This is a genomic window from Pirellulales bacterium, assembly GCA_019636335.1.
Taxonomy (GTDB): Bacteria; Planctomycetota; Planctomycetia; order Pirellulales; family JAEUIK01; genus JAHBXR01.
Genome location: JAHBXR010000017.1, coordinates 1 through 57671, shown reverse-complemented (window position 1 = coordinate 57671; position 57671 = coordinate 1). Strand labels below are relative to the sequence as shown.

At 63.2% G+C, this 57671-nt stretch carries 43 protein-coding genes and 1 tRNA gene (1 of these 44 running past the window's edge); 29 read left to right on the top strand and 15 right to left on the bottom strand.

The genetic code is table 11. From position 1 onward, the window contains the following. Positions 1-240 carry the start of a DUF5060 domain-containing protein gene (locus tag KF708_16510; protein ID MBX3414291.1) on the bottom strand. It extends 2601 nt beyond the left edge of the window, so the window shows 240 of its 2841 coding nt (coding positions 1-240); the start codon lies at positions 238-240; the stop codon falls past the left edge of the window. A 241-nt stretch (positions 241-481) separates the two neighbouring features. On the opposite strand from KF708_16510, the gene KF708_16505 reads away from it, so the two are divergent. Then, positions 482-1519, top strand: coding sequence for a DUF3500 domain-containing protein (locus tag KF708_16505; protein ID MBX3414290.1), 1038 nt, complete (start codon positions 482-484; stop codon positions 1517-1519). 34 nt (positions 1520-1553) lie between these two features. Here the strand turns inward: KF708_16505 and KF708_16500 are convergent, their stop codons facing one another. The 3 genes from KF708_16500 to folD all read right to left on the bottom strand — a co-directional run bounded on the left by KF708_16500 (position 1554) and on the right by folD (position 5245). Beyond that, entirely contained in the window at positions 1554-2627 is a 1074-nt protein-coding gene (locus KF708_16500) for a lipid-binding SYLF domain-containing protein (protein ID MBX3414289.1), read from the bottom strand. A 241-nt stretch (positions 2628-2868) separates the two neighbouring features. Then, positions 2869-4329 carry a PD40 domain-containing protein gene (locus tag KF708_16495; GenBank protein ID MBX3414288.1) on the bottom strand — a complete coding sequence of 487 codons (1461 nt, stop codon included), beginning with the start codon at positions 4327-4329 and terminating at the stop codon, positions 2869-2871. A gap of 58 nt (positions 4330-4387) precedes the next feature. Further along, complete coding sequence (folD, locus tag KF708_16490) at positions 4388-5245, bottom strand: bifunctional methylenetetrahydrofolate dehydrogenase/methenyltetrahydrofolate cyclohydrolase FolD (GenBank protein MBX3414287.1); 858 nt, start codon at positions 5243-5245, stop codon at positions 4388-4390. 283 nt (positions 5246-5528) lie between these two features. On the opposite strand from folD, the gene KF708_16485 reads away from it, so the two are divergent. Continuing rightward, positions 5529-8222 carry a DEAD/DEAH box helicase gene (locus KF708_16485; protein MBX3414286.1) on the top strand — a complete coding sequence of 898 codons (2694 nt, stop codon included), beginning with the start codon at positions 5529-5531 and terminating at the stop codon, positions 8220-8222. Here KF708_16485 and KF708_16480 read toward each other — a convergent pair. Beyond that, entirely contained in the window at positions 8219-9136 is a 918-nt protein-coding gene (locus tag KF708_16480) for an NAD-dependent epimerase/dehydratase family protein (GenBank protein MBX3414285.1), read from the bottom strand. The genes KF708_16485 and KF708_16480 overlap by 4 nt on opposite strands. Positions 9137-9431: 295 nt before the next feature. Between KF708_16480 and acnA the strand changes: the two genes are divergently transcribed. The 3 genes from acnA to KF708_16465 all read left to right on the top strand — a co-directional run bounded on the left by acnA (position 9432) and on the right by KF708_16465 (position 14794). Next, positions 9432-12155 carry an aconitate hydratase AcnA gene (acnA, locus tag KF708_16475; GenBank protein MBX3414284.1) on the top strand — a complete coding sequence of 908 codons (2724 nt, stop codon included), beginning with the start codon at positions 9432-9434 and terminating at the stop codon, positions 12153-12155. Positions 12156-12362: 207 nt separating this feature from the next. Continuing rightward, entirely contained in the window at positions 12363-13544 is a 1182-nt protein-coding gene (locus tag KF708_16470; GenBank protein ID MBX3414283.1) for an SGNH/GDSL hydrolase family protein, read from the top strand. A 347-nt stretch (positions 13545-13891) separates the two neighbouring features. Beyond that, positions 13892-14794: a hypothetical protein gene (locus KF708_16465; GenBank protein ID MBX3414282.1), complete on the top strand. Its 903-nt coding sequence runs from the start codon at positions 13892-13894 to the stop codon at positions 14792-14794. A 160-nt stretch (positions 14795-14954) separates the two neighbouring features. Here KF708_16465 and KF708_16460 read toward each other — a convergent pair whose 3' ends face one another. Continuing rightward, positions 14955-15383: a hypothetical protein gene (locus KF708_16460; protein MBX3414281.1), complete on the bottom strand. Its 429-nt coding sequence runs from the start codon at positions 15381-15383 to the stop codon at positions 14955-14957. A 565-nt stretch (positions 15384-15948) separates the two neighbouring features. On the opposite strand from KF708_16460, the gene KF708_16455 reads away from it, so the two are divergent. The 14 genes from KF708_16455 to KF708_16390 all read left to right on the top strand — a co-directional run bounded on the left by KF708_16455 (position 15949) and on the right by KF708_16390 (position 34478). Next, positions 15949-17892 (top strand): DUF1553 domain-containing protein, encoded by a 1944-nt coding sequence (locus KF708_16455; GenBank protein MBX3414280.1) that lies wholly within the window; start codon positions 15949-15951, stop codon positions 17890-17892. A gap of 54 nt (positions 17893-17946) precedes the next feature. Continuing rightward, the gene (locus KF708_16450; protein ID MBX3414279.1) at positions 17947-19383 is read left to right on the top strand and encodes a DUF1501 domain-containing protein; all 1437 of its coding nucleotides are present in this window, start codon (positions 17947-17949) and stop codon (positions 19381-19383) included. Between the two features lie 339 nt (positions 19384-19722). Beyond that, positions 19723-21396: an HlyD family efflux transporter periplasmic adaptor subunit gene (locus KF708_16445; GenBank protein MBX3414278.1), complete on the top strand. Its 1674-nt coding sequence runs from the start codon at positions 19723-19725 to the stop codon at positions 21394-21396. Between the two features lie 2 nt (positions 21397-21398). Beyond that, positions 21399-22670, top strand: a complete 1272-nt coding sequence (locus KF708_16440; GenBank protein MBX3414277.1) for a terpene cyclase/mutase family protein — start codon at positions 21399-21401, stop codon at positions 22668-22670. A 185-nt stretch (positions 22671-22855) separates the two neighbouring features. After that, complete coding sequence (locus KF708_16435; GenBank protein MBX3414276.1) at positions 22856-24394, top strand: lipopolysaccharide biosynthesis protein; 1539 nt, start codon at positions 22856-22858, stop codon at positions 24392-24394. Positions 24395-24448: 54 nt separating this feature from the next. Further along, on the top strand, positions 24449-25588 hold the full coding sequence (locus KF708_16430) for a glycosyltransferase family 2 protein (protein ID MBX3414275.1): 1140 nt from the start codon (positions 24449-24451) through the stop codon (positions 25586-25588). 141 nt (positions 25589-25729) lie between these two features. Beyond that, positions 25730-26536: a hypothetical protein gene (locus KF708_16425; protein MBX3414274.1), complete on the top strand. Its 807-nt coding sequence runs from the start codon at positions 25730-25732 to the stop codon at positions 26534-26536. A 381-nt stretch (positions 26537-26917) separates the two neighbouring features. Continuing rightward, positions 26918-28189 carry a hypothetical protein gene (locus KF708_16420; protein MBX3414273.1) on the top strand — a complete coding sequence of 424 codons (1272 nt, stop codon included), beginning with the start codon at positions 26918-26920 and terminating at the stop codon, positions 28187-28189. 53 nt (positions 28190-28242) lie between these two features. Continuing rightward, positions 28243-28653, top strand: coding sequence for a hypothetical protein (locus KF708_16415; GenBank protein MBX3414272.1), 411 nt, complete (start codon positions 28243-28245; stop codon positions 28651-28653). A 91-nt stretch (positions 28654-28744) separates the two neighbouring features. Then, positions 28745-29890 (top strand): hypothetical protein, encoded by a 1146-nt coding sequence (locus KF708_16410; GenBank protein ID MBX3414271.1) that lies wholly within the window; start codon positions 28745-28747, stop codon positions 29888-29890. Positions 29891-29896: 6 nt separating this feature from the next. Beyond that, positions 29897-31471, top strand: a complete 1575-nt coding sequence (locus KF708_16405) for a hypothetical protein (GenBank protein MBX3414270.1) — start codon at positions 29897-29899, stop codon at positions 31469-31471. Between the two features lie 15 nt (positions 31472-31486). After that, positions 31487-31684, top strand: a complete 198-nt coding sequence (locus KF708_16400; protein MBX3414269.1) for an LPXTG cell wall anchor domain-containing protein — start codon at positions 31487-31489, stop codon at positions 31682-31684. 2 nt (positions 31685-31686) lie between these two features. After that, positions 31687-32751 carry a DUF1559 domain-containing protein gene (locus tag KF708_16395; GenBank protein ID MBX3414268.1) on the top strand — a complete coding sequence of 355 codons (1065 nt, stop codon included), beginning with the start codon at positions 31687-31689 and terminating at the stop codon, positions 32749-32751. Continuing rightward, complete coding sequence (locus KF708_16390; GenBank protein ID MBX3414267.1) at positions 32748-34478, top strand: hypothetical protein; 1731 nt, start codon at positions 32748-32750, stop codon at positions 34476-34478. The genes KF708_16395 and KF708_16390 overlap by 4 nt, the downstream gene beginning before the upstream one ends. Here KF708_16390 and KF708_16385 read toward each other — a convergent pair. Further along, on the bottom strand, positions 34475-35044 hold the full coding sequence (locus tag KF708_16385) for a hypothetical protein (GenBank protein ID MBX3414266.1): 570 nt from the start codon (positions 35042-35044) through the stop codon (positions 34475-34477). The two genes, KF708_16390 and KF708_16385, sit on opposite strands and share 4 nt — an antisense overlap. A gap of 272 nt (positions 35045-35316) precedes the next feature. Here KF708_16385 and KF708_16380 point away from each other — a divergent pair, with 272 nt between their 5' ends. Further along, complete coding sequence (locus KF708_16380) at positions 35317-38274, top strand: FAD-binding protein (GenBank protein ID MBX3414265.1); 2958 nt, start codon at positions 35317-35319, stop codon at positions 38272-38274. A 6-nt stretch (positions 38275-38280) separates the two neighbouring features. Here the strand turns inward: KF708_16380 and rpiB are convergent, their stop codons facing one another. Together rpiB and KF708_16370 are read right to left on the bottom strand one after the other, a co-directional pair. Beyond that, on the bottom strand, positions 38281-38730 hold the full coding sequence (rpiB, locus tag KF708_16375; protein MBX3414264.1) for a ribose 5-phosphate isomerase B: 450 nt from the start codon (positions 38728-38730) through the stop codon (positions 38281-38283). Between the two features lie 30 nt (positions 38731-38760). Further along, entirely contained in the window at positions 38761-39888 is a 1128-nt protein-coding gene (locus KF708_16370; GenBank protein MBX3414263.1) for a threonylcarbamoyl-AMP synthase, read from the bottom strand. A 250-nt stretch (positions 39889-40138) separates the two neighbouring features. Here KF708_16370 and KF708_16365 point away from each other — a divergent pair, with 250 nt between their 5' ends. From KF708_16365 to KF708_16350, 4 genes are all read left to right on the top strand, one after another. Continuing rightward, complete coding sequence (locus tag KF708_16365; GenBank protein ID MBX3414262.1) at positions 40139-41152, top strand: MoxR family ATPase; 1014 nt, start codon at positions 40139-40141, stop codon at positions 41150-41152. Between the two features lie 112 nt (positions 41153-41264). After that, the gene (locus KF708_16360; protein ID MBX3414261.1) at positions 41265-42176 is read left to right on the top strand and encodes a DUF58 domain-containing protein; all 912 of its coding nucleotides are present in this window, start codon (positions 41265-41267) and stop codon (positions 42174-42176) included. Next, positions 42176-44134 (top strand): BatA and WFA domain-containing protein, encoded by a 1959-nt coding sequence (locus KF708_16355; GenBank protein ID MBX3414260.1) that lies wholly within the window; start codon positions 42176-42178, stop codon positions 44132-44134. Before KF708_16360 ends, KF708_16355 begins: the two co-directional genes overlap by 1 nt. Positions 44135-44296: 162 nt before the next feature. Beyond that, a complete protein-coding gene (locus tag KF708_16350; protein ID MBX3414259.1) occupies positions 44297-45037 on the top strand; it encodes a methyltransferase domain-containing protein in 741 nt (246 codons plus the stop codon). Between the two features lie 25 nt (positions 45038-45062). On the opposite strand, the gene KF708_16345 is transcribed toward KF708_16350, so the two are convergent. Together KF708_16345 and KF708_16340 are read right to left on the bottom strand one after the other, a co-directional pair. Continuing rightward, positions 45063-46319: a metallophosphoesterase gene (locus KF708_16345; GenBank protein ID MBX3414258.1), complete on the bottom strand. Its 1257-nt coding sequence runs from the start codon at positions 46317-46319 to the stop codon at positions 45063-45065. Positions 46320-46397: 78 nt separating this feature from the next. Further along, a complete protein-coding gene (locus tag KF708_16340; protein MBX3414257.1) occupies positions 46398-48128 on the bottom strand; it encodes a response regulator in 1731 nt (576 codons plus the stop codon). A gap of 603 nt (positions 48129-48731) precedes the next feature. Between KF708_16340 and KF708_16335 the strand changes: the two genes are divergently transcribed. Further along, positions 48732-48968 (top strand): hypothetical protein, encoded by a 237-nt coding sequence (locus KF708_16335; protein MBX3414256.1) that lies wholly within the window; start codon positions 48732-48734, stop codon positions 48966-48968. A gap of 289 nt (positions 48969-49257) precedes the next feature. Then, positions 49258-49331, top strand: a tRNA-Arg gene (locus KF708_16330). Between the two features lie 43 nt (positions 49332-49374). Here KF708_16330 and KF708_16325 read toward each other — a convergent pair. Both KF708_16325 and KF708_16320 read right to left on the bottom strand, forming a co-directional pair. Further along, positions 49375-50760 (bottom strand): DUF1501 domain-containing protein, encoded by a 1386-nt coding sequence (locus KF708_16325; GenBank protein MBX3414255.1) that lies wholly within the window; start codon positions 50758-50760, stop codon positions 49375-49377. A 280-nt stretch (positions 50761-51040) separates the two neighbouring features. Continuing rightward, the gene (locus tag KF708_16320; protein MBX3414254.1) at positions 51041-52576 is read right to left on the bottom strand and encodes a hypothetical protein; all 1536 of its coding nucleotides are present in this window, start codon (positions 52574-52576) and stop codon (positions 51041-51043) included. A gap of 379 nt (positions 52577-52955) precedes the next feature. Between KF708_16320 and KF708_16315 the strand changes: the two genes are divergently transcribed. From KF708_16315 to KF708_16305, 3 genes are all read left to right on the top strand, one after another. Further along, positions 52956-53318 (top strand): response regulator, encoded by a 363-nt coding sequence (locus tag KF708_16315; GenBank protein MBX3414253.1) that lies wholly within the window; start codon positions 52956-52958, stop codon positions 53316-53318. Between the two features lie 108 nt (positions 53319-53426). Next, positions 53427-54473, top strand: coding sequence for a chemotaxis response regulator protein-glutamate methylesterase (locus KF708_16310; protein MBX3414252.1), 1047 nt, complete (start codon positions 53427-53429; stop codon positions 54471-54473). A gap of 20 nt (positions 54474-54493) precedes the next feature. Continuing rightward, on the top strand, positions 54494-54931 hold the full coding sequence (locus tag KF708_16305) for a CBS domain-containing protein (GenBank protein ID MBX3414251.1): 438 nt from the start codon (positions 54494-54496) through the stop codon (positions 54929-54931). A gap of 6 nt (positions 54932-54937) precedes the next feature. Here KF708_16305 and KF708_16300 read toward each other — a convergent pair whose 3' ends face one another. Together KF708_16300 and KF708_16295 are read right to left on the bottom strand one after the other, a co-directional pair. Next, complete coding sequence (locus KF708_16300; protein ID MBX3414250.1) at positions 54938-55513, bottom strand: response regulator transcription factor; 576 nt, start codon at positions 55511-55513, stop codon at positions 54938-54940. A 71-nt stretch (positions 55514-55584) separates the two neighbouring features. Next, on the bottom strand, positions 55585-57459 hold the full coding sequence (locus KF708_16295) for a PAS domain-containing protein (protein MBX3414249.1): 1875 nt from the start codon (positions 57457-57459) through the stop codon (positions 55585-55587). Positions 57460-57671: the final 212 nt, after the last annotated feature.

Sequence of the window (57671 nt, the reverse complement as noted above, 5' to 3'; positions counted from 1 at the left end):
GACAACGTAGCCATCCTTGATGATGCAGCCCCGACTGCCGAGCGCCGTGGCGACGGCGTCGATTGCATCGGGGTCGAGCCCCAGTTCTGCCGGAGTCTTCTCCTGCCAGTGCTCGCCCGGAAAGACACGCTCGCCGGCTGTCGTCGTCGCGCTCGAGCAGAGGACCGCCAACAGCGCGAGCGTAAGCCGCAGGGTTCTAGTCGAAAGAGAAGGGTTCATCGTCGTAAGAAGGGAAATCAACGTTGGGCATCCAGCAGGAGTTATCTACCGCGAGTGTCGGAAACGGTCGCAATTGTAAATCGCCTGGAAGCGACCGCGATAGTCCGCGGGCAGCCGATGTTCCTCCACGGCGACGGAGTCCGCGCGAGCTTTGTGCAGAATCCCTCCGCTGAAACTCCCACCTTGCCGGTGGCGGTAGTTATAATCGCCGGCCTGCCGACTTGTTCCCGCCGAACCTTTTTCCTCCCCTGAGGATCCCACCATGACGCGCTCTCTTTCGTTCGTAGCCCTTGCCCTCCTCACGGTGTCGCTCGCTGCGGCGAACGAGAATTCGACTGCCGACGTGGGCACCGCCATGACCGACGCGGCGCAGAAGTTTCTCGCCACGCTCGATGATGCCGCTCGTGCCAAGGCCACGATGAGCTTCGACGATCCACGGCGCGTCGATTGGCACAACATTCCCAAAAAGGAGCGCAAGGGATTGCAGGTGGGCGACATGACGCCGGCGCAACGTGAAGCGTGTCACCACCTGTTGCGCGCAGCGCTGAGCGACGTGGGCTACGACAAGGCCGTCAAGATCATGGCACTCGAGAACAACCTGCGCGAAGGGGAGAAGGGGCTGCCAGGCGCGCCGCTACGCGATCCGCAGCGCTACTTTCTCACCATCTTCGGCCAACCCGAGTCGAAAGGAACTTGGGGCTGGAGCTTCGAGGGGCATCACTTCTCGTTGAACTTCGTCGTCCGCGACGGCGAGGTGGTAAGCGACACGCCGAGCTTTTGGGGAGCGAATCCCGCCACGCTGCACATCGTCGTGCCAGGCGGACCGGAACAGGGGACGCGCACCCTGGCTCAGGAAGAACAACTCGCGCTCGACCTGGTGAGTGAACTCGACAAGGACCAACTTGCCGCGGCCCTCATCGACGACAAAGCCCCGGCCGATTATCGCGCCGCCGGAGTGCCTGAGGTACCGCAGGCTCCGCCAGTCGGTCTCGCCGCGGCCAAGATGACCGCTGCCCAGCGCGAGAAGCTGCGCGACTTGCTCAAAACTTATAGCGGCAACCTGGCCGCGCCACTCGCGGCGGCTCGGATGGCCGATATCGAGGCGAGTGATTTCGGCCGCGTTCACTTTGCCTGGGCGGGCGCCACCCAGGCGGGCGCGCCGCACTACTATCGCGTGCAAGGCCCGACCTTTGTGCTCGAACTGGTCAACTACCAATCCGATCCGGCGGGTAATCCGGCCAATCACATCCACTCCGTGTGGCGCAACATGCGGGGCGACTTCGCCCTGCCGGTGAAGTAGCGTGCGAGCTGCTCGGCCGAACGGGCGTCGATCGCTAGTTTGCCGACGGTGGCGGGGGGAGCGTGATCATCGATGGCTCGTCACGCAGCTTGGCATAGCTCTTGAGCAGCGTCAGCGTGTCTTGGAATTCGTGACGCGAAGTGAGCGCCTGGTACTGAGGATTGGCGGCGACCGCCTCGTAGCGAGACAGCGCGGTCTCGAGCGACGGAGCCGACGGATTCGGTGCGCCGTAGACCTCGGCCGGCAGCGCGAGGTACGCCTGCCATTGATTGTCTACCACCTTGAAGAGCGCGCGCGACGTGTCGAGCAGCGATTCGGTGATCTGCTGAGAGGCGATCGGCGGCGGGGTAACCGGCGTCAGGCCCGGCGAGGTCGAGGCCGTCGTCTGGCTCGCCGGCATCGTGTAGCGATTGATGGCTTCGAGCAGCAGTCCGGCCGAGGGGGGCAACACCTGTTCGGTTTCATTCGGCGGGGGCGGTCCACCGTTCCAGTAGAAGCGGCTCGTCGCGGCCGGATCGATCTGAATCACGGAACCATCCAGCGCCACGCCGGCAAACAGGCCGCGGCTGCGCGAATAGGAATAGATCTCGGCCTGCAAGCGGCCATCGGTGGCCACCGAGGCATCGCGTCCCACCGGACCCGCGGCGGCCGAGGCATCGGCGCCGATCGTGAACTTGCCGTTCAACAGACCCTGAATGCTCTTCTTCGTCTTGAAGACGAGAATCAAGTCGGTCGATTGCACGCCGGCCTGCCAGCCGATGCTGCCGCCGGTGATCGTGATGAACGTGGGGGCAGTCCACGCGCCGGCATCGGTCCGCGTGGTCAGAATGCCGCGTCCGAACCGTGCCCCGATCACGAATCCACCTTTCACCATGCCCGGCACGATCGCGATGCCCTGCGCATCATGCAGCAACGAGGTGGGGATCGACTTGGCCGGCACGGCCATCACTTCATTGAGCACTTGCGTCGACGCCTCGACCACGGAGGCCTCGGGATTGATCACCAGGGGCGCCGCGGCCTCCCCCGGAAGCTGGGCAAAGGAACGCCCCGAGGCGAGCATCAACAGTACGAACGCACCGAGTCGATACATGGTCTGACGCGATAGCATGACAGCACCCCCGAGAATGGGTCTTCAGTCGAAAATGGTGCGGCATGGTAGCTCTCTCCGCGCCGGGGTGCAATGTCAGCTTTGGCGGCGACGATGCTTTGATGCTTTCTTATGCTTTCGCCGTCCGCGGGATCATTGTTTGGAATTGAACCACGACGACACACGGCACGACGGAAGAACGAGAGGTGGAAAGCTCGTAAGCTCTCCGCAATGTCGATGTGGTAAATGAAGAGTCGCCCCACTACTTCGACGGCATCGGGATCCAGCGGGGGTGGTCGGCCCCCAACTCATCGATTCCGCGTGTCATCACGCGCGCGTGCCCGCCATCGCGATCGGCGACCCAGATCGCGGGAAGTTCGCCCGTCGCCGCGCGGCAGAAGACGAGTTGCTGGCCGTTGGGCGATTCGCTCACGCGAAAGTCCCACGCCAGCGGATCGCTCTTGGTGAGTACCTCGATCGAACCATCGCGCGGATCGAGCCGGCAGATCTCGGTGCCGCCACGGGCCTCCTGCGGTCGGTACTCGCGATTGAAGTGATCCACGTCGGGACGCTCGGTCTGATAGGGCCAGGGCAGGCGGGCGTCGGGCGTGCGGCGCGGAAACAGGATCTTTCCGTCGTGCGTCCATGCCACGAGATTCGATCCTCCGCCGCGGGCCTTCTCGTTGCCGTACGACGCGGCAAACCACATGGCCTGGCCCGTGGTCAGCACGTGACGTTCGCTGCCATCGGGTCGTGCCACGCAGACGTCGCACCAGTCGTGCCCGGGATCTTGCCCATACAGACAGTCGACATACGCGATCCACTCGCCGTCGGGCGACCAGACAGGTCCGAAGTACAAATGCGCGGGATCGCCCACGATGCGTGTCCGCTCGCTGCCGTCGATATTGCTGGTCCAGATCTGATAGCCTTCGGGACTGGCGAGATGAAACGCCACGCGACGACCATCGGGACGGAGGCTCAGGCCATACGGTAGACCTTCGCCCGCGCGGGTAAACTCGCGCGGATCGCTGCCGTCGAGATTCATGCTGAACACCTGCCCCACGCCGTCGCGCACGACCTGGACCAACAGGCGTCGATCGCCGACGAGCAATTGCGGCGTCTCGAACGGCGCGAGACGATCCTTGGTGGCGATCTCCTCGAGTTCTCCAGCAGCGAGATCGTACAGCCACAGGTGCGTGGGCGTTTGCGTGTAGAATTGTTCGAAGGGACGTCCCGGGCCATCGCGCCGCGGCTCCATGCTCAAGACGACCACGTGCCGGCCATCGGACAAGAAGGGGCCAGGCTGCCACGTCGCCTGACCGGGACGATCGAAGGGAAGGTAACGCACCTCCTCCCCCGCCGTCGTCGCCAGCCCCGTTTTGCCCTGCGACGTGAACAGGAACCGTGCCGGGGCAGGCTCGTCTCCGCAAGCCATGCCAGCGACGAGTGGCGTCAGGCTCATCAGGAGCACGACTGCCTGGTAAACGCGCGTGCGAAGGAGAAGACGCTCACGATTTTGGTAGGCTTCTTTCACAATGTCGTCCAAGAGTTCGGCACAATCCTCAAACGCACCGATAGGATCTACTCGCTGCTGGAAACCTTGTGGATCGTTCGCCAGGCGATCGATCGCTTGAGAAATCAATTCTTCGACCGAAACGTGCTTTGCCTCCGCGAGTTGCTTGGCGCGAGTGAGCGTCTGTTCATCGAGATGAAGTTCACTCATAGGGGGTTCTCACAGGGCCGAATCGCGTTAACTCGCCAGTTGCATCACAGCAATTGTATCACGCTTGCAGGTTCCGCGCGGCGGCCAGCGTGTTGGCCAGCAGCATGGTGACGGTCAGCAGGCCCACGCCGCCGGGGACCGGCGTGATCCAGCCGGCCACCTCGCTCACCGGGCCGAAATCGACGTCGCCGACGATGCCACTCTCGGTGCGGTTGATGCCCACGTCGACGACGACGGCCCCCGGCTTCACCATGTCGGCCGTGACGAAACGGGCCTTGCCGATGGCCACGATCAGGATGTCGGCCTGCCGGGTGATCGACGGCAGGTCGCGCGTGCGACTATGGCAGACCGTCACGGTGGCATCGGCGCCGCGCTGCAGGAGCATGTTGGCGATGGGCTTGCCCACGATATCGCTCCGCCCGACCACCACCACGTGCTTGCCGGAGGTTTCGATCTTGTAGCGCTTGAGCATCTCGACCACGCCGTGCGGCGTGCAGGGCAGGTAGCGCGGACGACCTTGCACGATGCGTCCCACGTTCTCGGGATGGAACGCATCGACGTCTTTCAGCGGATGGACGGCCGTCAGGATGCGCGTCTCATCGATCTGCTTCGGCAGCGGAAGCTGCACGAGAATGCCATGCACGTCGGCGTCCTTGTTGAGCCGGGCAACGAGCTTCAGCAAGTCGTCGGTCGTCGTGTCGGCGGGCAGCTTGTGGAGTTGGCTTTCGATGCCCGTGCGCTCGCAGGCCTTGCGCTTGTTGCGCACGTAGACCTCGCTGGCAGGGTCGTCTCCCACGAGCACGGCGGCCAGACAGGGGGTGGTGGCGTTGTTCTGGAGAAAATCGACGACTTCGTCCGAGATTTCGGCCTGAATCTCGCGCGACAACTCCTTGCCATTCAACAGAACTGCCGTCACGAGAGACCTTTCGCAGGAAGAGGGAAGCCTGACCGCCAACGGTCGATCATTCTAGGGGAAGTGCGGCTTTTGGCCCAGCGTCTGGCGGAGAGACATGGCTCATCAAGGTCGTTGGAGCCCGGCATTTTATCTCCGTCGGCACGACCTGAAGCAGGGCAAATGCTTGCAATCAATGAACGAGTCGGGACAATTGCAACTGCTGCACCGGAGAGAAACGGCGAGGCGCCGGCCTTCTTGCTCCGTAAATATTCACGCCTGCGCAGCGTCCAGGAGTCTCTACGTCATGAAGACCGTCAAGCCACGTCACGCGCTTTCGTTTTTTGATCGTGTATCGCGACTGACGTTCGAGCAGGCAGCCCGGCTTTTGGGTCCCGAAGGAGGTAAGCAGATTCGGTTTGCGGGGCGGCACGAGTGTGACCTCGCGACCGATGTCGAGCTTGCGAGCGACTGTTTGCGCCTGCGATTTCCGGAGCAAGGCGGACCTGTGGTCGTGGTGGCCACGCTCGCGCATGCTCCCGACGCGAAGGATTCGCTGCGCTGTGAATGCAGCCATTGTGCGGGAGCCTGCGATCACGTCGCGGCGCTGCTTTCGACGGTGCTCGAGAATAAGACCGCGCTCGGTTTGGCGGCCCCTCCACCGGAGCGTGTGGCCGTCGAAATGAGCGAAGAGATGCTCATTCGCACAGCGCTTGCCGAACGCGAGAAGCGTGCGCGGAGCGAGAAGATGCACATTCGCTCGAGCGATCCCAAGACGCCCTGGGCGGATTACACGGTAGAGAGCCTGTTAAGCGGAAAATCGTATCGCGTGGCGTTACGCGGTCTCGAACGGGGCGAGTCCTATTGCACGTGTCCCGATTTCCGCACGAATACGCTCGGCACCTGCAAGCACATCATGAAAACTGCTTCCACGACGCGGCGCAAATTTACGGCTCGACAACTTCAGCGGCGTTATCGCCATCGGCGGATCTCGATCTATCTTCACTATGGCGATGAGATTACGTTGCGCATGGCCGCGCCAGACAAGCGGTCGAAAGACGTCGACGCGATCGTGCGTCCCTGGACGAACAAACCCATCGACGATGTGACTAGGTTTTTGCGGGACTTGCGCAAGCTCGATGCCCTGGAGCAGGAATACCAGATCTTTCCGGACGCCGAGGAATTCATGGCGCAACGCTTGCACGCCGCGCGCATGCGAGAAGTGGTGGCCGAGATCCGCCGCGATCCGGCCAAACATCCACTTCGCACGACGTTGCTGAAGATTCCGTTGCTGCCTTATCAACTCGATGGAGTCGCATTTGCCGTCGGAGCGGGGCGCGCGGTGTTGGCCGATGACATGGGCTTGGGGAAGACCATCCAGGGAGTCGGCGTGGCAGAAATGCTGGCTCGCGAAGCCGATATCCGCAAGGTGCTCGTCGTGTGTCCCGCGTCGCTCAAGTCGCAATGGCGCAGCGAAATCGGCCGTTTTTGCGATCGCGACGCGCAACTGGTCTCAGGACGATCCGACGAGCGGTCCACCCAGTATCACCATTCTTGCTTCTTTACGATTTGTAACTACGAGCAGGTGCTCCGCGATATCCAGTCGATCGAGCAGGTGCCTTGGGATTTGATCGTGCTGGATGAAGGGCAGCGGATCAAAAACTGGGAATCGAAGACCAGTCGCGTCATCAAGGGATTGAAATCTCACTTCGCGCTCGTGCTTTCCGGCACGCCGCTCGAGAACCGCCTGGATGAGCTCTATTCGGTCGTGCAGTTCATCGACGACCGCCGTTTGGGGCCGGGATTTCGTTTCTTCCATCGTCATCGCGTCGTGGACGAACGCGGAAAGGTGCTTGGCTACCAACGGCTCGACCAGTTGCGAGAGCGCCTCCAACCGATCTTGCTGCGCCGCACGCGTGAATCGGTTCGACTCGAGCTGCCCGAACGTACTCTGGAAATCGTGCGCATCGCCCCCACCGAGGAACAAAAGACGCTGCACGATACGCACATGCAGACGGTGGCGCAAATCGTGCGCAAGAAATTTCTGACGGAAATGGACTTGCTCCGCCTGCGGGCAGCGTTGTTGATGTGTCGCATGGCGGCGAACGGCACCTACCTGGTCAATAAAGAGAAACCGAACTGGTCGAGCAAGTTGGAACGGCTGGCCGACCTGGTGGATGCCATCGCCGGAGAAGAACGACAAAAAGTTGTGCTGTTTTCCGAATGGACGACGATGCTCGATCTGGTCGAGCCCCTCTTGAAGCGATTCAAGCTCCCCTTTGTACGTCTCGATGGCTCCGTTCCGCAGAAAAAACGCGAGGTGCTGGTTCACGAATTCCAGAATCAGCCGCAATGTCGCTTCTTCTTGACGACGAACGCGGGGAGCACGGGCTTGAATTTGCAGGCAGCCAATACGGTGATCAACGTCGATTTGCCCTGGAACCCGGCGGTGCTCGAACAGCGCATCGCCCGGGCACACCGCATGGGACAGAAACAGCCCGTGCAGGTTCATGTCCTGGTAACCGAGCAAACGATCGAGGAGAACCTGCTTGCGACGTTGTCGGCGAAGAAAGATCTGGCCCTGGCGGCACTCGATCCTGATTCGGAGGTCGAGTCGATCGATCTGGTGTCGGGAACGGAGGAGCTCAAGTCGCGGCTCGAGATTCTATTGGGGGCGAAAGGGGCGGCTGCACCGGACATGTCGCATCGAGCGGAAGTCACCCGATCCCTGGCGGAAACGGAGCAACGCGAACGCGTGGCCGCGGCGGGAGGAGAGTTGTTGGGGGCGTTGTTTCATTTCATGGAGCAACTGGTCAACGACGGACATAGCGCTGCGCCGCCGGATCCGATGGTGCGCGATCTCCGCACGCGCCTCGATCAATGCGTCGACGCGACCCCCGATGGTCGTCAGCGCCTGACCGTTACGTTGCCCGATCGCCAGACTCTCGACACCTTGGCGCACACACTCGCGCGACTGTTAGCTGTTGGGCAACCCAACTAAACGTCCATCCCCGCGACCACCGCCGGGAGTGAGTCGGCGTAGTTGACATGGCTGGGTTGCCAGTGCAGCTCGCGCTTCGCCTTTTCGTTCGAAATATACAGCGGCGCCGTGATGGCCTCGACCAGGGGGCGGCCGAAGAGGAGTTGCGCGAGCAGGCGCGGTACGGCCTTCGGCGCCGGCGTGTCGAGGACCGCCGCCAGGCGATGCACCACCTCGCGACGTGACAGGGGATGGTCGTCTCCCAGGAAGTAGGCTTCGCCCGGCCGGCCGTGCTCCAAGACCAGGGCGTAGGCCTCGCCGAGGTCGTCGATGTGGACCAGGCTCCAGCGGTTGTCGGCGGGGCCGATCAGCCGATATTGTCCGCGCCGCATGAGCCTGGCCATCGTCTCGAGAATGCCCCCGGCGCCATAGACGAAGCCGGGGCTGATGATCGTCGCGCGCAGGCCTCTGGTGCGCGCCAGGGAGACGAGTTCGGCTTCCATCTCGGCATGACCACGGGCGAGCAGGCAGGGACGCGCAGGCATCGACTCATCCACCCGCGCGCCGCCATAGCGGGCATGCGTCAGCGCGCCGCTCGTGTAGACGAAAGGCTTTTGCTCGGCGAGGCATGCCGCGGCGAGCGAGCGGGTCATCCGCGTGTCGCTCTCGTGCATCGCGTGGATCTTGGCGCGGGTCCAGCGCCCGGTGGTCCTTTGTTGGGCGGCATGGATGACCGCGTCCACCTCGGAGACGCGCGGCACGTAGGTCTCGGGACGCCACATATCGCCGGCGAAGACCTCGGCGCCGATTGCGGTAAGCGGGGGTGCCTTGGCCGGATCGCGGACGAGCCCCCACACCGCATGCCCATGTCGCCGCAGGGCTCGCACGGCGGCACTTCCTACAAAGCCGGTGGCTCCGGTAACGAGAACTCTCACGAGTGTGGCTGCCTGTTGCATCCCAGGGGCGAATCGTCGCGTCGACTTGACCGGCCGCCGATCCTACCCTGCACGGCTCCCACGGGCGAGAATTCGGGTCGAAGCCCAGCCGGGCGGAGGCCTGTCGCAACGGTCCGGCTTTTTTTAGAATCTGGGCTTCGGACGTCGGCCGTACGGCGATTGCTCGCCAGTTGGCACTGCTGGGAGAGCCGGCAGTACCACACGCACGAGCGGCGGCGCCCGGCGCACTATCCCCGTTCTTCTTCGTTCCAGGTCTCACCCAGGACGCTTGCACATGGCCGACGCGATTCGCCAGTTCGATCCCTTTTCTGCCCGCGACACTTTTGATACCGGCTCGGGCAAGGCCGCGATCTATCGACTCTCGCGGCTCGAAGCGCTGGGCCTGGCGAAGATCTCGAACCTCCCGTTTTCGATCCGCGTGCTGCTCGAGTCGGTACTGCGTTCGTGCGACGGTTACGAGGTGAACGAAGCGGATGTGAAGAATCTCGCGTCGTGGAGCCCCACGAACGTGGCGGCGGTCGAGATCCCGTTCAAGCCGGCCCGCGTCGTGTTGCAAGACTTTACCGGCGTGCCGGCGGTAGTCGATCTGGCGGCCATGCGCACCGCCATACAACGGCTCGGTGGCATGCCGCGCAAGATCAATCCCCTCATCCCGGTCGATTTGGTCATCGACCACTCGGTGCAGGTCGATTTCTTTGCCAGCGATCAGGCCTTGGCCGAGAACGTCGAGCTCGAATTCCAGCGCAATCGCGAACGCTACGAGTTTCTGCGCTGGGGGCAGGGGGCCTTCAGCAACCTGCGCGTCGTGCCGCCGGCGGTGGGCATCGTCCACCAGGTGAATCTCGAGTACCTGGCCAAGGGGGTCTTCCTGGGCAAGGACGCGCAGGGCGAGGTCGCCTATCCCGATTCGCTCGTCGGAACCGACAGTCACACCACAATGATCAACGGCCTGGGCGTGGTCGGTTGGGGCGTGGGGGGCATCGAGGCCGAAGCGGTCATGCTGGGCCAGCCAATTTATATGCTTATGCCCGAAGTGATCGGCTTCGAGATCAAAGGCCATCTGCCTGCCGGCGCGACGGCGACCGATCTCGTGCTGACCGTGACCCAGATGCTGCGCAAGAAGGGGGTCGTCGGCAAGTTCGTCGAGTTCTATGGTCCCGGCGTGTCGAACATGCGGCTGGCCGATCGAGCGACGATTGCCAACATGGCGCCCGAGTATGGCGCCACGATGGGCTTCTTCCCCATCGATGCCGAGACGCTCGCCTACCTGCGTCGCACCGGCCGCACCGAGGCCGAAGTGCAACTGGTCGAACGCTACGCGAAGGAACAGGGCCTGTTCCGCACCGATAGCGATCCCGCGCCCAAGTTCACGGATACCCTCTCGCTCGACTTGAGCACGGTCGAGCCGAGCCTCGCCGGTCCCAAGCGTCCGCAGGATCGCGTACCGCTGGCCGCCATGAAGACGACGTTCGAGAAAGCCTTGTCGGCGCCGGTGGCGGAGCGTGGTTTCGCGCTCGACAGCACGGCGCTGGGGCGCACGGCACGCGTGGTCGACAACGGGCGTTCGAGCGAAATCACGCACGGCGCTGTGGTCATCGCGGCCATCACCAGTTGCACGAACACGAGCAACCCCTCGGTGATGCTCGGCGCCGGGCTGTTGGCACGCAAGGCGGTCGAGCGCGGCCTGTCGGTAAAGCCCTACGTCAAGACGAGCCTCGCGCCGGGATCGCGCGTCGTGAGCGATTATCTCGATCGCGCCGGTCTGACCGACGATCTCAAGGCGCTCGGTTTCCACACCGTCGGCTACGGTTGCACGACCTGCATCGGCAACAGCGGACCTCTGCCCGAGCCGGTGTCGAAGGCGATCGTCGAAGGCGATCTCGTGGCGGCGGCCGTGTTGAGCGGCAATCGCAACTTTGAAGGCCGCATCAACCCGCACGTGAAGGCGAACTATCTGGCCAGCCCGCCGTTGGTCGTGGCCTATGCCCTGGCCGGCACGACCGATATCGATCTGGTCAAGGAGCCGATCGGCGAGGGGCGCGACGGCAAGCCGGTCTTCTTGAAAGATATCTGGCCGTCGCAAAAGGAGATCGACGAGCTGATCGAATCGACCGTGCTCCCCGAGATGTTCCGCAACCAGTATGAGAACTGTCTTACCTCGAACCAGGAGTGGAATGCGATCGCCACGAGCACGGGCGATCTCTACCAGTGGGACGAGTCGAGCACGTATATTCAGGAGCCACCGTTCCTGACCGATATCAACACCGAGCCTGATCCGTTGCGGCCGATTCGCGGCGCTCGCGTCCTGTTGGCGCTGGGCGATTCGATTACGACCGATCACATCTCGCCCGCGGGTTCGATCGCCAAAGATTCGCCGGCGGGACGTTACCTGCGCGAGCATGGCGTGGAGCCGGTCGATTTCAACAGCTACGGCTCGCGACGCGGCAACGATCGCGTGATGACGCGCGGCACGTTCGCCAACATTCGCATTCGCAACCAGATCGCTCCCGGCACGGAAGGGGGCGTCACCCGCCACCTTCCCGACGGCGAGACGATGAGCGTCTACGACGCCTCGCTCAAGTACAAGGCCGAAGGCGTGCCGCTCGTCGTACTGGCGGGCGCCGAATACGGCACCGGCAGCAGCCGCGACTGGGCCGCCAAGGGGACGCAACTTCTCGGCGTGCGGGCCGTGATCGCCTCGAGCTTCGAGCGCATCCACCGCAGCAACCTGGTCGGCATGGGGGTGTTGCCGTTGGAACTGCCGGTCGGTACGACGTGGCAATCGCTGGGACTGACGGGCGAGGAGATCTACGACCTCGACGGCATCGACGACACGTTGAAGCCGCTGTCGACCATCACCGTGCATGCGAAGAACGCGGCCGGCGCGGTCAAGACGTTCGAGGCCAAGGTGCGGATCGATACGCCCGTCGAGTTGGATTACTATCGACATGGGGGCATCTTGCAGACCGTGTTGCGCAAGTTGCTCGCCGAGGCCTGACAGGCCGGGGAAGTGTTCCTCGGCCTGTGCGGACCGCAGGATGCGATCCCAAAATCGTGACGTCCGTCGTGATTTTGCGAGCCGTGAGCAGCTAAGCTGCGAACCTGGCGAGGGGGAAGAATGCCACGAGGGCATGCTTCCCCAGGCTGTTAAGATCGAACGTTCCAGACGGCGGACTTCTTCGAGCTCCCCGATTCGAGCTTTGCCATGCCGTCCGCCCGTCGAGCCCCATCGCACGATCTACCCGCTACTGTCAGGGCGCGGCGACGCGGAATCTGGTTTCGTATCGCCGCCATGCTGCTGGCGGTCGTGGTCGGTTGTCTCGTGGCGGAAGTGGGGCTGCGCCTCTTCGGCATTCGCCCAGAGCGCTATCCGATTCCAAAATGGCTCGCCTGGGATGGCCAGCAGTTTCGCGAAGCCCCCAAGGAAGAAGGGCTCATCAAGCGCCCCAGTCGCTTCGAGTCTGAAGGCGTGCGCATGGGTGAGTACACGCCCTACGCGCGCTTCAAGGTCGTCTACGGCAGCAATCCCACGGACTATTTCGACGCAGACAACAGCGTGCTGGCCGAGGTGAACAATCTCGGATTGCGCGGTCCCGATGTGGCGGAAGAGAAGCCCGACGCCACGCGCCGCGTCCTCATCCTGGGAGACTCGTTCACCTTTGGCGTGGGCGTGCGAGACGAAGACACCTTTGCGCGACGCCTGGAAGCCGATCTGAATCGCGAGGCGCCGAGCGGCGAACGTATCGAGGTGATCAACGCTGGCGTGCAAGGCTACAACACGCGCGACGAGGTACTCTATCTCGAGCGCGAGTGGCTGCGGCTCGCGCCCGATCTCGTCATCATCGTCTTCTATCTGAACGACGCCTACGAGGATCGTACGTTTCTCAACATGGGCGAAGCGCTCGGCGTCTACGTCGAGCCCTATGGCCTGGGGCGGTACAGCTACCTGGCGGATCTCGTGCAGCACGAGATCGGTGCCCGCCGGTCGCAGCGGGCACTCGAAGAGTATTACCTGCAGCATTACTTTCGCGACGCGCGGAACTTTCTCGCCCGGCCGGGCGAGGTGGCGAGCGACTGGTTGAAGTCTCGCGCGGCGCTCGATCGCGCGGCGCAACTCTTACGCGAGCGGAACATTCCGCTTGTGCTGGTCCTGTTTCCCGAGTTGCATCAACTCGACGCCAGCTATCCCTTTGCCAAGGTACACGACCTCGTACGCGCGACGGCCGACGAGCTTTCGGTTCCTGTTCTCGACCTGCTCGATGTCTACCGCGGACAGGTGGACCATGAGCTGTGGGTACATCCCACCGATCACCACCCGAATGCCGAGGCTCACCGTCTCGCGGCCCAGGCACTGCACGACTTTCTGTCGCAGCGCAAGCTTCCGTAGCGTCCCTGCGATGCGCAGGAATGCTGGTTTTCCTTTCTCGGCGGCTTCTTCCGCCGCACTCCGCGCACGCCTACATCTTGGGCGATACTCGCCTGATAAGGGGGCAGCGGGGCTCTCTGCACGCGCGGCACGGTTTGTCTCGACGGGGCCCTCGCGGGATCGCAACTGCTTGTGGAATAGGAGTCTACGCCGCGGGCGGCCAGCGCGCGACTAGGCCATCTTTGCAGGCGTGGCACGCTCCTTGCCTTAGGGATCACGCGCGAGCAATCGACGTCCCGGACCTTGTCCGAGCGGCGACGGATGGCTGGCCTGAGTTTGCCTCACGACTCACGCCCCTGTACTGCCCCATGACCGGATCCAGCTACTTCTTCCTCCTGCTCACCTGCTGCGTCGGCGGTTCCCCCTCGGTAGCCACGTCGGCCGAGCACCAGGTGACCTTTATACGCGCCTATCAGTCCGGCTCGTGGCAGGTGCAAGAGACCGAGCAGTTCCAGGTCTGCGTCCAGTCGGGCTTCCAAGAGGCGGAGAAGCTGGCCAGCGTCTGCGAGCGGTTGCTGGCCGAGACACGCCGCGATTGGCTCAGCGAATCGGAAACGGCTGTTGTGTGGCGACCGAAGTGCCAGATCATTCTTCACCCGAACAAGAACAGCTACCTGGCAGCGGTGGGTCCTGGTGGCGCTTCGACCGTCGGTTCCGCGTTGGTCGAGCGCCGCCATGGCCAGATCATCTCGCGCAGAATCGATCTTCTGGCGACGGCCCGCGACGGCGCCCTCTCGGCCTTGCCGCACGAGATGACGCACGTCGTGCTCAGCGATCGCTTTGTCGAGACCGATCCCCCGCGCTGGGCCGATGAAGGTCTGGCGGTGTTGGCCGATCCGCTCGAGAAGCAGGCGCGGCATGCCCAAGAGCTCGACCGCGCGGTTCGTGGCCGCACGTTGTTTCGACTCCCGCAACTGATGGCCGATGCCGGCGACGCCTGCCAGACCCGCCCCGATGTCTTTTATGCGCAGAGCACTTCTCTCGTCCGTTACCTGGTCTCGCACGGCACGCGGGCGCAGTTTGTCGAGTTTCTGACCATGGCGGGCCAAGATGGGTACGATGCGGCCTTGCGCCACGTGTACTCGATCGACGGCGTTGCCGCGCTGGAAAAAGGCTGGCACCGTGTGGTTACCACCGGCGGTACCAGACCGGCGGTCGATGCCCTGGTCGAAGACGAAGCAGAAACGCTGGCGGCCCAGAAGCGGTCGTAACGAGAAGACCACCTTTCGCGTCTTGCTGACTGGAGTTCTTCGCTCTCGAAGTTTTTGGCGTCCCTCGATGGCAACGGCCCTGGTCGAACACGTTCGACCAGGGCCGTATGCTTTTCGAGCGAACGTCTGGAGACGTTCGGCAGTTGACGGTGAGCCGCGCTTACGGCAGGTAGGTGCCAAGGCTCTTGCGGCCGGCGCTGAAGTCGTTGCGCGACGACGAACCATAGCTGCGCGAGCGGCCGCCGTAGTTGTAGTACGTCGTGCCGCTGTTGACGCTCGGCGCCGGCTCGGCCGAAAAGCGGCGCGTGCCGGTGCTTGGCGCTTGGGCCGTGTTGGGAGCCGGAGCCGCATTGTTGTTCGCGGCGGGAGCCGGCGTTTGCGCAACGACCGGCGCCGGCGTCGATTCGACCGTCACTGGAGCGCGGTACGTCGGGTAGTACCGAGCCTGATTGCCCTGCCAGAAGCTGAAGTCCTGGCCGCGCATCTTCGAGCCGGCGTCCCGCGGAGCGGCAATGGCCGCTGTCGCCAAGACAGCCGTCAGCACCAACGAGGCGCCGAGCGCGAGCGATCGTGTGTTGTTCCAACGCATGATTAGTTCCTCCGCCTAAAAGTTTGAGAAGCCTGCTACCAGGCACGAAGCATCACGCACGCCGTGACTATCCCCGCGCAGGTCAGTCTTTCCCAAGTAAGAATTGAACCAAACTCAACTCGACGCTAAGAGAGCTCATGGGAGCAAGCCTCGAGGAACCAGGAGCCGCCCAGGCAGTGGGCGTTGGCAGCAGCAGCGCCAAGACCAAGAAGGCCCGTCCCAAAACGAAAATGCGTCGTGACCGAAGCGTCTCGACAGCCATGGTTCGCCGCACGATCTTTAAAAATGCCCGTCGACATTACTCGACTGGCGACACACCGTGCCTCGAGCGGAAACAAGGTTTCAGCACCTGGACCTTACTTCCGCGCTCACAATTCTTCGGTGCTGGACGTCAATACGTCAACAGAAAAATATAGGTTCAAAAACCGGCGTGAGGGATAAAGCGGTTGTGGCGGCGAGAGACGTTCGGGCGCTGGACTCTCTCGGCGCGGGGTGTTGTAATGAAAAGGCTGTCCCCCGAGTGAGTTGCGCGTCGCCAGGCGACGACGGAACAAGAGGTTTTGGTATGCCGAATTCCGCGCACGGGCGCTTCCTTGCATTCTTGTTAGCTTCAGCGATGTTCGTGGCGCTGGGGGTGGTGGCGCCCCTGGGTGCCGAAGAAACCACCTTGCCGGCCGCCGCGTCGCGCGACGTCGATTTCGCCAAGGATATTCGTCCCTTGTTCGAAGGAAGCTGCGTCGCCTGTCATGCCGGTGACAATCGACAAGGAGGCTTTCATCTCGGGACGCGCGCTGAGTTTCTGCAGGGGGGAGACTCGGGCCCGGTGGTCATGCCGGGCAACAGTGCCGAGAGCCTGCTCGTGCAACTCGTGGCGGGAGTGGATGAGCATCGTGTCATGCCGGCCAAGGGTCCGCGCTGGACGGCCGAGCAGATCGGCCTGGTGCGTGCCTGGATCGATCAAGGACTGAGTTGGGACGATGGCTTTGTGTTCGTCGGGCGGCGGCGCTCGTCGCTGGCGCCGCGACGCGTCGAATTGCCCGCGCCCCAGCCGGGCGAATCATCGAACCCGGTCGACCTGCTCCTGCGTCCCTATCTCGCAGCGCACGGCGTCAGCACGCGCGAAGCGGTCGACGATCGTTTGTTTGTCCGCCGGGTTTATCTCGACGTGCTCGGTGTGCTCCCCTCGGTCGAGGAGGCCAACGAATATATCGCCGATGCCCGTCCGCACAAACGCGAGCTGCTGGTGGCGAAACTACTCTCCGACCATCGGCGCTATGCCGTCCACTGGCTGTCGTTCTGGAACGACGCCTTGCGCAACGACTATCAGGGCACGGGCTACATCGACGGCGGACGCAAGCAGATCACCGGGTGGCTGCTCGCCGCGCTCGAGAACAACCTGCCCTACGACGACTTCGTGCGTGGCTTGTTGCATCCCACGGAAGACTCGGCTGGCTTCATTCGGGGCATTGTCTGGCGCGGCGTGGTCAATGCCAGCCAGGTGCCCGAGGTGCAGGCCGCGCAGAACGTCTCGCAGGTGTTCCTGGGGATCAATCTGAAATGCGCCTCCTGCCACGATAGCTTCATCAACGACTGGAAGCTGGCCGATGCCTACGGGCTGGCGGCAATCTTCAGCGACGCGCCGCTCGAGGTTCATCGCTGCGATCGTCCGACGGGCGAGACGGCGTCCATGAAGTTTCTCTACCCCGAGTTGGGCGAGGTGGACACCGCGGCCGAACGAGACCAGCGGCTCGCGCAACTCGCCGAGATCATGACCAGCGAGAAGAATGGGCGGCTGGCGCGGACGATCGTCAACCGGCTCTGGGCCCGGCTCTTGGGACGTGGCCTCGTCGAACCGGTCGACGAGATGGACAACGAGCCCTGGAATGCCGAGTTGCTGGACTGGCTGGCCCTGGATCTGGCCGAGCACGACTACGATCTGAAGCACACGCTGTCGCGCATACTCACGTCCAGGGCTTATGCGATGCCGGCGGTCGATGCCTCGCCCGAGCAACGGGCCGAGGGAGAATTCGTCTTCCGCGGGCCCCTCGTGCGTCGGTTGTCGGCCGAGCAGTTCGTCGATGCGGTCTCATCACTCGTGGGCAGCCCCTATGCCGAACCGGCCGCGGGCATCTCGCGCGCCCCGAACGAAGAGGTCCGCGCCGCGCTGGTGGCCGCCGATCCGCTGATGGTGGCGCTCGGCCGGCCAAATCGTGAGCAGGTGGTCACCGAACGTCCCTCGGCCGCCACGACCCTGCAAGCGCTGGAGTTGACCAACGGGGCGACGCTGGCCGATCGCCTGCATCGCGGGGCCGAAAAGATCTGCGCCGGCCAAACGAAATCGGGGGCCGTATGGATCGAGGAGCTCTATCGCCAGGCCTTGGGTCGAGTTCCCTCGCCCGACGAGACCGAGGCGGCCCTGTCGCTCGTGGGAGAGGCCGCCACGGTCGAAGGGGTCGAGGATCTGCTCTGGCTGCTGGTGATGCTGCCCGAGTTTCAATTGATCTACTGAGGAAGCGGACGCATCGTTCGATGCCACGCCGCAGGCAATGAGGAAACGCACGACATGCCGCTCGAGCTGAACTGGAATCGTCGCGATTTTCTTCGCACAGCAAGCGCCGCGACGCTGTCGGCCCTGGCCGCGGGGGCCGCCCGTCCGATCCTGGCCGATGATACCGCCGGGGGCGCGAACGGTCCGCCCGCGACGGCCGATGCGCTCGTCGTGCTGTGGATGGGGGGGGGCATGGCCCACACCGAGACGTTCGACCCCAAGGCCTACACGCCCTTCGAGTCGGGGCTCGATCCGAACCGCGTGCTCAGCACGTTTCCGGCGATCGATACGGCGGTCGACCAGATCAAGTTCTCCGCGGGGCTCGAACGGCTCGCCTCGGTCATGAATCGCGGGACCTTGATTCGCACCTACACGGCGGGCGACCTCGGTTTCATCCTGCATTCGCGACATCAATACCACTGGCACACCGGCTATGCTCCCCCGCAAACCGTCGCGGCGCCACACCTCGGCGCCGTCGTGGCACGAACGCTCGGTGCGCGCGACCCCGCCATGCCGGCGTTCATCGACATCGGACAGCGTTTCGACGTGGGCGAAGGCGAAGAGCTGAAGGCCTTTCATCAGGCGGGCTTCTTGGGAAGCGAGTTCGGCCCGTTCTTGATTCCCTATCCCGAGCAGGCGGTCGATACGATCCGCCCGCCGAAGGGGATGAGCGCCGAACGGTTCGCGAATCGCTACAAGCATTATCGTCGACTCGTCGAGCGCTCGCCCGTGGGGCAAATCGGTAGCGACTACCAGCGCGAATCGCTGCTGCGTTCGCTCGAGAATGCCGATCGGCTGCTCGGCTCGCCGGCGGCCAAGGCGTTCGATCTCTCGCTCGAGCCGCGCGAGAATTTCGAGCGCTACAACACGGGTCGCTTCGGTCAGGGGTGTCTCCTCGCGCGGCGGCTGATCGAGTCGGGCGCTCGTTTCGTCGAGGTCACGACCGAATACATCCCTTTCAAAAACTGGGACACGCACGACAACGGCCACACGCGTCTGGTGGACATGAAGCGCGAGATCGATGCGCCGATCGCGCAGCTCGTGCTCGATCTGGAAGAGCGCGGCCTGCTCGATCGCACGCTGATCGTCGTGGCCAGCGAATTCAGCCGCGACATGATGCTCGAAGGGAAGCCCGAGAATCAGGTCAAGGATCAGGTCGAGGTGCCGACCGTGATGACCGAGCTCAAGCATTACGGCATGCACCGGCACTTTACCGGCGCCGGTTCGGTGCTGCTGTTCGGCGGTGGCATCAAGCGTGGGCATCTTTACGGCCGCACGGCCGACGAACGCCCTTGCAAGACGATCGAGAACCCCGTCACGATCGAAGATCTGCACGCCACGCTCTACCGGGCGCTGGGGATTTCTCCACGTCTGGCGTATGAAATCGAACGGCGCCCCTTCTATGTGACGCGCGACGGGTTGGGACGCCCGATCGATGATCTCTTTGCCTGACCAGCCAGGCCTGGGCGGCGGATTCTGGTTGCACGGGGGGCGTCCCCCTCTAAGAATACGGGCGGATTTGGCGTGGTGCGGCACGAATCGGCCCGGCGCTGCGTCTTTTGAAGTTACGCTTTTCGCGGAATCGTAACCCGAAGCGTCAGCGAGGGGCACTATGCTCGACGCTTTCCAAGAATGCCCTCGCTGACGCTTCGGGTTAAGACGGGCCGATTTGCCGAGGATTGAGGTCCAAAAAACCTCGAAAGACGCAACTCCAAAAGCTGCGTCTCGTCCCGCGACGTACACTTGCCGAGCAGTGAATAGGCCCTCTCGTACCAGGTAGAGGAACCCAACATGTCTCTTTCTCGTGGCGCGCATCGCAACTTGTGGTGCGCGATCGGCGCAACAGCAATCATTTCATTTGCCTGGGCGCGACCTGGCTGGGGTTATCAGGTGGTGCGCGAGGCCGATCCCGAGGCCCCCATCGCCGCCCCGGCCGAGGGGACTCCTGCGGCCGAGCCCACCAAGGCCGAACCGGTCGTCGAGCCGGCCGACGAAGCAGGCGAACCCAAGCCAGAGGCGAAGCCCGACGAGGGAAAACCGGCCGAAGAGGCCACTCGGCCGAAGACCGACGAGAAGAAAAAGCCGGCCGGCGCGACGTACACCGTCACGAAAGAGCCGTTCAAGGTCGAAGTATCCCTCGACGGCGTGTTCGAAGCGATTCAGACGAGCGAGATCGTGCTGCGCCCCGAGACGTGGAGTGAGTTCGTTGTCGAGTCGGCGGTCGAGGCCGGCACGCTGGTGAAGAAGGGGGACGTGCTCCTCAAGTTCGACCCCCGCAATATCGACTGGGCCATTCGCGACATGGAGAACGATCGCGAGTTGTCATACCTGGCGATCAAGCAAGCCGAAGACGAGCTCAAGCATCTCGAGCAAGAATCGCCCCTCGAGCTGGAAGTGGCCGAGCAGTCGGCGCGACTCATCACGCAAGAGTTGAAGAACTGGGAGAATATCGACCGCGCGTACTACGAGAAGAGCAACGACTACCAGCTACGTTATGCGAAACAGTATGTCGAGAACGCGGAAGAAGAGCTCAAGCAGCTCGATAAGATGTACGCCGCCGATGACCTGACCGAGGAGACCGAAGAGATCATCCTCAAACGCCAGCGCGAGCAAGTCGACCAGGCGCGCTTCTACTTCGAACGCGCGAAAATCGAACATGCCCGGACCATCGAGCAGGAGATCCCCCGGCAAGACGAATCGATTCGTCTCGGAGCGCGTCTGGCCGAAATCAAGTTGGCGCGGATTCAGTCGCGAACGCCGATGGAGCTGGGCCGCAAGAAGCTGGAGCTGGCCAAGCTGCGCTACGAGCAATCGAAAACCGACGAACGGTATGCGAAGCTGCAACACGATCGGGGCCTGATGGAGATCTACGCCCCCGAAGATGGCGTGGTGTACTACGGGCGGCCGATACGTGGCGAATGGAGTGGATCGAGCGGCATGGCCGAGCAAATCCGCCGCGGGGGCAACGTCTCGGCACAGCAGGCGCTGATGACGATCGTCGTGCCGCGGCCCATGTTCGTCCGTGCCAAGTTGCCAGAGAAAGAGCTCGCGCAGGTCGCGATTGGTCAGCAGGGCCGGGCCGTGCCGACGGGTTTTCCCGACACGAAGCTGGTGGCGGCGGTTTCGCGGATCTCGCCGATTCCGGTGAGCGAGGGGCATTTCGACGCCCGCGTCACGGTCGATTTGGGTCCGGGGCACGAGGCCCTCATGCCAGGCATGCAGTGCAGCGTCAAGCTCGTGCCCTATCGGCAGGCCGAAGCGATCGCCGTGCCTTCGAAGGCTCTTTTCACCGATGATCTCGACGATGCGAATCGCTACGTGCTGGTCGTCGGGAAAGATGGCGAACACGCACGCCGCGACGTGACCGTCGGCAAGGTGAGCGGCGACCGCACGGAGATCGTCGGCGGTCTGGCCGCAGGGGAAAAGATCCTGCTCGAAAAGCCTGAGCCTGCAAAGGGCGAATAGACATGAAGTCGCTGCGCACGAATGCCGGAGCATGGGTAGTGGCGCGCGCCGCCGCGATCGTGGCGTGCTGTTGGATCGCGGGCGTGGCTGCGGCCGAAGAAGCGGACGAAGTAACGGCCAAGAAGCCGGTCACCCCGCCGCTCAAGATGACCGAGAATCCGCTGCTGGAGAATGTCCCCAAGCTGGCGCCGGCACATCCAACGGATCCGGCCCTGCTCGAGGAATCCATCAATCGTGGAATCAAGTTCCTGCTCGAGGATCAAAACAAGGATGGTTCCTGGGGATCGGCACGCAACACGAAGGAACTGAACATCTACGCCCCGGTGCCCGGCGCCCACCACGCCTTTCGGACGGCGGTTACCTCGATGTGCATTACGGCGTTGATCGAGACGGGCCGCACGGACGAGGCCACGATCGCTGCGCTCGAGCGGGGCGAGCAATGGCTGCTCGATCAACTCTTGCGCTTGCGCCGGGCGACCCCCGATGCGCTCTACAACATCTGGGGGCACGCCTATGCCATTTCGGCGCTCGTGAAGATGTACGATCGCGTGCCCGGCGATGAAGTCCGCCGCGGTCAGATTCGCACGCTGATCGAATCGCAGTTGGACTATCTCGATCGCTTCGAGTCGGTCGACGGCGGCTGGGGCTACTACGATTTTCGCACCGGTTCAAAAAAACCGGGCACGGACGCGACCAGCTTTCAAACCGCCACGGTGCTGATCGCCATGCACGAGGCGCGGCAGATTGGCGTCGAGCCGAAGCAGCGCACCGTCGACCGCGGCATTGCGGCCATTCTGCGTCAGCAGAAGCCCGATTTCTCGTACCTCTATGGCGAGTATCTCAAGTGGGTGCCGATGCACCCGGTGAACCGCCCGGGGGGCAGCCTGGGACGCTCGCAAGCCTGCAACGCCGCGCTGCGCATCTGGAACGACCAGAGCATCACCGATCAGGTCATCGCCGTCTGGCTCGATCGCCTCTTCGCGCGCAACGGTTGGCTCAGCATCGGCCGCAAGCGACCGATCCCGCACGAGTCGTGGTTCGCCGTGGCGGGCTATTTCTATTACTACGGTCACTTCTATGGCGCCATGTGCATCGAGTTGTTACCCCCTGCGCAACGACAAGAGTATCGCGATCACATGACGAAGCTCATGCTCGAGCTGCAAGAAAAGGACGGCTCGTGGTGGGACTATCCCCTCTACAACTACCACCAGCAGTACGGCACTGCCTTTGCGCTGATGACCCTGGTGCGCTGCCGTGGCGAGGCGAAGAGCTGATCTTGCCGGGGCTTCTCTGGTAGCGGTTGTGCCGATTCTAGGCCGGCCGGACGAAGCTTGCTGAATCGTCAGCCGCGGCCGGCCCTGCTGCCGGCACGTTCGTCAATACCGGGCGGAATCGTGACTTATGGTTTCTTATCGCCGCGCGGATCCCCCTGCGCGCGGTCATCTTGAGACCACTCGCCATGACGCCGTATCAACCCTCTGCCCGGGCACAGCGTTGGCTCGCGCCCGAATCGCTGGCCACGTCGATTGCCCTGGGCATCCTGTTGACCGTCGTCGCACGGTTCGCCGGCTTGGGACGTGGCGTCTTCTTCGCACGCTGGATGGATCGCGCGGAGTTGGGCAGTTGGTCGCTGGCTTACAACGCCATCTCCGTGGTCTCGTTCTTTTTACTACTGGGCTTGCCAGGCGCCCTGAGCCGCTACGTCGAGCGCCACCGGCGCGAAGGCCGCCTGCGCAGCTTTCTCATCCGTACGCTCGTCGCCGGGTTGGGCGTGGGCGTGGCGGCATGTCTCGTGGGCATGATCTTTGCGTCCCCCCTGGCACGATTCTTCTTCGACGATTCGCAGCGCATCACGCTGATGGCGCTGACGGCCCTGGGCACGTTCTCGCTCGTGGCCACGAACCTGGTGCAGGGGGTGTTCCAGGGGTTGCGCCTTTCGCGGATCAACTCGCTGGTACAGATGGGCCAATCGATCGGTTTTGCCCTGCTGGGGGCCGTCGTCTTGCTCCTGTGGCGCGACGATGCGATCGGTAGCGCCTGGGCCTATCTGCTGAGCGCCGTGGTCGTCATGCTGCCCCAGACCTGGCTCTTGTACGTCTACCTGCGCACGTTGTCCCCCAGTCCGGCCGCTGGAGCGAACGAGCCCATCTGGCGACCCATGTTGATCTATTCCTTTGGCACTTGGAGCGCCGGTGGACTGTCCGAACTGTGGCGCGTCGTGGATCGTTGGCTGCTCGTTCACGACGGCGCCGGCGAAACGGTCGAACGCCTAGCCCAGATCGGCAGCTATTACATCGTCGAGATGATCACCCTGCCGTTGCTGACGCTGGCCGTGCAGATCAGCATCCTCGTCCTGCCGCACATCGTACACCTCTACGAGGATGGTCGCGACGCCGACGCGCAGCGACTGGTGCGCCTGTCGACGAAGCTCGTCGTGCTGATGCTCGTCTTCGGTTCCTACCTGCTCGTGACGATGAAGCACTTCCTGCTCGTCACCGTGTTCGACGACACGTCGGGGCAGGGACTGGCCATCTTCGAGTTCGTGTTGATGGCCATGATCGCCGCTTCGGCCCACTACATGTTGCGTTCGTACGTGCTGTGCCGCGAGCGCGTCTGGTTCACCGCGGCGGGCTGGGGCGTGGGGCTAGCGGCGAACCTGGCGCTGGCGGCCATCTTGATCCCCCGCTACGAGCTGGTCGGCGCGACGCTGGCCACCATGATCAGTGCGCAAATTGCGCTCGTGACGATCGTCTGGTTGAGCCGTATCGGTGGACTGGCCATCGAGGCACGCCTGGTGGGCGTGCTGGTGTTGCCGCTAGTGTTGCTCGCGCCGCCGCTGGCGACGGCCGCCGCGCTGGGGGCGTTGGTCGTCGTGGCCGCCACGACGCATCTCGTGTTCGACCCGCAAGAAAAACAACAATTGCGCGACAAGCTGAATGCCGCGAGCGCTCGTTTCCTGCCACGGCGTTTCAGCGAACGTGTCGCCGTGCATGCGTGAGTTCCACTCTGTGTTCGATACTTTCCACGTGGTACGAAAGCGAACGGTCTCCCGATGAATGACAACAGCCAGATTGGTGCCGGCCCTGGCGAACCGGGGCTGGTGAGCGTGGTGATTCCCACCTATCAGCGCGGCTACATTCTGGACCGCGCGATTCAGAGCGTCCTCGACCAGACCTATCGTCAGGTCGAGATCGTGGTGGCCGACGACGGATCGACCGATGCGACTCGCGAGGTGGTCGCACGTTTCGGGCCAGTCGTGCGCTACTTCCATCAACCGAACGCCGGCGTCTCGGCCGCGCGCAATCTCGGCCTGCGCCACGCGCGCGGCGAGTTCATTGCGCTCTTGGATTCCGACGATTGCTGGCTGCCGTGGAAGCTCGAAGCGCAGGTCCGCTTGCTGAAGCGCTTTCCCGAGGTGGGCATGGTCTGGACCGACATGGTGGCGATCGATGACGATGGCCGCTGTCTCGACGAGGCCCACTTGCGCAACTTTTACGCCGCGTACCGCGAGCTGCCGACGAACGACTTTTTCGAACGCAGCGGCCGGCTGGCCGATCTATGGCCCGACGCCCCCCCACAACTTGCCGGCCGCAAGTATTTCGTCGGCGATATCTTCTCGCAGATGCTGTTGGGGAATCTCGTCCACACGTCGACCGTGCTGATGTGCCGCGAGCGGCTGCAGCTCGTCGGCGGGTTCGATCAGACGCACCGCTTCGCCGGCGAGGATTACGAGTATCACCTCACGACCAGCTACCACGGGCCGGTGGCGTTTCTCGACGTGTCGAGCATCTTGTATCGAGTGGGCGCCCCCGATCAGATCACGGCGCCCCATCTGGCGCTGCACTTCGCGCAGGGAAATCTGCGCACGGTGCAGTCGTGGTTGGAACGCGCCAAGGGACGCATCCGACTGACGCCAGCCCAAGTGCGACGCCGTATGGCGGGCTCGTTCGGCTGGGCTGGGCGCGAGGAGCTGCGCGCGGGACAACGGAGTGCTGCCCGCCAGCACCTGCTGCAAAGCCTGCGTCTGCACCCCTTCCAACCGCGCCTGGGGGCATTGCTGGCGCTGAGCCTTCTGCCGCGGCGGCTCTACGATCGGTTGCAGTACGTGCGTCACGCCGATCGGACAGCCGCGGTCGCCAAACAACCGACGAACGAGCAGGCGAACGAACCCGATCACGCCCTGACCCCGTAATGGTGCCGTTGTCGCTAAGGAAACAACTTCAGACTCGGGTTAGAATGCGATCGCGCAACTTCAACCCCCGTCCTGGGTCGCTCCTTTATGCTGAACTTCATCAATGTCGGCCCCGGCCGGTCGCCGTGGATGTGTTTCTTGATGGTGATCGGTCTGTATCTGACGACATCGTCTGATGCTCGATGCGACGACCGTGTGCCCGAGTTGCCGAGCATCGCGCTCTCCGTGACCGAGTCGTGGCCGATCGATCACGCGACGCACCACGTGCAGGGGCTGGCGGCCACAGGCGACTCGTTCTGGATTTCGAGCGTTGATCGCGCGGCACGTAAGGGATACCTCTACCGTGTTGAACGAGCGACGGGGAAGGTGGCCGTCGAGCGTGACTTGACGCGCGAGGCACAGATCCACTCCGGCGGCATGCAGCTCGTCGGCGATGAGCTGTGGGTGGCCCTGGCCGAATATCGGCCCAAATCGAAGGGGACGGTGTTGCGCCTCGATGCGGAGACACTTGAGGAGCGCGGTGCGTTTCTCGTCGATGACCATCTCGGCGCTGTGGCGACGGATGGCCGCGAGCGCGTCTACGCCGTGAACTGGGACAGCCGCACGATCTACACGTTCGACCTGTCGGGCAAGTTACTGGCGACCGCGCCCAACGAAACCGGCATCGCCTGGCAAGACATCGAGTGGCACGACGGACAACTATGGGGCATCGGCCAGACGAAGGTCGAAGGTGTCCCGCGGGGAGTAGTCGATGTGATCGACATTGCGACGTGGAAGCCCGTGCGACGCTACCTGCTCGAAGGGCATCTCAAGTCGCCACGAACCACCTTCGGCCGCGAGGGATTCACGTTCTTCGAGAAGAGCATCCTCGCACTGCCCGAGGATGGACCGCATTCGACGGTCTATCGTTTTCCGCTGCCGGTGGCGCAGGGGCACACCGCGGATTAGAGAGGATCGCGGGGAATCTAGCAGGCTGCTGAAAAAGGTCCGTCGTGGCCTTTTTCAGCCTCGCGAAGTGCGGAGTTGAACTCCGCACCGCTCGCAAAAGAACGACTTCCGTCGCTATTTTGTGATCGCATCCAGGCGATCCTATCAGGCTGCTGACTTTTTCAGCAGCCTGATAGTACCCAGCCATGCGTTGGGATTTCCACACACGTCGGCATATTCATTTTCATTCTCGATCAAAGTTACTATTCGATCCTTGCCGAGCCAGGAGCAAAACACTTTCACAATTTTTTAACTTTTTTCTTGCCCCCCCCCCCCCCCGAAACGGCTAGCATTGGTCCTTAGCGTTGGGGAACCATGCAGGGTGGTTTCGGGGATCGAACGATGCGCGCGATTCTTTTCGCGTCGCCGATGGTGGCGATGCTATTGGGCATTGTGGCCTGGCGGAGCGGTGCGCTCGCCGGCATCGCGCCAGGCGCTTTGAAGTCGAGCGTCGCGCCGCCATTCGCACGCGCAAGCGTGCCGTCAGAGTTCGGCGAGTTCGTTCAAAGAATCTACTCCGCGCCGCAACGCGATCTGTTCGACTTGCCGGCGGAGCGACGCGAGGCGCTCCGCGAATCGCTGCGGCCCGATCCCGCGGTTGACGTGTCGCTTTCGACGCTCTTGCACGCGGTGCAGGTTTTCGGCGGCGACCTGACCATTACCATCCCCGATGACGAGCGGGCGGTTCGCTGTCTCGACGTTTTGCTTGATGTACAGTCTGCAAATAGGCTTTACGCACACGGGCACTCGCTGGTGCGCACGCGATACGGCGTTCGTGTGCCCGAGATAAATGAATCGCTTCTCTCCACGCCGCAGGGACACTCGCAGTCGCACCATGGGCAGGTGCTCGCTACCCTAGCGCGGCTCGGCGTGGCGCTATCCCACTCGCTCGATGTAGGCGATGGGCGACCAGCAACGGTGGCGGACATGCTGGCCGACCTGGTGGCCAATTTCCAGCTTGAAGGGGAGATCTACTGGGACGCCGTCGCACTTGCTTTGTACGTTTCCCCAGAAACGACGTGGACGAACCGCTTTGGGCGCCGTTTTTCGTTTGACGACCTGGCGGAAGAGCTGCTCGCACGCGACTTGAGCGATTCGCCCTGCGCGGGTACACATGCCTTAATTTCACTCAGCGTGCTCCAGCGAGTCGATCAGGAGTCGCCAGTGTTGTCCGCGGCGTGCCGCCAGCGGCTCCTCGCCTTTCTGCGAAGCAAGTTCGATCGCGCGGCTAGGTCCCAGCAGGCCGACGGATTGTGGACTCCGCTTTGGCACGCCGAGGATCCGACGGCGCTACGGCGCGTGAAGTGGGGCAGCGACCTTAGCCGTCTCGACACGGTCCTGGCCACGGGCCACCTGCTCGAATGGCTCTTGCTTTGTCCGCTCGAATGGCGGGAGCCGACGCGCGAAATGCTCACGCGCGCGGCCGTCGCGCTCGCGGAACTTCTCGGAGAGCGAGCGAAACACCCCGGGTGGGTGCGGTACAACTACTGTCCGGCAACGCACGCCGTGAGTGTTGTGCTCACGCTGTCGCGCGCGGCGCCGGTTGTCTCGTCGGCGGACAGAGCAATTGACCCCGGCGCGCGAAAGGAGGGGGCGACAACGCCAGGGAGCTAGTGGCGTTTCTTGGTTCTTGGCAACTCGTGCTGCTTATTGAAACGGAGGGCGTGATGATGAAGTTTCGCATCGGTGTGGCGTTGGCGAGCGTAGCACTCTTGGCATTATCTCTATCTATTACCTTCGCCTGGGCCACGCCGTCTGACGCAGTGGCGCTGGTGGACCTCGAAGAGGCGGCATCCATCCACGGCGGCGGCGAGTGCGATGGGTACCAGTGGGAGAACGGTGACGTCCACTGTGAAGAAAAGACACAGATGTGCGGTGGGGAAGAGAGACAATGTGCGACGGTCAAGTACACGAAACTCCGTAAGAAAAAGGACGAAGGCGGCTACGACATCCCGGGAGACTGGGTCGGAGTTGGGACCGATGGCACGTCATGTGACGTATGCAGCGAAAGCGCATGCAGTATTGCCGGGGCGCCTTATACCATCACGAATTGCAAGAAGGATGCACTTGGTCTCTAACGGAGCGACGACTTGCTTCGCAATCCTCGGGCTCGTGTGGCGATGAGAGCACGTCGCCACACGCGCTTGGAGGCCACGGGGGTACGTTTCGATGTTTTCCATGGCTCGCGTGATCTCGTTTCTCGTCGGCGTCGCCGTTTGTGCGGCTTGCGCCCGGGGAATCGCCGACGACCCGCAAGAAGATCTCGATGAGATCCTCCGCGCGTACGGTCGTGCTTATGCGGAGCTCGATAACTACAGCTACAAGTACACTGCCCTGGGCAAGCCACTTGTCTCGCTCACCGACCTGGAACGCGCGAGCAAAGTTCACATGCCCATGTTTCGCGGCGAGGTGACCGCGGCGCTCGATCGCCTGAGAAGGGTTCGTTTCCGCGCCGCAGACGAATTTGACACGGGGGTCAACCTGTGGGCGTTCGACGGCGAACGATTCACCCGGCGCGAGTCGACACGCCTCACAACCGGCGGAGTGACAAGGACCGCTGTGAGGATATCGGATGCGTCGGAGAACGATCCGAATTATTTCAACAACGAGCCCCTGGACTTCGTCCTGCTCGCCTTCGATCTGCCCAGTGCTCCGGTCGCGCACGAAGATCGGCGTGCATACCGGTTGCGGACACTACTCGAAAAGTACGAGTTTCGCAGCGAAGGGCAAGCGGAGTGCGACGGACACTCCTGTGTTTTGCTGTCGTCCGATCGAGTGCGACTGTGGCTTGACCCCAAGCTGGGCTTCGCAGTCCGCAAGCGGGAGGGCTATTCCAAAGGCAAAAAGGTGTTCGAGGTACGCGCCAGCGGCCACCGACAAGTCGTTCCCGGTGTGTGGGTTCCGATGCGCGTCGTCACCATCACCTTCGGATCGTCGTTTGATCCGCCGGAATTCTGGGAGCAACCTCTGTACGAGCGCGAGTACAAGATCACTGAGTTCCGGCACAACATCCCGCTCGCGGAGGCGATGTTCCGCATCGAGCCCGAACCGGGCGAATGGGTGAACGACAAAACTCGGGCCCTGACCGACTCCGCCGGTCGACCGCTGGAGGGGAGAACAGTCGGCTACGTTCAGCCGGCCGACCAGGCGCAACTCGACGAGGTGATCGCTCGCGCCAGCCGTGCGAGACCCGGCGCGGCACGGATCGCCAAGTCTCCCTTGAACTTCCTGCTTGTGGCGAACGCCATCGCGGTTCTGCTGTTGGGAATCGTTCTGGTCGCGCGGTGGTGGCTGCGCCGCAGGCCCTCCTGGTGAATTCACATGACGAATCTGGCTCATTTCGGTATCGTCGCCGCCGCGCTCGTGGCGGCGCCGGACGATCTCGTGTGGCGTGTGGAGAATTGCTGCGGTCCGAATTGCCTGTACGCGCTGCTCCGCTCGAAGGGAGTCGAGTCGGACTATGTCGCCTTGCAGGATGCGCTCCTTGCTAGCGGTCAACCCGTCTCGTTGGCCGATCTTGCGCGCCACACGGCGACGCTCGGCGTGCATCTCGCGATTGGCCGGACCGATGTCGCGGGGCTCAGATTGCTTGATATGCCGGCGATCGTCCATTTTGAAGGGGTGGCGGCGCAGGGGGAGTTGACCGGGCACTACGTCGTTGTGTTGAGCGCTGACGACTCCGGAGTAACGTACCTCGACGGAACCACTGCGGAGACGCGCTCTGTGGCTTGGCCCGAGTTCGAGGCGGACTGGAGCGGATACGTGGCCTTTGTCGAGCCCGCATTTCAGCGCTGGAGCGTCCCGCTGGCGGCCGCCAGCGTACTGGTGGGAGCGTGCGTGGCCGTCGTTTGCTGGCGATTCCTGCCTCGCCAAGGTCGATTGCTCTCGCGCGCGCTCGTCGCCGGCGCGTTGATTTCGTCTGGCGAGGCTGAAGCGGCCGCGCCGCCCACGCACACGAAAGAGACGCTCGCGCAAGCGGTCGCCGAGCACTGGAACCGCATCGACAGCCTGGTGGTCGAGTTCGACTCGCGGCACGTCTCGGGTGATGGCGAGGGACTCCGCACGACGCTCGTGGTCAAGGGAGTGCAACGCATGGTCGAGAGCTCCCACGGAGAGCTTGCGCCGGAGGACGACCCGCGGTCGTGGCGTCAGATTCGCACGCGCGACGAGTGGAACGTGTTTCAACCGCACTGGCGCGTGTACGAAGTGTCGCGCCGTTTCGTCGAGGCGCCCTATACCGACAAGATCACGGGACATATGTTCTTCGAGGCGACGGGGTGGTGGCCGCGAGGCGACGAGAATGAGCCGCTGTGCCTCGAGAACGGCAAGAGTTATTTCCTCCGCGACGTACTCGGCGATCCGGCGTACGTCATCGCGCCGGCGCTTGCGATGATCGAAGGCGCTGCCTGCCATGTCGTCGAGCGCGCCGGCGAAGATTGCCTATGGATCGACGCCGCACGGGGCGTGCTCATGCGGCGGCAGTTCTTCGCCGAGAATCGCGTGGATTCCGAGGTCTCGTGCGAGCTTCGCGATTACCGCGAGGTGGCAGCCAGAATCTGGCTGCCCTACGAAATTGAACGCTACCATCGGGGCCTCGCGCATCACGTCGTACACCGCGTGCAATCGTACCGCGTGAACGACGTGACCGACGCGGCGTTCGTTTTCGTTCCACCTCCCGGCACGCTTATCCACAACCGCGACACCGACGAGTTCTCACAGACCCCAGGTGGGCTGGACTTCTTCGAGGAGTTGATCTCGCGCGCGTACTCGCGAGTGGAGGCACCAAGACGACCGTTTCCGTGGACGCTCGTGGTGTTGCCTGCGCTGTGTGGAATCGCGCTGGGCGCCCTGGGCGCGCCGCTCACGACGCCGCGCGGCGCGATCCGGGTGAAATGACGCGAGGGCTACGTGATGTCGATTCGCGAACACTGGCTGGAAATTGCGTTCGCCGTCGCGGCGGCGCTGTTGTTGGCGCAGCTCGTTCCCGTTGCGTTGTGGTGGCTCCGCACGACGCGGTTCCACGGAGCCACATGGATGATGGTGGCTGGCGTGAACGCGCTCTTGGTCGCCGGCCTGCTCGTCTTTTGGTTCAGACAGCGGGGAGCCTAACCATGACGCGGCAAAAATCAGGCTTTACGCTGATCGAGTTGCTCCTGGTGATTGCCATTATTGGACTGTTGGTTTCTCTGTTGCTTCCCGCCGTGCAGGCGTCGCGCGAGAGCGGTCGGCGGCTGCAATGCCAGAATAATCTGCGTCAATACGGGATTGCGCTGGCGAATTTCGAGTCGTCTCGGAGGGTCTTTCCAGCGAGCGTGACGGCTACCGTCTATGGCCCCGCTTCGAACAATCCCAGCCTTCAACTGCACAACTACATGCTGGAATTGCTGCCGTACTTTGGCGCTGGCGCCGAGCCTGATCTGTCCCTTGATTTCACCGAGGGCACGAACGAGGCAATTATTCGCCAGACTTTTCCCTTTGCTGTCTGTCCGTCCACGCCGAGTCGATCCGCGATGAGTGAAGCGACGCTTTCAACGGCCGAAATCGCTTCTTCCTTGGGCATCATTCCGGAAAACCAGCCACTTACGCAGGTGATCGAGTTGCTTGGTCCCACAGGTGACAAGATGTTCGAGGCCGCCCCAGGCGATTACAGCGTCCCTGCAGCCGTGAGCCGATCGGTAGCCGCAGCGCTCGATTATCCACTCCCGCCAGACGGCATTTTCTCGCTACTTCCGTTGGAAGGGATGTTTCCTCTACCGATTCAGCAACTCCTCGAAGCACGGACCATACGCGCGCTTTTCGTCGGCCCGGGCAAGATAGAGCTTGCCATCCGCCGCGACGCGGCCAGCATCAAGGATGGAACCAGCCATACGCTGGCGATGATCGAAGTGGCCGGCCGGCCACAATGCTGGCGAGGCGACTACCGGCTGATGGAGCGCGAGCCTTTGACGGGCGCCGCTTGGGCAGACCCCAGCAGCGTGGCCATCCTTGCCGGAACGGATGGCCCGCTCGAGGGTTTGATTCAAGCCTCGAACAACCGCCAGCCGTACAGTTTTCATCCGGCTGGCGTCAACGTGTGCTTCGCCGACGGACATGTTATCGTACTGAATGCTGACACCGACCCGCGCACACTTGTAGCGCTGGTCACACCTGATGGTGGTGAGACTTCCAGCCCATGACTATAGCTCGCCGCGATCGTCGAGCTTTGCTGTCGTTCTGTGCGCCCATCGTGACAGGCGCATTGCTTGCGCTCACTTTTCCACCGTTCGATCAAGTTTATCTCACGTGGATTGCATTGGTCCCTTTCGCCTACGTCCTTCGTTCGCGAGCCAACGGAGCAGCGATCTACGGTGGCGTTGCGCTGGGCGCGCTAGTCTACTTTCTCATCGGGCTCGATTGGATGCGGACTTGCTACGGTGGCTGCTGGCTCAGCCCATCGATGTTGCGCCTGGTGCTGCTGGCGGAGTGGGGCGCGGCTTGCGCCGTGGTTTCTTGCTACTTCATGCGGCGTTTCGCTCAGCGCGTGGCATGGCACATGGTTTTTGTGTTACCTGTGGCCGTGGTGGCGATGCAGTATTTCACTTGGTTTGCCGGATGCGCTGCGGGAGGCGCGCCGTTTCCTTGGCTGCAAATTGGACTTCCCGCGATCCAATACATTCGGCTCGCCCAGATCGCCGATCTGGGCGGCGTCTGGCTTGTCACGTTCGTCATCGCCGCCATCAATGGCGCGCTGTTTGATATGGCACGCCTGGCAAAAGCCCATCTTGGACACGGCGACATGTGCTGGTCGCGGATGGCACTTCCCGCGCTTACAGCCTTTCTGCTGCTTGGAGCGTGCTTCGTGTATGGAGACATGCGGCTTCGCGCGATCACCAGCCGAGTAGGACCGCGCGTCTGTCTCATGCCGTCCGAGCAATCACCCGTCGTCGATCTGACGCGTCACGGCGAAGCTCCGCGCATCGCCTTGCCCCCAGGGCACGTCGATGTGTTGCTCTGGCCAGAGAACTGCTTTGGCCATGTCATTCTGGACGTTGCCGTGGCCGATATTGGCTCTGACCTATGGCACATCTTTCCCGAGGGACAGATCACCGACGGCGGCGAAAAACGCGTTTTGGAGCGTTTGTCTAGTGCCGCCGAAGCCACGCTGTTTGTTGGCGCACATCGACTGACGCGCGCCTCTGACGGAAATCTCGCCTATTGCAATTCTATCGCTTGCGTTCACCCGACGCGCGGATACTTGGGCGCGTACGACAAGCACTATCTCGTTCCTTGGTCCGAGAAGATCCCGTTTTCGAGTAGAATCGACCTGGATTTGGGACTGTATTCGCCGGGCACTGAATCGCCCATTTTCAGTTGTGCCGCACGGCAGAGTGGAGAGTCGTTTCATTGCGCAGCCGCGATTTGTTACGACGCCGCTTTCCCAGCCGCGTTTCGGCTCTCGAATTACGCATTTCATCCCGACTTTTTTCTGATGGCAAGCTCGGAGGCATTTGAGCGAACGGGCAGGCTTCAAGCGTGCATGTTGCAAGCAGTGCGCTTCCGTGCTATTGAAAATCGCCGCGCGATCGTGCGGAACGTGAATGGCGGCCGGTCGGGCATTGTGGACGCAACCGGCTCCTATCGCGACTCAACGCTTCCGTCGAACCTGACCGAACCAACCGTCCTTCGGAACGTTCCCATCTACTCGCAAGTCTCGCTGTATACCAGCATAGGCGACTGGGCACCCATTACTTGTCTTGCGCTGATACTAACGAGCCTGACAACATTCCGTTGGAAAGCAAAAAAGCATCCGCCAGATTCGAGCGTGAAGGAGTCGCAACACTTGGTGCCAGCATCCGAGGATGGACCGCATTCGACGGTCTATCGTTTTCCGCTGCCGGTGGCGCAGGGGCGCACCGCGGATTAGAGAGGATCGCGGGGAATCTCGCGGCGATAGGGAGGAATATCGCGCGGCGGCAAGGGCTGTCCTGTTGATTCGTGCCACATGCGGCGTTCTTCGTGCGAGGCATAGTAGCGCAGCCACACGTCGGGGTCGCCGCACACGTCGGCGCAGTCCCAGTGCAGGAAGTGCCGTGGCGATTCGAGTTTTTTCTCGTGCGAGGGGAGAATGTCGCGATAGACGAGGGCGTAAAGCTGCCGATCGGACAGGTGATCGGTGAAGTCGAGCACGATCCGCTGGCCGTGCAACTTGCGAAGCACGTCGACCAGACGCGTGTGAATCTCTTCGTCGCTCAGATCGCGGGGATCGGCGAGCAAAAGTTCTGGCTCGAACCAGCGCGAAATCGGCAAGGCAGGGGCACGCTCCCAGGCCAGCATCGAGGCCAGGTACTCGTTCTCGATCGAGGTGGGAATCCGATCGTTTTCGAGTCGCGTGATCGACTCGTCGAGATAAGGTTCCAACTCGTCGCGCAACTGAGCGTTCAGCAGCAGATGATCGATTTCGTCGGACGGGGAGAATTGCGGTGCCGACATGCAGACTTTCCTCTTGCGACGCTCACAGGTAGCGGATCGTGAATGCCCAAAATCCCGCCGCACGACAGATGCGGCGCCAACCAACGAAAAGCGGCTGTCGTGGGGGGGAACAGACGACAAACCACGTTGCAGCCACGAGCAGAACGCCCTGGCCAGCGACCATCCAATGACCTACAAAGTTCGACTCTAACAACAAAGGGCCGGGCTTCAAGTATAATCAGGCTCAACTCTTGGCGATCTCTGGGCAGGCCGCAGACACGACCCCTACGACTATGACGGTCACGCCCGCGCAATCGGAACATCTGGCAAAGTCTCTTCAGCGTGAGACCAACGCGGAAGTGTACTTCGGTCCCTACGAGCGCGCGCTGTACAGCAGCGACGCCAGCATGTACCAGATCGTGCCGCTGGGGGTCGTGGTGCCGCGCAGCGTGGCCGATGTCGTGCGAACCGTGCAGCTTACGGCCGAGGCCGGAGTTCCCTTGATACCGCGCGGCGCGGGCACGAGCCTTTCCGGTCAGTCGATCGGCGCCGGCGTCATCCTCGATTTCAGCAAATACCTGAATCGCATCGTCGAGATCGATCGCGAGCGGATGACGGCTCGCGTCGAGCCTGGGGTCGTGCTCGATCATCTGAATGCGGCGGCGGCGAAGCACGGCTTGCAATTCGGTCCCGACGTGGCCACCAGCAGCCGCGCGAACTTGGGGGGGATGATCGGCAATAATTCGGCCGGCTCGCGCAGCGTGCTGCACGGTAAAACGGTCGACCATGTGATTGCGCTCGACGCCGTGCTGGCCGATGGGACGCAAGAAACGTTCGCACCACTGGCGCCCGAACAATTGGCGCGCGAGCAAGGCCGGCACGACATGGTAGGGCACCTCTATCGCGAGATACCGCGCATCGTGGCGGAGAATCGCGAGGAGATCCTGGCACGCTTCCCGGCCGTGCTGCGCCGCGTGAGCGGTTACAACCTCGATCGCTTCGTGCCCGAGTGTCTGGCCCGCATCGCCGAGCCGGCCAACGTCGAACGGGTCCGCGCACGCGAGGCGGCGCGTTATCCGGGCGGAACGTTCAACCTGTCGCGCCTGATCGTCGGCGCGGAAGGGACGCTGGCGACGGTGACCGGGGCACTCGTGCATTTGTTGCCGGTGGCGGCCCATCGTAGCATGCTCGTGCTCGAGTTCGACGATCTGGCCGATGCCGTGGCTGCCGTGGCGCCCACGCTGGCGCTTCGGCCTTCGGCCATCGAGCTGTTCGACGGCATGATCGTGCGCATGGCGCGGCGCAGTCTCGAGTACCGCAACTATCTCGACTTCGTCCAGGGCGATCCCGAGACGTTGCTGCTGGTCGAGTTCAGCGGTGAAACGGCCGACGGCGTGTCGCGCCAATTGCGGCGGCTCGAGGATCAATTGCGCGGACATCATGGTCTGCGGCATCAACTCGTCACGCACGATCGCGCGGTGTGCGATCACATCTGGGCCTGTCGCAAAGCGGCGTTGCCGCTGCTGATGGGCATTCCGGGCGAGCGCAAGCCGATCGCCTTTGTCGAAGACACAGCGGTCGATCCAGCGCGGCTATCCGATTTCGTGGCGCGCTTTCGCGACATTCTCGCTCGCGCCGGCACGCATGGCGCCTTCTATGGACATGCCTCGGTCGGCTGCCTGCACATTCGTCCGTTGATCGACACTAAAAGCGCCGACGATCTGGCGCGGATGCGGCAGATTCTCGACGAAGTGTCGGATCTCGTGCTCGAGTTTCGCGGCGCGATGAGCGGCGAGCATGGAGACGGGCTGGCGCGCAGCTTCCTCAACGAGAAGCTGTTCGGTCCGCAGATTTATCGAGCCTTTTGCGAGGTGAAGGGGGCCTTCGATCCGGCGAACCGGCTGAATCCAGGCAAGGTGGTCCATGGCCCCGATCCGGCGGCAAATCTGCGCCAGGCGCCGGGACACCGTCCCCTCGCGCCCGCCACGACGTTCGATTTCAGCGCGCAGGGGGGATTCGCCCAGGCGGCCGAGTTGTGCAATGGATCGGGCCTGTGCCGCAAGACTCGCACCGGCACGATGTGCCCCTCGTTCATGGCCACCGGAGACGAGGAACATAGCACGCGGGGGCGCGCGAATGCGCTGCGACTCGTGCTCTCAGGCGTGTTGCCACCGGCGGAGCTCACCGGCGCCCGATTGCACCAAACGTTCGATCTCTGCTTGCAGTGCAAGGGGTGCAAGGCCGAGTGCCCGTCGAACGTCGATGTAGCGAAGCTCAAGTCGGAGTTTCTGTCGCAGTACCATGCCGAGCGCGGGGCGCCGCTTTCCGTGCGGATGATGGGGCGCGTGGCGACGCTGAACCGCCTGGGATCGGCGCTCGCGCCCTTGTCGAATTGGATTGGCGGCGCGCCGTTCTCCGGTTGGCTGGCCGAGAAGCTGCTGGGCATCGATCGCCGGCGGCCGTTGCCGCGCTTCGAACGGCAGGACTTTCGCTCGTGGTTTCGCGTTCGCGGGACAACGTCGCAAAGTAGCGTGGAGGCGCCGCGCGGCAAGATCGTCCTGTTCGATGATTGCCTGAACAACTACTGTGAGCCAGGCGTGCTGCGCGCCGCGGTCGACGTGCTCGTAGCGGCCGGTTATGACGTGCAACTCGCGGGAATCCGCTGCTGCGGGCGTCCCTTGATCTCGAAGGGGTTGTTGACCGAAGCGCGGGCGCTTGCCGCGCACAACGTCGAACGGTTGCACGGCTGGGTGGCACAGAACGTGCCGATCGTGGGTTGCGAGCCAAGCTGCGTCTCGGCGCTCGTGGACGATTACGTCGATCTCTTGCCAGGAAACGAGCGCGCCGCGCAACTGGCCGCCAAGACCGAGTTCATCGACGCACACCTCGTCCGCGCGCGGGCGATTCCGCCCCTGGTGGGCGTCTCGCAACAGGTGCTCCTGCACGGGCACTGCCATCAGAAGGCACTGGTCGGCGTGGCCGACACGCGGCGCGCGCTCGAAGCACTGCCCGAGGCCGAGGTCTCGGTCGTCGACTCGGGCTGCTGCGGCATGGCGGGCTCGTTCGGCTACGAGCACTACGACCTGAGCATGAAGATCGGCGGCCGCGTGCTCTTTCCCGCGGTCGAAGCCCACGGTGGTGTCGTGGTCGCGCCGGGCTTTTCCTGCCGCCATCAGATCGAGCACGGCACTGGGCGCCGAGCGCAGCACCCCATCGAGCTGCTGGCAGCGCACTTGAAACAGGACAGGTAGCGCGAGCTATCGGCCGTGGGTGGTCTCGATCTTCGAGATCTTGTCGACGCGCCGTTGATGGCGCCCCGCCTCGAACTCGGTATTGAGCCAGATTTCGACCATGCGATCGATCAGCTTCTCGCCGAGCAGATCGGCCGAGAGGCAAAGCACGTTGAGGTCGTTGTGGCGGCGGCTCATCTCGGCGGTGAGATCATCGTGGCAGGGGGCGGCCCGGACGCCGTCGATCTTGTTGGCGGCGATGCACATGCCCAGGCCGGTGCCGCAGATGAGGATGCCGCGATCCGATTCTCCGGTGGCCACGCGCTTGCCCACGACTTCGGCCACGTCGGGATAGTCGACGCTTTCGGTGCTGGTGGGACCAGCATCGAACATGTCGTGTCCGAGCCGTTGCAGGAGCTCGATGAGCTTCGTTTTGACTTGGAAGCCACGATGGTCGCTTCCTACCGCCACGCGCATGTGAAAGCCTTCTGGTATCGGGTTAGAGGATTACGCGTCGAATTCGAGTTCGGCTACCCAGGGTGCCAGGCACGTCTTGATCTGCTCGGCGCAACGCTGATAGAGCTCCAGCGGACCGCCGATGGGATCGGCGATATCCGAACGATCACGGCTGATGAGCTTGGTTCGATCGGCGGCCTCGGGCCATTGCGAGAGAATCGCCTGCCGGTGCGAGCGCGTCATGGTGAGGATCAGATCGGCGTGCCGTACCACCTGTTCCGACAGGGGGTGCGATTCGTGCAGCGTGAGGTCGAGCCCCATGCCAGCCACGACCTTGACCGCCTCGGCCGCCGGCCGGCCCCCAAACATGGCCGAGATGCCCGCCGACATGACCACGACGCCGCGATCCTCCACCTCGTGTACCGGGCAACCCAACCGTTCGGCCACCATTTGGCGGAAGATCACTTCCGCCATCGGGCTGCGGCATGTGTTGCCGGTGCAGACGAAGACAACCATATAACTCGACAGTCGTTTGAGGGCATGCTCGGGCACAACACCGCTCCGGAGAATGGTGAAGCCACGGTCGTCCACCCGCACCACCGACGACGGTTGGCCGTAGCGACTACGACCGTCGTCGAGCACCATATGAACCGAATCGCCCAGGGCCGCCACGACCTCTTGCGCCGTGAGGGCGTCGGGTTGACCACTGAGATTCGCGCTGGTCAGTGCCAGTGGGCCGGGGAGAAAACGCAATACGTCGAGAATGGCCTGGTGCGCCGGAACGCGCAGTCCCACGCTCCCTTGCGGCGCGACGGCCTGCTGCACCTTGGCGGGCAACTGCCGCACGAGACTATCGGGGTGGCTGTCCGTCACCACCAGCGTCACCGGCCCCGGCCAGCAGCGTCGGGCCAGACGTTGCCCCAGCGGGCTCATGCCGGGCGCGTAGTCGAGGGCCTCGTCCGCGCTCTTGATCGCCAGCGTGAAAGGCTGCTGCTTGCCGCGCGATTTGGCGATCTGGATCTTCTCGACCGCCGCTTCGCACAGGCCGCTGGCCGCGATACCGTAGACCGTCTCGGTCGGAAACGCCACGAGCTGCCCCTCGGCCAACGCCTGGACGGCGCGGTGGACGACGTCCTGCGAATCCTCGGCTCGTTGCAGGTCGATGACGATGGGGGGCATAGAATAAGCACAATCAACGGGGGACGAAGAATCGGGCCAGCCATCGCGACGGCTGCCGGGCAACCGGTCGACGATCGTACGCGCTGCCTCCGCCACCGAACGCCCGAAAGGAGCCCGAAAACTATGAGCCACACGACGACGTAACTAAATACTATACTGGTCCTTGCGCACGAGGGTCAAGTCTCCGCCCCGGGGAAGAAAACCTTCGGAAACGCTTTACTCTCCGCCAGTTTTGCAGCAGGAATCCACGATGAGCATGGGCGAAAGTATCCAGCGTCGGGCAGAGGAGTTCGCCCAACGATATCGAACCGTACGCGAGCAGATCGGCCGGGTGATCGTCGGGCACGACGATATCGTCCACGGCATTCTGACTTGCCTGTTTGTCGGTGGACACTGCCTCCTCGAGGGAGTGCCGGGGCTCGGCAAGACCCTGCTCGTCCGCACGCTGGCCAAAACGCTCGATCTGCAGTTCTCTCGCATCCAGTTCACGCCCGACCTGATGCCGGCCGATATCCTGGGCACGAACATGGTGATGGAGACCCCCGAGGGGAAACGCTTCTTCGAGTTCCAACCCGGCCCGATCTTCACCCAGATCTGCCTGGCGGACGAAATCAACCGCGCCACGCCGAAGACGCAATCGGCCATGCTCGAGACGATGCAGGAGGGTTCCATTACGGTGGCGGGCAAGCGCTACGAGCTGGAGCAGCCCTTCTTCGTCATGGCAACGCAGAATCCGATCGAGCAGGAGGGTACCTATCCGCTACCCGAGGCGCAACTCGACCGCTTCTTCTTCAAATTGGTCGTGGGATACTCCGGCAGGCAGGAGTTGGCCACCATCATCGACCGCACGACGCGGGGCGAGGTGATCGAGCCCCTTAAGGTGATGGATGGTGCCGAGATCCGCCGCTGGCAGTCGGTCGTGCGCGAAGTGATCCTGGCGCCGCACGTGCAGGATTACGTCGTGCGTTTGACGCTAGCCACCCATCCCGGCGGCCCCTTCGCGCCGGCGATGGCCAATCAATACATTCGTTGGGGTTCGAGTCCCCGCGGAGCCCAGTCGATGGCCCTGGCGGCCAAGGTGCGGGCGCTGCTCGAAGGCCGCTTCAATGTGAGCTTCGAGGACGTGCGCCGCGTCTACTTGCCGGCGATGCGGCACCGCGTGCTGCTCAACTTCGAGGCGCAAGCCGAGGGGATCGAGGCCGATCGCGTGTTGCTCGACCTGCTCGAGCAAGTTCCCGAGAAGGCGGAAGAGAAGGCCGCGTAACCGCGCTGCAACTTCTGGCCAGATGAAAAGTGGCACAGGCTGCCAGCCTGTGCAGAACAGTAAGAAAAGGCTCCTACAGCACAGGCGAGCAGCCTGGGCCACTGGCTGAATCATGTCTTCTGCCTCTCCTGTCGATCCTTCGGCCGAATTGTCGCTGTTGAGCCCCGAGTTTCTCGCGCGGCTCGAGCAGTTGGAGCTGGTCACGCGGAAGATCTTTCGCGGCCGCATGAAGGGAGAACGCCGCAGCAAGCGGAAAGGGCAGAGTGTCGAGTTCGCCGATTTCCGCAACTACGTGGCGGGAGACGATCTCCGCTTTATCGACTGGAATACCTACGCGCGGCTCGACCGCATGTTTCTCAAGATGTTCCTCGAAGAGGAGGATCTGCACTTCTATATGTTGCTCGACACGAGTGCCTCGATGGATTTCGGCGCGCCTTCGAAGCTCGACTATGCGAAACGTGTCGCCGCCGCGCTCGGCTTCATCGGCCTGACGCACTCCGACCGGATTCGCGTGGAGACCTTTTCGCAGCCCGCCGGTCAGCGCGGGCCGGTATGGCGGGGGCGGGCCAGCTTGTGGCGTCTGCTCGACTACCTGAACAAGCTGGAGCCGGGAGGCGCCACGGATCTCGCCACCGGCGTGCGCAATTTCTGCCTGCGCAACCCAGGCAAGGGCATCCTGGTCATCGTCTCCGATCTGCTGGACAAGGCGGGTTACGAACGCGCGCTGCGCCTGCTCGTGGCGCAACAAATGGACGTCTACGTGATCCAGATCCTGGCGGCCGAAGAGTTGAAGCCCGACTTGAAGGGCGATCTGCAGCTCGTCGATAGCGAAGACGACGATCGGGCCGAACTGACCATCAGCGCGCCGCTGCTCAAACGATACGAACAGACGCTCGCGGCATTCGTGGCCGGCGTGCGCGACTACTGCACGCGCCGCGGCATGACCCATCTGCTGGCCAGCACCGAACAACCGTTCGAGCAGTTGATTACGGGCTATCTGCGGCAGCGAGGATTGGTGCGCTGATGTGGCCCGAATGGACGAGCATGCTCTCGTGGTGGCAGTGGACGATCCTGGCGCTCGTGCCGCCGGCGATCGTCGCCCTCTATTTTCTGAAGCTGAAGCGTCAGCCGCTCGTCGTGCCAAGCACCTATCTCTGGCACCGCGCGATCGAGGATCTCCACGTCAACAGCTTCTGGCAACGCCTGCGTCGCAGCATCCTGCTGTTGCTGCAACTGTTGCTCGTGGCGCTGGTCATTCTGGCGCTGTTTTCGCCCTCGTGGCGCGGCACGCAACTGGTCGGCGATCGGTTCATCTTTCTCATCGACAACTCGGCCAGCATGTCGGCCACCGATGTCGCTCCGTCGCGTCTCGAAGAAGCCAAGCGACAGGTGCTGGCGCTCGTCGAACAGATGAAGTCGACCGACGTGGCGCTCGTGATCAGCTTTGCCGACACGCCTCATCTGGTGCAGCCATTTACCAGCAACCGACAAGAACTGCGCGAAAGCGTCGCCGCGATTCGTCCGACGCAGCAAACCACTTCGTTGAGCGGGGCGTTGCGGCTGGCGGCCGGGCTGGCGAATCCCGGCGGCGGTACCGATAGCGAGGCCACCGACGCTCCCAAGCCGGCGCTGGCCCAGGTGTTGATCTTCAGCGATGGCAAGTTTCCGGACATCACCGATTCGGCGCTGAGTGGGTTGGCAACGACCTTCATCCCGATCGGCGGGCGCAGCGCGCACAATCTCGCCGTGTCGGCCTTCCAGGTGACGCGGCAGGAAGAGAACGCCGAGCGATTGCAGGCCTTTGCGCGGATCGAAAACTTCGGCGCCGAACGGGCACAGGCTTCGATCGGGCTTTATCTCAATGGCGAGTTGATCGACGCCGACCAGATCGATCTGGCCGCCGATGGAGAAGGGGGGGTCGAGTTCAATCTCGAGGACCTTGCATCGGCCGATCTCGAACTGCGGATCGAGACCGCCGACGACCTGGCCGCCGACAATCGCGCCTGGTCGCCGCTCGATCCGCCGCGGCGCGCGCGCGTGTTGTGCATGACCTCGGGCGATCAACCACTCGAATTGGCCTTGCGGACGGAGCGGGCGAGGGAGTTGGCGGAAGTGACCGTCCAACCGCCGTCGTATCTCGAGACGGCGGAGTACCGTAGCCGTGCGGCGGGGGGTGAGTACGACTTGATGATCTACGATCGTTGCGCGCCGCGCGAAATGCCCCAGGCGAATACCTGGTGGATCGGCCGCCTGCCCCCCGCGCCTGGCTGGAGCGCCGCCGAGAAGGTCGACGTTCCGCAGTTGATCGACCTCGAGCGCACGCACCCGTTGATGCAGTTCGTCGAGATGGGAGAAGTGCTGTTTCGCGAAGGCGCGCCTCTGACGGCGCCGCCAGGGGCGGTCTCGCTGATCGACAGCGACCGTGGCCCCTTGCTGATGATCGCGCCGCGCGAGGCGTACCAGGACGTCGTGACCGGCTTCGAATTGATGGGGGGCGAACGCATCGGCACGAACTGGCCCCTGCGTCCCAGCTTTCCGGTCTTCGTGCTCAATCTGCTGGAATATCTGGGAGGTCGCGCGGAGGACGCCGCCAGCCTGGCCGTGCGACCTGGACAGGTCGTCTCGCTACGGGTCAACACGGCGGGCAACCAGGTCGAGGTAGTTAGTCCTTCGGGGGGGCGTACCAAGGTGCGACGCAACAGCCGCAACACGTTCGACTTTGCCGGAACGGCAGAACAGGGGCTTTACAAAGTCTTCGCTGGCGAGCAGTTGGTGCGCCGCTTCGCCGTGAACCTGTTCGATGCCGCGGAGAGCGACATCCGGTCGCGGCCCGACGACGCGATACGCATCGGCCAGACTAAAGTCGAGGGGTCGACCGGCCCTCAGCCCGTGCGGCAATCTGGCTGGCGGTTCCTGCTGCTAGCGGCCCTGGCAGTGTTGTTGGTCGAGTGGTATATCTACAATCGTCGCGTCTATCTGTAGTGTCGCGCTCGCACTCGCACGACAGGTAACGCGTCGGGCCCTTCCGCGTGGCTTTCGCACGCACGCCGGGGCAGCGATATCCTCCCGCCAACGCCACACGAATCGCGCGCTCGCGCTTCCGCCGTCACGTCGGGCGCGCTCGCGGTCTTGTCAGGATCGCCGATGAAGACCAACTCTCGTGCTCCGCGTGCCCAACGGACTGCCCGGCCCGACAAGCCTCTCAAGGCGCTGAATCGATTCGTCGAGAACGACCTCATTCGCAAGGTCAGTTTTCGCGAATATCGCGACCGCGTGCGCAACGTGTACGACGGTCCGCAGGGAGCGCTCCTGGCAACGGCCAGCATGCTGTCGCTGCACGTCCCCTTGGGCGAGCGTTTGTTGCGCGAACGGCGCTTCGACCTGCGTGGGGCGAAGAACATCCTCGACGTCGGCAGTGGCGCCGGCCAGATTGTCCGGCACTTGTTGAAGTACGCCGACCGCGACGCCGAGATCACGGCCGTCGATCTCTCGAGCGAGATGCTGCGACGCGCGCGACAGCGATTGCACAGCCACCGGCCGCGCTTCACCACGGCCGATCTGACGCAGTTGCCCTTTGCCGACGCGACGTTCGATTGCGTGACCTGCGGTTACGTGCTCGAGCACGTGCCCGATCCGCGCACGGGTCTGGCCGAATTGTCGCGCGTCATGGCGCCCGGCGCGAAAATGCTCTTGCTCACCACCGAGGACAGCTTCGGCGGCGCCTGGACGAGCCGACTCTGGCGATGCCGCACGTACAACCGTCGCGAGTTGTTCCAGACCAGTGAAGCGCTGGGGCTGGTCTGGAAGAAAGAGCTCTGGTTCTCGACCATGCACAAAGTCTTCCGCGCGGGAGGCATCTGCGTAGAGATCGAGAAGCGGGCCTGAACGAGCGGCGTATTCTTCTCGCGGATCAGACTCGATCGGCCAACGCCGGATGACGCTCGGTCGCATCCACGGCGGCGCTCGGCACGTGCGAGGCCGCACAATGCAGCACGAGCCGTGTGATCTCGGGCGAGCAATTGAAACGCGCCGGCTGTTGCGCCGAGATGCCGCGGGCCACGTGCAACACCGTCGGCGGTTCGTGGAACACGCCCGAGGCGTAGCGCACGCCGTAATGGCTGGGCGCCAGGATGGGTCCAATCACGGGCAGGCGGAATTGCCCGCCGTGATTGTGTCCGGCCAGCATCAGGTCGAAATCGTGCCGCCGCGCCCAGGCATACTGATCGGGCGAGTGGGACAGCAGCAGGCGGAAACGGCGGCCGGCAGTGCTCTCGGCCGGAAAGCTGCGCGGATCGGCTGCCGGCGCGAACCAGGGCAGCTCGTTGCCGGCCAGCAGGATCTCTCCCTCGCCACAGGTGAGTACCTGCGAGCGACCGCCGAGGTAAATCAACCCCGCGTCGTCGATCGTCTGGCGTAAGCGACCCAGGTGATGTTTGACCTTCAGGTCGTGATTGCCCAGCACGACAAAGGTGCCGTGGCGCGACTCGAGCCGGCCCAGCGTTTCTGGAATCCAATCGATGTACTCGGCCTCGTCGACCAGGTCTCCCGTGACGGCCACGAAGTCGACGTCGAGATCGTTGGCCAACCGTACGACTTCATCGTAGTAAGCGCGGCCGATGGTGCCCACGAAATGCAGGTCGGTCAGGTGGGCGATCGACAAGCCGTGCAACTGCGGCGGGAGTCGAGGGTGCTCGATCACCTTTTCGGTGACTTCGAGATTGAAGATGTCGTTCCCGGGCAGATGGGCGATGAACTGCGCCGCGCGGCTGCCTGCCAAAGGCTTGTAACCGAGTTGTTCGACGATATTGTGCCGCGTGCCCCGTTCGGAACGAAGGGCAGCGGGGGGACGCGCGGTGAGACGTTGAACGAGCCACCAGGAGGCCGGCCCCGCGCCGATCAGGGCGGTACAAGTGCCATAAACGAGCAGCGGAGCAGGCAGCGACGCCCAGGTGGTCCACGACGAGTCGGTCGTGCCGTGCAGCGCGTACCACCAGGTGAAGTACAGCGGCAGTCCCACGCACAGCGCCAGCGCGACGTGCGAGATGTACTTGATCAGCGGCCGGGGCATCATCGTGGCGTGGACGTTGTTGACCAACGTGATCCACAGAGCCGCGTGTCCGAAGAGCGCCAGCAGCGCCAGCAGGAGATCAACGAGCAGGGTCTGCATGCCGGCCTTCTCTTGTCAGACGGGAATGCCCACGAGCGACGGCCGATCGATCAGGGCAACGGGGGGCAGCCGGCGAGCCTAACGCACGGGCTCTTGCTGGCGCCGCGACTCGCCCGTCGAGCTGACGACCTGTTCGACGGTGTCGAGCAGTTGGTCGAGGCGGAACGGCTTGTAAAGCACCGCCTGCAAGCCGGCCTGACGCGCCTTGACGATCGAATGCCCGGGATCATAGCCGAAGCCCGTCATCAGGACCAAGGGCACCGGATCGACGATCTGCTGCAGCCGCAACATGAAATCGTAGCCCGACATGTCGGGCAGCCGAATGTCGGCGATGATGACGTCGTAGCCGCCATCGGCGAGGGTGTTGCGGACCATGTAAATGGCCTCGCCCCCGTCGTGGGCGGTTTCGACGATGCAGCCATAGCGTTCGAGCAGGGCATGCGCCGCGCTACGGACCGAATCGTCCGCGTCGGCCACCAGTACCTGCCGGCCACGCAGCTTCGGCCGGTCGACCGGTTGCAAGGCCTGGGGATGCGCCACCGTGGGGGCCATCTTCTGGCCGACGGTCTGGATCACCGTCTTGATGTCGCGCGCGTTCCGCAAGATGCGCTGCAGACGCTCCACCACCTCGGGCTCGTGCCCGATGTAGCGTTCCATGACGCTGACGGCATCGTTCAAGATGTCGTCGACCGGCAGTGCGACGGCGCTGTGAATCGCCTCAACGCTCTCGGCCGCGGTGCTGGCCTTTTCGGCCACCAGCAGCTCGAGCGTGTTCAGGGCCAGCGCGACATCGCGGGTAAAGAGCTCGAGGAACTGCAGGTCGCTTTCCGAGAAGGCCCGCGGCTCGGGGCTCTCGACATTGAACGTGCCGATCACCTCGTCGTGCAGCATCAGCGGCACGGTGAGCGAGCTTTTGGCTCCCTTGGCCCCTTCGAGGTAGAGCGGGTCCTGGGTCGTGTCTTCGCAGAGATAGCTCTTGCCGGTGGCCGCCACGAACCCGGTCACGCCGTTGTTCTGCGGTTTGGCGAACAGATCGCGCTGGGCGGCCTCGGGCTCGATGCCCACGGCCAGCAGCGGTTCGAGGCGCCCCGTCTTGACGTCGAGCAGGCGAATCTCGACCACATCGAAGTTGAGCAGGTCCTTCGTGTAGTGCAGGATATTCGACTTCAACAGCTCGATGCGTTCCTCGACCGACATCTGGAAGAGCTCGTCGGGCGTGAGGTTGGCCAACTCGATGCCGGCCTGGTGAATGGCCGCCAGCTTCTGCTGCTGCAGCGTCTGTTCGGTAACGTCGCGCACCGTGACGATCAGATGACTCGGCAGGTCCCCCCCCTCGCAGAGCGGGGTGGCGTGGATGTGGTAGTAACGATGTTCGCCGGCGCGCAGCGTGGTGCTGCTAGGCATGCCGGTGGCCATCGCGGTGTGGAAGGGACAGAAGTCGGGGCCCAGGATCTCGGGACTGCCCAAGACGCTGTAGAAGTTGACGCCCACGACCGTGGGCTGGCCGCTCCATTCGCGGAGGCGACCGTTCCCCCAGATGATCGTGTTGTCGCTGTCGAGCAGCAGGATGCCATCCGGCATGCCTTCGAGAATCTTCTCGTTCTGCAACAGCTTGCCGATGTCGAACGCCTCTTTGAGGTGTTCGGACCCGACGAAAACCCCGTCGAACGGCTCGCGCACCAATCGCGCTAGCGCGCGGACGATGCTCTGCACTGAGACGACCTCGACCGAGTCGCCCCACTGTGCCAGGAGCTTTTCATCGCGCTCGTGGTTGTCACGAACGAACAGGATTCTGGGTCGCGCCGACAATCGCAGACTCCATGGTGTGAGACTCTGCCAGGATCATTATAAAAGTGATAACTGGCAGGAACAACCGCGGTCGCCCCTCGTCTTGCATCGGTCGCCGCTCGGCGAAAGATTGACCACGGATTTGCCGGGTCGGTCTATGTCGATTCACGCAGTGCCGCGGCCGCTGGCCGAACCGGTCATGCATGCCGATCCACGCAGGTTTTGGGGCAAATGGCCGCTCGAACCGCCGGAGCCGATGCCACCGCGGCGCGGGCAAAACGGCCCCCGCGACCGATTCTGGCCGCCGTTGTCCACTGGCCGGCGATGGCACGGCACGCATGCATGCGATGCCCTGGCGGTGCGATTCTTCCGCGGAAGGACGCTGCAATCGCCACGTTCGACAGGCTCGCCGGCGCGCGAGCCGTCAGACTCGTTCCGACCGCTACCGGGCTGAATTTGTGGGCGCCGGAGCGCCGATGGAGCCCCGATGAGGCACTGCATTTCCCGCCGTGGCCGAGCGGCCGCCTTCGGAGCATTGCCTTCGCACGTGCCCGGCGATGGTTGGTCCTGCTCGGTCCGACGGTCGTGCGGACCAATGGCAGTAATCTCTCCCGGAGTTCGGCCATGTGGCGTTCTTTCTTTCTGGCCTTGGGTTGTTTTGCGGCGATCCTGGGGGCCGAATGCCTGATGATCGACCGCGCGGTCCTTTCGCTGCGCCACGAGCCGACGGTCGGCTTTGTGCAGACGGCGGGTCGCCACCGCGAGTTCGTGCCGCCCGACTGGGCCCCCTGGAGCCTGATGTCGTTCGGGGCGGTCACGATCCTCTATTCGTTCACGATTCCCAAGAAGATGAACGGCTAATCGTCCTGTCGTCTTATCTCAAGGCGACGAATTTGAACCGCAGGGCGATCACCTTAGGGGGCCAGGTCGTGTCCTGGCTGGCGGCAGTTTGACGGGCAACCTCCGGCCAGACGGGTAGAACTCCGAGTTTAAGGGGGGGGGCGGAAAACCTGTAGTTCGGCAGTCTCAGGCGTTACCGCCGGACTTATCAGCCCCGTTTCGGTTTGCTATATTACCCGTCCGCTCGCGGGGGGAACGCTCGACGGCATGGCCGTCGGACTGCCCAAGGCAGACTTTTCCCACCCAGCACGCACCCCTAGCTCAATTGGATAGAGCATCGGTCTACGGAACCGAAGGTTACTGGTTCGAATCCAGTGGGGTGTACTTAATCGTGTCGTCGACGACCTGCACGTACGATGCCACACGCTCAGGCGATGATGTCCGTGATCGGCGTGCCGCTGCTGATGGCCAGCGGGCGGTTCAGATTGTCGTGGATCAGCGTCTCGGGGTCGATTCCCATCAGCGCGAAGATGGTGGCCGCGATGTCGTCGGGGCGGACCGCTCCACTCTCCGGCCGAGCGCCGTCGCGATCCGACGAGCCGTAACGGAACCCGCGTTTGACCCCACCTCCGGCCATGAGCACCGTGTAGCAGCCTGGCCAGTGATCCCGGCTGCTGCTTTTGTTGATCCGCGGCGTACGGCCAAACTCGCCCATCCATACCACGAGCGTCTCGTCCAGCAGGCCTCGCTCGTCTAGGTCGCTCAACAGCACGGGCAGCGTGTGATCGGTTTGCGGCAATTGCCAGGAGGGCAGGATCTCGTACATGCGCGAGCCATCGAAGCCGTGCGTGTCCCAGCCGCCGCTAGTCTTGCTGCGTCCGCCGATCGAGTTGGAAAAATACACGTTGACAAAGCTGACGCCCGCTTCGACCAGCCGCCGCGCGAGCAGACAACTCTGCCCGTACGTGGTGCGGCTGTAGCGGTCGCGAACGGCGTCCGGCTCGGCCGATAGATCGAAGGCATGGCGCACCCGCGTCGACGTGAGCATCGACAAGGCCCGTTCGTAGTACGAATCGAGACCTTGCCCTTCGGCCGTCGAGTCGAGCCAGGCGACCTGCTGGTTGACGAACTGCTGCATTGCTCGGCGGTTGGCTAGGCGATCATGAGTCATGCCGTCGGGCAAGCTCAGCTCAGGAAGGCGGAAGTTCGGCTTGGCCGGATCCTGCGTCACGAGGAGCGGGTCGTAGACCTTGCCGAGAAACGTGGCGCGCTGGCCAGGCGTGATCGAACCGTCGCGGATGACATAGGGAAAAGAAACGAACCGCGGCATCCCTTCCGCAGACGAGTCCGCTCGGGCAGGAGCAAACTGATTTACCACGCTGCCGTAGGCCGGGAACAACTGGTCCGTATCGGTCAGCCGAATGTCATCGACCGGAGGCGCGTGGCCCGTCAGCGCGTAGTACGACGCCGAGTTGTGGTTCTTCATCGAATGATGAACGGCGTGTACCAGGGTCACCTTGTCCATCACCTTGGCGGTCTCGGGCAGCAGCTCGCAGATCCGCAGGCCCGGCATCGTCGTCTCGATCGAGCCGATGGGAGAGCGAATCCCAGACGGCGCATCGAGCTTCTGATCGAAGGTATCGATGTGGCTGGGGCCGCCGAACTGGAACAAAAAGATGACCGATTTCGCGCGAGCTGGGAACGTGCCCCCTTGCTCCGCGGCACGCAGCAACTTGGGCATGGTCAGCCCAAGCATGCCCAGCCCACCGATCTGCAGGGCCTTGCGTCGTGTGAAGTGGCTGGAAACCTGCATGATGACCGAATCGGCAAGCGACGTGCGGCAAGGGCGCCTGGCAGTGCCGCACGGATTCCGATGCTTTGAACGGGCGGGAGATCCTTGGCCGGCGACGCGCCTGCGCTGCCGGCGATCCTAGACCAGAATCATCGCACAACCGAGCGTGGGTGGCTATAGCCGATTCAACCGCGGCGGCCCGTTCGACCCCTTGGCGCGCGGGGGAACCCAGATCCGAGCCCGCAACACGCTCGCTTTGAGAATACGCGACAACGTACTGGCAGGATCGCCGTCGCCGTAGCTACTCGAGCCAGACCGACACCTGCTGCTCGCCGGCGTCGAGCTCGAAAACATCTCCCGGGGCGTACGCGCGCTGGCGAACTTGCGTCACGAGCGTTCGTAGATCGACACCCCGACGGACGATCAATTCCTGCACGCGGGCATCGATGATCTCGTCCAAGTGATCGATCACGCTGGCGGGATAGGTCAGTTGCACTTTGGTCCGTCCTTGTGCCTGCACCCGGAGCTTGAGATGTCGCGCGAGGCCTCCAAAGGTCGAAGCGGGGCGAGCAGGCTGCGGAAGGGCGAGTCGATCGAGTTCCTCGCGGTGACGCTTCAGCAGCGGCAGCAGCAGGTGGTGCCAAGAGGTGGTCACCCGCAATGAACGCAGGAAACTGACCAGGCCATGAAACGCGCGCACGAGAAAGATGAGCGCTGGCGGCCCGGCCAGGCGAAAGTTCCAGCGGTCCTCGCCAAGAATGTCGTGAAACCGTTCGCTCAGTTGCCAGTCGTCGAGAGCGAAGGGATAGGGGGCCGCGTAAGGCGCGAACAGCACCTTGCACAGGGCCGGCAGCTTGTGCTCGATCGGCTCGAGAAACTCGGGGCGGAATCCCAAGGCCAACAACAGCGGATAGGGAGACTCGCTTTCGTCGATGGTCGCGCGGATCAAACGCAGCAAGGTGCTTCGCTCGGCCAGTGTCGGTTCGTAGACGCAACCGAAATCGTACAAAACGACTTTCACGCCCTGGTTGCCGCGCCGAAAGCGAAAGTTGCCCGGGTGCCAGTCGGCGTGCAGCAGTCTCCGCTCGAAGAACCCTTCGTGAAACACGCGCGACAGGGCGTGCGCAAGCTGCTGACGTTCGGGCTCGGGCCAGAGTGCTTGCACTTCGGCGAGCTCGCAGCCATCTTCCCAACGCGCGACGAGCACGTTCGACGTGCAGAGTTCTTCGATGAGCTCGGGCACGACGAGCATCGGATCGTCGGCAGCCCAGGCTCGAAAGTGGCGCTGATTCTCCGCCTCGTGGCGATAATCGAGCTCGCGCTCCATGTCATCGAGGATCGCTGCCTGGTAGCCGGGCAGATCGAAGCCGTGCTGCTTACGGGGAGCAGGCAGGCTCAGCCAACCCAGCAGATTGAGATCCATCCGCAAGGCGTCGCGCATGCCGGGATACTGCACCTTGATCGCCACTTCGCGCCCATCCACCAAGGTCGCACGATGCACCTGCCCGAGCGAGGCGGTCCGGGCAGCGGGCGAAATCTGACGCACAACGGCGGCGAGCGGCTGTTGCCAAGCAGCGGTGAGCATGTCACGCACCGTCGCGAGGTCGAGCGGCATCGGGGTACGAGATAGATCGTCGTCAGATGAAACGGGCGAGTCGAGCGAAAGCTGCAGGAGCTGGCCGACCTTGGCAGGCAGGCCACGTAGATGCCCCAAGCGCTCGACAAGATGGCGCTCGGCAAGTCGTTGCTCTTCTGGCGTGGCGCTGCGACGCACATGCCATCCGGCGACCGCCGCGCGGGCATACCCTCCCAGCCGCTCGATGTTCCGAGTCAACATGCGCTAGTGCCTCTGCTTGTTTCCGGTACGATGCCGCGCCAACCCAAGTGGCTGCGGAAGCGCCACCTTATGGATGTCGCATCGCACCATCGTGTCGCGCGACTTGAAGTCAAGTTGTCTAGGTCCTACGCCCGGCCGCCGCGCTTAGCGGAAGGTCGTGGCAGAGAACGCCCTGACGCGCCGTCACGACGCTGCGATCGGCGCATTCGACGCCTGCCCCTAAGTAGTTCCTTTACCGCAGCGCTGCTGGTGCCGTTCCGTGCGGTACGGCAGGTTGACACCCCTGCCGGGTGATCTAGTTTTCCGCAGACGCCAGCGATGGCGCGCGTGGCACTGTCGCCATCCGCGGATCGCTCCTCTCTTGGGAACAGGTGCATCGATGAACGTGCTGGTTGCAGACGATTCGCGCATGATGAGAAACGTCATTCGGCGCTGTCTCGAGTCTCTCGGAGTCGGTAGCGTGCTGGAGGCCGAGGATGGCGCCGAGGCCCTGCGCGTGTTCAGCGACAATTCCGTCGACATGGTGATCACCGACTGGAACATGCCGAACAAGACCGGCCTCGAGCTGTTGCGCGAGATCCGCGAACGTGGCAGCAAAGTGCCCGTGCTGATGGTTACGACCGAGGCCGAAAAGTCGCGTATCATCGAAGCCGCGCAGGCCGGCGTGTCCGATTACCTGGCCAAGCCCTTCGACAACGAGACGCTGCGGCAGAAGCTCGAGAAGTTTGGCTGCGGCGCTTAAGTCGCGTCATACGCGAGCAGGTATCCGCGAGCGTCTGTAGGCGTCCAGGGTGAGGTTGCAATGCCGTTGGGACTGACAACTCGTGCCGGACGCGGCCGGATCCGCGTGCTGATCGTCGACGATTCGCGCCTGATGCGCACGATGATCTCCGACGCCGTGGCCAAAGTGACCGATTTCGAGGTCGTGGGCTTTGCCGCCAGCGGCCGCGAGGCGATTGCCCAGGTCGAACGGCTGCGACCCGATGTCGTGACGATGGACGTCATGATGCCCGGCATGAGCGGTTTGGAGGCCCTCGCCGCCATCATGCAGAATTCGCCGTGCCGCGTCATTATCGTAAGCTCGCTGACGACGCGGATGGCCGATACGACCCTCGAGGCGCTCGACCTGGGCGCGGTCGATTATGTCGCCAAGCCGGACGGAGCAAGCCAGTTTCAACAGGTGGTCGAAGGGCAACTGATTCCCAAGTTGCGCATGGCGGCTGCCGTCGATCTGCAGGCATTGCGACGCCAGGGGACCGCACCGGTGCGGCGAGCTGGAGTCACGAGCCGGACGATGGTCGCTGACCGCGACGCGGCACACTGTATCGCCATCGGCATCTCGACGGGGGGACCGCCGGCGCTGACGCAACTGTTTGAGCAGCTTGCGCCCCCCTTGCCGCCGATCGTGATCGTGCAGCACATGCCGGCCCAGTTCACCGGCCCCTTTGCAGCTCGCTTGAACGGCATTTCGGCACTGACGGTCCGTGAGGCCGAGGATGGCGCCACGTTGCGGCCGAACGAGGCCTGGATCGCGCCGGGCGGCAAGCATCTCTCGCTGCGCCGCGTGGGAACGAACGTCGTCGCGGTGATTCGCGACGGCGATCCCGTGAGCGGACACAAGCCGTCGGTCGACGTGATGATGATCTCGGCCGCCCACGTGTTTGGCCGGCGCTGCCTGGGAGTCATCATGACCGGCATGGGAAGCGACGGCGCCGACGGCTGCTCTGCCATCAAGGCCGCGGGGGGGGACGTCATCGGGCAGGACGAGGCCAGCTCCGCGGTCTACGGTATGAACAAGGTGGCGTTCAACCGCGGGCATGTCGAAGAACAGTTCTCGCTCGCCGACGCGGCCGAGATCATCGCCGCGCGAGCGAGACGCGCGCCAGTTCCGGTGTAACTCGCAACGAAAGGGCGAACATGGGAATGACCGTCGAAAAGCTGATGACCGCTCCCGTCGTATCGATCTGTGAAGATGCTACCGTTTTCGAGGCGTGCCGCCTCTTGTTACGGCACCACATCAGCGGCCTGCCCGTCGTCGATGCGCAAGGTTACCTGGTGGGCATCGTTACCGAGAGCGACCTGATGGGGCTGCTGCTCGAGCCAGCGCACGCCGATACCCCGGTGGCCGATTACATGACTCGGCCGTGTGTGTCGCTTCGGCCGGACGACTCGTTGCTCGCGGCGCTCGAGGAGTTCCGCTGCCATGGTTATCGTCGCCTGCCGGTGGTCTCGGATGACGGGCGGCCCCTGGGTGTCATGGCGCGCCGGGAGTTCGTGCGTTTTGTCGCCGAGGTGCATCTCCGCCTGGGCGAGCCGGCCGGCAGAGAGATGACCGCGCCGGCGGCAACGTTGTAAGGGCGATCAACGAAGCCGCAAGCGGTCGACGCGTCGTTTCTGCAAGGCGATCAGGTGGCCGAGCTGCGTGGGAGAATCGATCCGCAGCTTCTGTGCGATCTTGTGACGGTGTACGTCGACCGTCTTGGGACTGATGCCCAGGCGGACGGCAATCTCTTTCGTGACCAGCCCCGAGGCCATGCCGTCGAAGACCTCCATCTCGCGTGCAGAGAGTTGATTGAGCCGCTCGGAGGCATCTTTCTCTTCGAGCAGTTCCTGCTTCCGATTGGCCGCGAGGGTCAGGGCCAGATGGACGGTATCGAGCAATCGTTGCCTGCTGCAGGGCTTCTCTAGAAAGTCGACGACGCCGGCCTTGACCGCCTCGACCGCGGAAGACACGTCGCCGTGGCCACTGATCATCACGAGCGAACAGGCCGCCTGCGAGGCAATCAGCTCCTGACACAGGGCCAGACCCGACATGCCGGGCAACAGCAAGTCGACCAGCACGCAACTGGGATCCGACGGATTCAACGCATCGAGCAGTTCGCGCGCGGTCGCGCAAGTCTGAACTTCATACCCGATCGACATAAGGAGCCACTTCATCGAATCGCGAAGGCTGGCATCGTCATCGACTATGTATACGTGCCGCGCCGCTATGGTACTAGTGCGCATATCTATTCCGCCTCCCGCGCCACGGGAAAGTGTGCGACAAAGGCCGCTCCGCCTCCCATTTCTGTTCGGAATGTAATCTCGCCGCCGTGGTTGTTCATGATCGTCTGGCTGATATTCAGGCCCATTCCCAGCCCGGATGCCTTGGTGGTGAAGAAAGGTTCGAAAAGTCGTTGTTGGATGCTCTCGCAAATGCCGGGCCCATGATCGCGGATCGATACATACACTCGCTTGTCCTTGCTGTGACCGCCCACGATCTCGACGCGGCGAGGTTTGCTCGATGGTTCCAGTTGGGCCTCGATGGCATTGCGTACGAGATTGACGAGCACTTGTTGGATTTGCACTCCGTCGGCCAGGACCCACAGAGGTTCGTCCGGCATGAGCGCCGTGCAAATAACTTCTGACTGGCGCAGATCGTGCGCGAGGAAATCGACCACCGCGTGAACCAGCTCGCGCAAGTCCGTGACTTGGCGCGGCGCTCCCTGCTTGGTAGCAAAGGCGCGCATCCGGCGGATGATCTGCCCACAACGGTCGGAGAGCTCGGCAATCGACGTCAGTTTGCCCCGCAGTTCCGAATGTTCCAGGGTGCCGCGCTGAACCGCCTCCAGGCATCCCTCGGCATAGAATCCGATCGCGGCGAGCGGCTGATTGAGCTCGTGGGCGATTCCCGACGCGAGCTCCCCCAGCGTCGCGACGCGATTCGCATGCGCAAGCTGGTACTGCAGCGATTGCATCTGTTCTTCGCGATGGCGCTCTTGCGTAATGTCCTGGACCGTGCCGAACAACCGGACGGGGACCCCGTCCGCATTGCGCATGACCTGGCCGGTGGTGCGCACCAGGCACTCGGAATTGTCGGGCCGCACGACGCGATGCTCGGTTTCGTAGCCGTGATTGTTCGACAGCGAGTCACGGATCAGGTTTTCGACGCGAGTCCTGTCGTCAGGATGAATCGCCTGGAGATAATCGCTGCGATAATGCGGCGTGAACGACTGGGGAGGAAAGCCAAAAATGCGGTAGACCTCGTCGCTCCAACTGATCTTCCCGGTCGTCAGGTCGCCGTTCCAGTTTCCAAAGCGCGCCGCGCGTTGCGCTTCGTCGAGTAGTGCCTTGCTGTCGCGCAAGGCTTTTTCGGCCAGAACGCGATCCGTGATGTTTTCGGTACAAAACACCAGCCCACCGATCCGGCCAGACGATTCCCACCAGGGCTGAATTTCCCAGCGAATGTAGTCGATGGAACCGTCCGAGCGCTCGAATTCATCTTGCTCGCAATAGTCGGAGGCGCCGGTCAAGCAACGACGGTGAATTTGTTTCCAGCGTTCGGGAATCTCCGGGAAGACTTCGTAGTGATGTTTTCCGATCAAGTTGCGCTCTTCAAGCCTGTAGTCCGTGATCCAACGGCGGCTGCACGCCAGGTAGCACAGGTCGCGATCAAACATGGCGACACCGGCGGGCGCATACTCGACGAATAGTCTCAATTGCACCTCGCTCCTGCGGAGTGCTTCTTCGGCGTGTTTCAATTCGGTTGTATTGACGATCACGGCGCCCACTCCGACCGGCTTTCCATCGAGACCGGGAATCGGGAAGTGCGCATAAAGCCCATGCTGCACTTCGTCTGAACGGTGAGGCATCGCGGCGCTTGCTTCGAGGTTGGTTTCGGCGACCCCCGTGGCCAACACCCGTGCCACGCTGGCCTCGATCTCTGTCGCCAGCTCGGCAGGCAACATGTCAAACGCCTTGCAACCGATATGCTCCTCCTGGTTCACGCCCATCCATTCGGCGAGGCTCTTATTGACGTGCGTCAAACGTCCCTCCGAGTCGTACAGGGCCATCGCCGTGGGCGCCTGTTGGAAGAAGCTATCGATGTTGAGTTGACCAGACAATAAAGCCTGCTCGGCGCGTTGCCTTTCAGCAATTTGTTGTTGGAGATCGTCGTGGAGGGAGCCCTCCGCCACTCGCCGGCGCGTGATGTCCCATGTCACTCCTACCCACCGGATGGGCGTTCTACTCGAATCTCGCTCGAGCGTGGCCCGTACGGCGAACCAGCGTGGCGAACCGTCGTCCGCTCGTTTCCGGCTTCGAAACTCGCACTGGA

Excerpts from the sequence above, each read along its gene's own strand:
- KF708_16505 (MBX3414290.1), top strand. The coding sequence starts at position 482 with ATGACGCGCTCTCTTTCGTTCGTAGCCCTTGCCCTCCTCACGGTGTCG.
- KF708_16500 (MBX3414289.1), bottom strand. The coding sequence starts at position 2,627 with ATGCTATCGCGTCAGACCATGTATCGACTCGGTGCGTTCGTACTGTTG.
- KF708_16495 (MBX3414288.1), bottom strand. The coding sequence starts at position 4,329 with ATGAGTGAACTTCATCTCGATGAACAGACGCTCACTCGCGCCAAGCAA.
- KF708_16485 (MBX3414286.1), top strand. The coding sequence starts at position 5,529 with ATGAAGACCGTCAAGCCACGTCACGCGCTTTCGTTTTTTGATCGTGTA.
- acnA (MBX3414284.1), top strand. The coding sequence starts at position 9,432 with ATGGCCGACGCGATTCGCCAGTTCGATCCCTTTTCTGCCCGCGACACT.
- KF708_16470 (MBX3414283.1), top strand. The coding sequence starts at position 12,363 with ATGCCGTCCGCCCGTCGAGCCCCATCGCACGATCTACCCGCTACTGTC.
- KF708_16465 (MBX3414282.1), top strand. The coding sequence starts at position 13,892 with ATGACCGGATCCAGCTACTTCTTCCTCCTGCTCACCTGCTGCGTCGGC.
- KF708_16460 (MBX3414281.1), bottom strand. The coding sequence starts at position 15,383 with ATGCGTTGGAACAACACACGATCGCTCGCGCTCGGCGCCTCGTTGGTG.
- KF708_16455 (MBX3414280.1), top strand. The coding sequence starts at position 15,949 with ATGCCGAATTCCGCGCACGGGCGCTTCCTTGCATTCTTGTTAGCTTCA.
- KF708_16450 (MBX3414279.1), top strand. The coding sequence starts at position 17,947 with ATGCCGCTCGAGCTGAACTGGAATCGTCGCGATTTTCTTCGCACAGCA.
- KF708_16445 (MBX3414278.1), top strand. The coding sequence starts at position 19,723 with ATGTCTCTTTCTCGTGGCGCGCATCGCAACTTGTGGTGCGCGATCGGC.
- KF708_16440 (MBX3414277.1), top strand. The coding sequence starts at position 21,399 with ATGAAGTCGCTGCGCACGAATGCCGGAGCATGGGTAGTGGCGCGCGCC.
- KF708_16435 (MBX3414276.1), top strand. The coding sequence starts at position 22,856 with ATGACGCCGTATCAACCCTCTGCCCGGGCACAGCGTTGGCTCGCGCCC.
- KF708_16430 (MBX3414275.1), top strand. The coding sequence starts at position 24,449 with ATGAATGACAACAGCCAGATTGGTGCCGGCCCTGGCGAACCGGGGCTG.
- KF708_16425 (MBX3414274.1), top strand. The coding sequence starts at position 25,730 with ATGGTGATCGGTCTGTATCTGACGACATCGTCTGATGCTCGATGCGAC.
- KF708_16420 (MBX3414273.1), top strand. The coding sequence starts at position 26,918 with ATGCGCGCGATTCTTTTCGCGTCGCCGATGGTGGCGATGCTATTGGGC.
- KF708_16415 (MBX3414272.1), top strand. The coding sequence starts at position 28,243 with ATGATGAAGTTTCGCATCGGTGTGGCGTTGGCGAGCGTAGCACTCTTG.
- KF708_16410 (MBX3414271.1), top strand. The coding sequence starts at position 28,745 with ATGTTTTCCATGGCTCGCGTGATCTCGTTTCTCGTCGGCGTCGCCGTT.
- KF708_16405 (MBX3414270.1), top strand. The coding sequence starts at position 29,897 with ATGACGAATCTGGCTCATTTCGGTATCGTCGCCGCCGCGCTCGTGGCG.
- KF708_16400 (MBX3414269.1), top strand. The coding sequence starts at position 31,487 with ATGTCGATTCGCGAACACTGGCTGGAAATTGCGTTCGCCGTCGCGGCG.
- KF708_16395 (MBX3414268.1), top strand. The coding sequence starts at position 31,687 with ATGACGCGGCAAAAATCAGGCTTTACGCTGATCGAGTTGCTCCTGGTG.
- KF708_16390 (MBX3414267.1), top strand. The coding sequence starts at position 32,748 with ATGACTATAGCTCGCCGCGATCGTCGAGCTTTGCTGTCGTTCTGTGCG.
- KF708_16385 (MBX3414266.1), bottom strand. The coding sequence starts at position 35,044 with ATGTCGGCACCGCAATTCTCCCCGTCCGACGAAATCGATCATCTGCTG.
- KF708_16380 (MBX3414265.1), top strand. The coding sequence starts at position 35,317 with ATGACGGTCACGCCCGCGCAATCGGAACATCTGGCAAAGTCTCTTCAG.
- rpiB (MBX3414264.1), bottom strand. The coding sequence starts at position 38,730 with ATGCGCGTGGCGGTAGGAAGCGACCATCGTGGCTTCCAAGTCAAAACG.
- KF708_16370 (MBX3414263.1), bottom strand. The coding sequence starts at position 39,888 with ATGCCCCCCATCGTCATCGACCTGCAACGAGCCGAGGATTCGCAGGAC.
- KF708_16365 (MBX3414262.1), top strand. The coding sequence starts at position 40,139 with ATGAGCATGGGCGAAAGTATCCAGCGTCGGGCAGAGGAGTTCGCCCAA.
- KF708_16360 (MBX3414261.1), top strand. The coding sequence starts at position 41,265 with ATGTCTTCTGCCTCTCCTGTCGATCCTTCGGCCGAATTGTCGCTGTTG.
- KF708_16355 (MBX3414260.1), top strand. The coding sequence starts at position 42,176 with ATGTGGCCCGAATGGACGAGCATGCTCTCGTGGTGGCAGTGGACGATC.
- KF708_16350 (MBX3414259.1), top strand. The coding sequence starts at position 44,297 with ATGAAGACCAACTCTCGTGCTCCGCGTGCCCAACGGACTGCCCGGCCC.
- KF708_16345 (MBX3414258.1), bottom strand. The coding sequence starts at position 46,319 with ATGCAGACCCTGCTCGTTGATCTCCTGCTGGCGCTGCTGGCGCTCTTC.
- KF708_16335 (MBX3414256.1), top strand. The coding sequence starts at position 48,732 with ATGTGGCGTTCTTTCTTTCTGGCCTTGGGTTGTTTTGCGGCGATCCTG.
- KF708_16325 (MBX3414255.1), bottom strand. The coding sequence starts at position 50,760 with ATGCAGGTTTCCAGCCACTTCACACGACGCAAGGCCCTGCAGATCGGT.
- KF708_16320 (MBX3414254.1), bottom strand. The coding sequence starts at position 52,576 with ATGTTGACTCGGAACATCGAGCGGCTGGGAGGGTATGCCCGCGCGGCG.
- KF708_16315 (MBX3414253.1), top strand. The coding sequence starts at position 52,956 with ATGAACGTGCTGGTTGCAGACGATTCGCGCATGATGAGAAACGTCATT.
- KF708_16305 (MBX3414251.1), top strand. The coding sequence starts at position 54,494 with ATGGGAATGACCGTCGAAAAGCTGATGACCGCTCCCGTCGTATCGATC.
- KF708_16300 (MBX3414250.1), bottom strand. The coding sequence starts at position 55,513 with ATGAAGTGGCTCCTTATGTCGATCGGGTATGAAGTTCAGACTTGCGCG.